The following is a 57306-nucleotide window of genomic DNA, read 5'->3' on the forward strand; positions in this document are numbered from 1 at the left end:
ATTGGGCTTGTTAGCTGCAAAGTTACGCTGCAGTAAATTGGGAGCTGTTTTACCAACAGCGCCCCTATAGGACTGATAGCGCTTAGGGCGCACGGTGGATTTAAGCCCCAGTTGCCCCATCAGCCTTTGCACTGTCTTGGGGTCAAGGTAATGCTGCTCATTGCGTAATGCCAAGTGCACCCGTCGATACCCATACCGCCCCTGATGCCGGTGGAAGATCTGATGGATCTGCGCCTTCGCCTCAAGATGGCGATCTGCTTTACTAAGGGCACTCGCCTGGTAGTAATAGACACTTCTAGGCATCCCAGCCATCGCCAAGATGGCTGGTAACCGGTATTTTTGCCTTAACCCCGTAATTACTTGGACTTGTTCTTGCTTGCCAAGTGCTTTTGCTGGGCTAAGGCTTCGAGCTTTTTTAGGTAATCGGTCTCCATCCTGCGGTACTCAAGCTCTTGCATGAGCTCATCTGGAGTCATCTGAGTAACTGGCTTATTGGTTGGGGTAAACGGTTTGAAGGGTTTGGGCATGGGTGCTCGTCCTTTGGGCTTAGCTTGCAAGGCTGCAAGACCATCTTCATTGTAGAGTTTTTGCCAAACAGCAATGGTGCTGGGAGATGGGATATTAAAGTGGGCAGCGGCCTGATTGATGGAGAACTGATGCTGATCCATGTATTGCAAGACGGAGAGCTTGAAGTCGCTGGTATAACTTGTATAGCGCTTGGTTAGGCTGCTGAGCCCGTGTATGTTAAATGCACAGACCCATTTACGGATGCTATGGTACTGAAGGTCGTAAAGCTCCGCAGTTGTTTTGTATCCATCCCCGGTGGATAGATAGTGATTAATGACATCTAGCTTGAATTCTGAAGTGTATTTGGACATGAAAACTGCACCTTATTGGGTTGGACGAGTGTCCAACTTTTCTGGTGCAGTTCATTAATAAGGGCTTTTTTGTTTTCTGCTAATTAAGCAGCCGGAAGGGCTCAGTAAAGAAGTCGGGTCAGCTCGCTTTAACAGCTTTGTCTAAACACTTTGACATCTCTTCATAGCGCTTAATGGCAATCTTGGTAGGCACTACCTCTTTTTTACGACCATCTTCATTGGCTACCATTTTGATGTAACCCATAGCGCTGAGGTTCTTGAGGCGCCCGTGGAGAGTGGCTTGCGAGCCAAGTTCAGCCATGGAAATCAAATCCCCGACCAAAATGGATTGATTTTCATGAAAACTCAAAACGATTTTGTCCAGCAAACTTTTTTCGATAGAATCCAGTCTTTTCCCGGGATTAATGCGGTCGAGAACATCCATCAAATTTAAAAAAAGGATATAGGAAGAAGATTTGATCGTAGACATTTTGTAGTGTTGTAGTTAGCAGTGGTTGGTCTAAAGGTTAACGTGATTGTAGGCCCATTAGCCTTGTTTGCAACTTGTACGCATTTTGAAAATCAACCATACTCGAAACAATGGATAAGATATTTCGTGAATGGGCAACTGGTTTTTTAATAAGCGCTTTGGCTTATGCAGCCCTGTTCTATCTGAATGCCTGGCTTACAAGCCATCTAGTTTATGGTCTAGGAGTGAGTTGGATTTACCTTCCCGCTGGTTTACGTTTATTCCTAACACTCATCTTTGGCTTATCAGGCGCCGTTGAGATTGCAATTGCTTCTTTCTTGATTTGTTATCTTGGGGATTTCCCGCCAGAGTTGATCACTTGTATTGGGGTGGGATTGATTTCTGGATTTGCACCGTATCTCGCAAGAATATTTATTTTATCCAATATCAAGATCGCATCAGATCTAAGTGATTTGAGTTTGCCAAAACTAGTAATTTGTATTTTGATTTATGCGGCTTTGAGTGCAGGTTTGCATCAGTGGTGGTTCGTGGTCCGAGGTCTTGATGAGGCCGGGAGCTTTAACCACTTCCTAGTAATGCTGATTGGCGATGTGCTCGGTACGGTGCTGCTGGTTGGTCTGATTAAATTCAGCTTAGATTTGCTTAGACCCGCTAGGCTAACTTAGCTAAATAGCTGACTTAGGGCTGCACCTGGGTCATTAGCCCGCATAAAAGCTTCACCTACTAGAAACGCGTTAATCTCATGATCACGCATAAGTTGCACATCATCACGAGTCATGATGCCCGATTCGGTAACAAGCGTTTTTCCTGGCGACACCATGGAGAGCAAAGAAAGTGTCGTTTGAAGGGTGACCTCAAACGTTTTGAGATTACGATTATTAATGCCGAGCAAGGATGTTTTTAATTCCAATGCTTGTTCTAGCTCTGGGGCATTGTGCACTTCAACCAACACATCTAAACCAAGCTCGTGCGCGCATGCTTCAAGCTCTTTCATTTGATTGAGCTCTAAGCAGGCTACTATCAGCAAAATCGCATCAGCACCAATGGCTCTTGCTTCGTAGACTTGATAAGGGTCGATCGTAAAATCTTTACGCAACACTGGAATGCCACAAGCAGCTCTTGCCGCTTGAAGATAGGCATTTGATCCCTGGAAATATTCTTTATCTGTCAAAACGGATAGGCAGGCCGCACCATTTTCTTCATAGGATTGAGCAATTTCTGCAGGCTGAAAATTTTCACGCAAGATTCCCTTGCTGGGACTGGCTTTCTTAATCTCAGTGATGACGCCAGCTTTGCCTGATGCAATCTTTCGCTCGATAGATTGAATAAAACCACGTGGCTTTAGTGGGGCATTGCGATTATTTTCTTCGGCCTGATCGCGTTGATTGCCTAGGGATATTTTTTTTGAATCTGAGGCGACCTCATTCTTCTTGGTGGCAACAATTTTTTCGAGGATATCGCTCATGAAGGTCTTAATTAATTTTTGGTTGCAGCAATAAATTGATCCAGCTTTTGGCGGGCTGCGCCAGATGCAATCGCTGCCTGTGCCATCTGAATTCCGCTAGCAATGCTTGGCGCTACATCTGCTACATACAATACTGCACCAGCATTAAGGCAAACAATATCGCTCGCTGGGCCTAGCGTTTTGTTGAGGACATCCAAAACAATGGCCTTTGATTCTTCAGCATCGGCAACCTTAAAACTATTGGTCGGCGCAGTGTTGAGGCCAAAGTCTTTTGGATGAATTTCATATTCACGTACTACGCCATCCTTGAGCTCACCCACTAAGGTCGGACCTTCAAGAGATATTTCATCTAGGCCATCGCGACCATAAACCACTAGCGCATGATCCATGCCCATTGCTTGCAATACACGTGCCTGGATGCCCACTAAGTCTGCATGGAAGACGCCCATCAGAATGCGTTTGGCATCTGCGGGGTTAGTCAGGGGGCCTAAGATATTAAAGATGGTGCGGACGCCTAAGTCTTTTCGAATGGGTACAACGTTTCTCATGGCGGGGTGATGGTTGGGGGCAAACATAAAGCCTGCGCCTACCTTAGCAATGCACTCCGCTACCTGCTCTGGAGAAAGTGATAAGTTCACACCCATGGATTCAAGGATGTCGGCGCTGCCAGATTTACTGCTAACGCTACGATTACCGTGCTTAGCAATTTTTGCACCGGCAGCAGCCGCAACAAACATGGCTGCTGTAGAAATATTAAAAGTATGCGCACCGTCGCCGCCTGTGCCCACAACATCAACTAGGTTAGCCCTATCTTGCACATGCACTGGAGTTGCAAACTCACGCATGACTTGGGCAGCCGCAGCGATTTCACCAACAGTTTCTTTTTTGGTACGCAGGGCCACTAATAGGCCGGCAACTAATGTTGGGGGCATCTCACCGCTCATGATGAGGCGCATCATCGCTGCCATCTCATCATGGAAGAGTTCGCGATGTTCAATGCAGCGTTGTAATGCTTGTTGAGGCGTAATTGGCATAGGGCTTAGCTTAATACTCTTGAGTTATTTGGCTTGTAAGAAATTCTTCAGTAGCGCATGGCCATGCTCAGAAAGAATGGATTCTGGATGAAATTGCACACCTTCAACTGCGAGCTCTTTATGACGCACGCCCATGATTTCACCATCAGATGATGTGGCAGTGACTTCAAGTACGGCCGGCAAGGAACTCTTTTCGATGGCTAGAGAGTGATAGCGCGTAACTTTAAAGGGGTTTGGCAAATCCTTGAAAACGCCAACACCAGTGTGGTGGATGTCATCCGTTTTGCCATGCATGACTTTTTGTGCGCGAATAATTTTTCCGCCAAAAGCTTCACCAATTGCTTGGTGCCCAAGGCAAACCCCTAAAATCGGGATTTGTCCAGCGTAGCGCTGAATCGTGGCAACTGAAATACCTGCTTCTGCAGGGCTACAAGGCCCAGGCGAAATGCAAATACGTGCAGGGTTGATTGTGGCAATTTCTTCCACTGAAATCTCATCATTACGAAATACCTTTACTTCTTCTCCTAGCTCTGCAAAATACTGAACGAGGTTATAGGTAAATGAATCATAGTTATCAATCATGAGGAGCATCGAGTCCTCCTTGTACTAAGTCTGCTGCCATTAACACGGCGCGTGCTTTGGCTTCGGTTTCTTTCCATTCAGCAGTAGGATCAGAATCTGCAACCACGCCAGCGCCAGCTTGAGAGTGCAATACACTGTCACGAATGACTCCGGTGCGAATCGCAATTGCTACATCCATATCGCCCGAGAAGGAGAGGTAGCCAACCGCGCCACCATAGACACCACGTTTCACAATTTCCATCTCATCAATAATTTCCATCGCCCGAATCTTTGGGGCACCAGATAAAGTGCCCGCAGGGAAGGTGGCGCGCAGAACATCCATATTGCTCATATTGTCCAGCAACTCGCCTTCAACAGAGCTCACAATGTGCTGCACATGGGAGTACTTTTCAATCGACATCGAGTCGGTGACTTTGACTGTGCCTGTTTTGGCGATTCGACCCACATCATTGCGAGCAAGGTCTATCAACATGACATGCTCTGCAATTTCTTTGGGATCAGCAAGTAATTCTGTAGCAAGGCGTTCATCTTCTTCTGGAGTCGCGCCACGTGGGCGTGTGCCGGCAAGCGGACGAATAGTGACAATTTTTTGAGCTTCACGCTGCTCTTGGCGTACCAGGATCTCTGGTGAAGATCCAACTACTTGCAAATCGCCAAAGTCATAGAAGTACATATAAGGCGAAGGATTGAGTGAGCGCAATGCTCTATAGAGCGCAAGTGGTGAATCTGTAAATGGTTTGCTGATGCGCTGACCAATCACTACCTGCATGCAGTCACCAGCCAAAATATATTCTTTGGTTTTGAGCACGGCGCTTTCAAAGTCTGCCGCTTTAAATTTTCGAATCAATTCTGTTTTGGTACTGGGCAGAGATGCCGGCATGCTGACAGGCTGACTTAAACAAGCAAGTAACTCTTTTAATCGGGCTTGGCCTTTTTCAAAGCTATCTGCAAGACTTGGGTCTGCATACACAATTAAATAAATACGACCAGCAACGTTATCGATTACCGCTAACTCTTCCGTCAACATCAATTGAATGTCTGGAACCCCTAGCTCATCTGGAAGATTGTGCTTTGCTAAACGGGATTCGATGTAACGAACAGTGTCATAACCGAAGTAACCTGCAAGACCACCGCAGAAGCGCGGCAGACCAGGCTGGACCGCCACCTTGAAGCGCTTGAAGTAAGCGTCGACAAAATCGAGTGGGTTGTCATGATTAGTCTCAATAACTTTGTCATTGAAAAGCACTTCGGTAGTTGGCACGGCTGGCGTACCGACAGTTCTTAAAACAGTTTTAGCTGGCAGACCAATAAAGGAAAAGCGACCAAAGCGTTCGCCACCCAAAACGGACTCCAGCAGATAGGTGTTTTTTTGACCAAAGGCCTGCGTCAGTTTGACGTAAAGCGAGAGAGGTGTCTCTAGGTCGGCTAAAACTTCTTTCACCAAGGGAATGCGATTAAAACCCTGTTTTGCTAGGGTTAGAAATTCTTCGTGCTGCATTACGCTTTTCCTGATGTCGCTAGTTCTGCACGCATTGCTTTAATGACATCAGCATAATTTTCTTTTCCAAAGATTGCGGAGCCAGCAACAAAAGTATCTGCGCCCGCCTTCGCAACCCCTGCAATATTGTCGACTTTAATTCCGCCGTCGACCTCTAAGCGAATATGACGACCCGTTTCTTGTTGATAACGGTCTAAGCGTGCACGCACTTGAGTAATCTTATTGAGAGTACTTGGAATAAATGACTGTCCACCAAAGCCTGGATTCACTGACATCAGTAAAACAAGGTCGAGTAATTCCAGAGTGTGGTCTAAGTGATGCAGCGGTGTCGCAGGATTGAGTACCAAGCCTGCTTGACAGCCTTGGTCCCGAATCAAGTTAATGGTGCGATCCACATGAGGACTTGCCTCTGGGTGAAAGCTAATGAGGTTTGCGCCTGCTTTTGCAAAATCAGGAATCAAGCGATCTACTGGCTCAACCATGAGATGCACATCAATCATGGCTGGTTTGCCATCTTTTGTTGCGTGAGGGCGAATCGCCTCGCAAACTAATGGGCCAATAGTCAGGTTAGGGACGTAATGGTTGTCCATCACATCAAAGTGAATCCAGTCTGCGCCTGCCAAGAGAACATCTTGAACTTCTTTGCCAAGGCAGGCAAAGTCAGCCGACAAAATGGAGGGGGCAATGACAAATGGGCTATTTGAGGGTGATTTCTGGCTATCCATCCCTAGATTCTAGCTTGCAGTTGGCTCTAGGATGGAGCAGAATTCGAGCATGAATCCTCATGAAATCAGCATTACGGTCAAAACCCAGTATTTGCCCGACCAGTCTGACCCTGATAACCGCCAATTTGCGTTTGCCTATACGGTCACCATTAGAAATACTGGAACGGCCAGTGTTCAGCTGATTGCCCGCCATTGGTTCATTACCGATGGGGATAATGATGTCCAGGAAGTCCGTGGTTTGGGCGTTGTAGGCCAACAACCTCTGCTTCGGGCGGGGGAGCAGTTTGAGTACACTAGTTGGGCAACTTTGCCGACGCCAGTAGGTACGATGCGCGGGGAGTACTTCTGCGTCACTGAAGAGGCTCAGCTTTTCCAGGCCCCGATCCCAGAATTTGCCTTAGTCATGCCCAGAACCTTGCACTAGGTGCTCGAAAAACGCTATTTTTTGCCCTTACCAGTCCAAAGGACAATAAACAGGAGGAGTGCTAAAGCCAAACCCCCTTCGACGGCAAACAAGATCATGGGGTATTCATCGAGTAAATTGGCAATCATGATTTCTATATCCAAATTAATAAGTCGCGAGAAAGTCTCACGAATTCTTGTCTGCAGTGTATTCGCTATAGCCATTACCGGCCTATTGACTGCCTGCTCAACCCCTTCTACCCGAGGGTCTGGTTACCGCTCTGGTGGCAGCGCTCCAACTTCGTATACCTCTTCAATCGCCAGCTTTCGCTCCGCAACATGGCAAGACCTGCCTGGTTGGCAGGAAGACGATTTAACGCAGGCCTGGCCAGCGTGGCTCAAGAGTTGTGATGCATTGCGTAAGCGCAATAGCGAGATTAATTGGAAGCAGGCATGTTCTCAGGCTTCTGGCATCTCAGGGCGCGATAAGGAAGCCATTCGCCAATATTTTGAAGGCAATTTTCAGGTGTACGAAGTACGCAACAGTGTTACTGGCAATGAATCTGGGCTGATCACAGGCTATTACGAGCCTGTTATGAATGGCTCGCAGACTCGTACCGCCAATTACACCGTTCCTCTGTATGGCCTACCTAATGCCTGGAAGAGCGCTAAGCCAAGCCCTGCGCCGACACGCGCGGAGTTAATGAGCTCCGGAGTTCTTCGAGGTTCCGAGCTTGCGTGGGTTCAAGACCCAGTTGCAGCTGCATTCATGCAAATTCAGGGTTCAGGAAAGATTCGTCTCGAGGATGGCCGTGTCTTGCGTTTGGGTTATGCCGGCACCAATGATCAGCCATTTAAATCTTTTGCTCAGTGGCTGTTAGACCGTAAAGAAATTACCCGCGGCGAAGCAAGTATGCAAGGCATATCAGCATGGGCCAAGCGCAATCCTAGTAAGGTTGAGGAGATGCTTAACGCCAATCCTCGCTTTGTATTCTTCAAAGAGTTGCCTGGCAATGTGAGTGCTGATCTCGGCCCCAATGGTGCTTTGGGGGTGCCGTTAACTGCGGAGCGAAGTATTGCAATTGATTTAAAAGCAATGCCTTTGGGTGCCCCAGTATTTTTGAGCACCAGCAAGCCTTTAAGTAGTCAAACCATACAAAAATTGGTGATGGCCCAGGATACGGGCAAGGCCATTGTAGGTGGCGTGCGAGCAGATTACTATTGGGGATCAGGGGATTCTGCTGGAGAGTTGGCAGGACGTATGAAGCAAGATGGCAAGATGTGGTTATTACTGCCGCGCTGAACGAATAAATTTTTGAAAGGTATTGATGACTTACAACACCATATTGACTGAGGTAGATGGCAAGGTTGCCGTAATTACTTTAAACCGCCCTCAAGTATTAAATGCCTTAAATGACGAGTTAATGGATGAATTGGGTGTGGCTTTATTGGGTTTTGATGCTGATGACAATATCGGCTGCATCATCGTTACCGGTAGCGAAAAAGCTTTTGCTGCTGGTGCCGATATCGCAACGATGGCCAAGTATGGATTCGGTGATGTTTATCGAGGCGACTTTATCTCTCGAAATTGGGAAGAGATGAAAAAAGTGCGCAAGCCCGTGATTGCTGCAGTGTCTGGTTATGCCCTTGGTGGCGGATGTGAGTTAGCCATGATGTGCGACACGATCATGGCAGCAGATAGCGCTAAGTTTGCTCAGCCAGAAGTCAAGTTGGGAATTATTCCTGGTGCAGGTGGCACGCAGCGTTTGCCACGTGCAGTCTCTAAAGCAAAGGCAATGGATTTGGCCTTGACTGGCCGCATGATGGATGCAGCGGAGGCTGAGCGCTCTGGATTAGTCTCAAGAATTTTTCCTCAAGCGGACTTAATGAAAGAAGTGAAAGCGATTGCTAAAACGATTGCTGACATGCCATTGCTTACCGCAATGATGGTGAAAGAAGCAATCAACACGGCTTATGAAACTACGCTCTCAGAAGGGATTCATTTTGAGCGCCGCTTGTTCCATGCTTGCTTTGCTACCAATGATCAAAAAGAAGGTATGGCGGCGTTCCTGGAAAAGCGCCCAGCTAAATTTACCAACTCTTAAGATGCATTAAGACTTTTCTAAGTAGCGTTGAGCTAACTTGACCCAGTAGCTCACGCCAACGGGGATCAATGAATCATTGAAGTCGTAGGATGGGTTGTGTAGATGGCATGGGCCCATGCCATGACCTACGGCGCGGTGATCACCATCGCCGTTACCCAGGAAAACATAACAACCCGGCTTCTCAAGCAACATAAACGCAAAGTCCTCAGCCCCCATCGTTGGGTCAATTGAGGTGTTGACGTTTTGAGCCCCGACTAACTCGCTCATGACCTCGCTCGCGAATTCCACTTCGCTCTCATGATTAATGAGGGGTGGATAGTTTCTATCAAAATTCACTTCTGCTTGACAGTCGAATGCGCTAGCCACGTTGTGCGAAATTTCTCGTAAGCGTTGCTCAATTAAATCTAAAACTTCAATCGTGAAGGTGCGTACTGTTCCGCCAATAAAAGCACTATCCGGAATGACGTTGCTCGTTTCCCCCGCATGAAATTGGGTCACTGATAAAACAGCTGCATCTATTGGACGTTTGTTTCGGGTGATGATGCTTTGTAGAGCTTGAACAACTTGAGTCCCGGCTAGAACGGGATCGGCGCTATTGTGCGGTAGGGCGGCATGACCACCTTTTCCTCGGATGGTGATTTCAAAAGTATTACTTGAAGCCATCATTGGGCCAGGGGTTACACCAAAGTGTCCCTCGGCGAGACCGGGCCAGTTATGCAAGCCAAAAACAGCATCACAAGGAAATTGCTTGAAGAGTCCATCGTTGATCATTTCTTGCGCGCCAGCACCACCTTCTTCAGCTGGTTGAAAAATGAAAATGACTGAACCTTTAAAGTCACGATGATTTGATAGGTATTGAGCTGCACCCAAGAGCATGGCAGTGTGGCCATCATGGCCGCAGGCATGCATCTTTCCCGGATTCTTTGAGGTGTGTTCAAAGGTATTGTGTTCTTGTAATGGCAAGGCATCCATGTCGGCACGAAGCCCTACCATCTTGCCTGCACCTAAGTCGCCATCTAGCTTACCAACAACACCGGTTTTACCCATGCCGCGATAAACCGTGATTCCCCAGCTCGAAAGCGCTTCCGCTACAAGATCGGAGGTGCGATTTTCTTCAAAGCGCAATTCGGGATGCGCATGAATGTTGCGGCGAATCTCTTGTATAGCCGATGCGGAATCTATGATTTCTGGAAGTAATCGCATAGCTTCATCTTATATGAATTTACTCAGGTAGATTTATATGCTCTGCAGCAAAACGTAAGGCCTCTATGGAGTAGGGGGCATTCTCCGGCTTCTTGAGCTGTGCCGGAAGACTGGGAATAGCCCCTAAAAATGGGGCGAATATTCGGTCTTTCAGGGTCTGAATATTTTCTTCTAGGAGAGGCATTTCATTGGAAAGCGTGTTCGCAACCCAGCCTGCAATCGTTAGTTGACGCGACTGTATTGCTTCGCAGGTAAGCAAAGCATGATTAATACAGCCCAAACGCATTCCAACCACTAGGATGACGGGTAAATCCATAGCCTGCGCCAAATCACCCAAATCTTCATCATCATTCAGGGGTACTAAGAATCCACCCGCGCCTTCAACAACAACGGCATCAAATTTTTGAGTTAACGCATGCAAGGCATCCACAATGATGGTTGCATCAAGTGGCATTTCATTGCTCTTGGCGGCAAGATGTGGTGCTACTGCCTCATCTAAAACATAAGGGCAAAGCGATTGCTCGTGTGGACTCAGTCCCGAAGCGATGCGCAATGTCTCAAGATCTTCATTTAGCCGCTGATCAATTGAGTCAAGATAGGTGCCTGCAGCGACTGGCTTAAAACCTACTGCTTTGAGGCCAGCCTCTCTCAGTTTAAGAATGAACGCACCACTCACTAAAGTTTTTCCAACTTCAGTATCCGTACCCGTTACAAAAAAGCTAGTAGCCGAGATCAAGCTCCTACCTCACTTTCTATTTTTTGCTCAATGATTTTTAATATCTTAATAAGTTCTCGCAAGTCGTCAATGCTGTGGTTGGCAGAAAAGGTGATGCGTAAGCGAGAGCTACCAACTGGCACCGTGGGTGGACGAATTGCTGGAATCCAGTAGCCCGCCTCATCTAATAGTTTGGCCGCAGCTAATGCGTTGGCATTGCTGCCGAGAATTACTGGCTGAATTGGAGTGGATGAGGAAACCTGCTCCCAATTTGAGAATGTCATTTCTTCATTCCAAATTTGAATAAGTTCATTTAGCTGCTGTCGACGACGAATACCTTCATCATTTTCTATCAGCTCAAGACTTGTCAGCAATGTGTGTGCGATTGCTGGCGGTGTTGCCGTGCTGTAAATATAGGGGCGACTTTTTTGAATCAGCCACTCGATAAAGGGGGCTGGTGCGCAAATGAAAGCACCACTAACGCCTGCTGCTTTACCCAGTGTACCGACATAAATGATTCGTTCTGAATGCACCTGTGATTGCTCAAGAATGCCATGACCTTGTTTGCCAAGCACGCCAAATCCATGGGCATCATCCACCAGCAGCAGCGCATCATACTGTTCGGCCATTTGAATCAATTTCCCTATGGGTGCGATATCGCCATCCATACTGAATACGCCATCGATCACAATTAATTTGAGTGGATGAGCATCATGTCCCAATGCCTCCTCAAGTGAGTGGAGATCTTGGTGATCAAATAGGGTTACCTTGGCCTTTGTTTGCGCACTGGCTAAACGAACGCCATCAATCAATGAGGCATGATTGAGTTTGGCTGAATAGATGCTGGCTTCACCTTGCCCCGCAAGTCTGGCTAGACCAGTAATCGCACTCATATTGGCAAGATAGCCAGTGCTAAAAAATAGCGCGCGTGCATCTGGAATATGTTTACTCTCAAAGGCGGCTAATTTTTTTTCTAGTAAGTCGTGTGCAATGCTGTGACCGCTAATGAGATGAGAGGCACCGCTCCCAACGCCATACAGATTGGCTCCTTCCGCAATCGCAGATACTAATTTTGGATGGTTTGCTAAGCCTAAGTAGTCATTGCTACAAAAGGCTTTAAGCTCGCGCTGACCAACGTTGGCCTTAATATTGCAGGGTGATTCGGTGATGCGCAGCTTACGTCTGAGCAATTGCTCATCTAAATTAGCAATCTGCTGCTCTGCCATATTGAGGGCGCTAAAATTTTTACTCATGCAAGTGCTTGATTTAAAGCGCTCTGTACGGAGGCGCCCATCTTCAGGGCTTCTTCAGGAGAAAGAATGTATGGCGGCATTACATAAATCGTATTGCCAATTGGCCTGATAAGAGCGCCTTCTTTAAGACTTGCTGAAAACATCTCTCGTGGAAAAGTATGTGGACGCATCAGCGATGAAGGTTTGACGTCAAAAGCTAAGATCATGCCTTGTTGCCGCCAATGCTCAATACGTACATCTTCTTTTGCCCAAGAAAATGCTTTTGCAAGATCCTTGCTCCGTCCAATATTATTTTCAAGAACGGATTCGGTTTCAAAAATCTCCAAACAGGCGAGGGCAGCGGCACATGCCAGCGGATTTCCAGTATAAGAATGAGAATGCAAAAATCCTTGTTGCGCTTGATCGCCATAAAATGTGCGATAAATTGTATCGGTCGTCATGGAGAGCGACAGAGGCAGGTATCCGCCACTAATGCCTTTAGACAGAGTTAAGAAGTCTGGCCAGATTCCCGCATGCTCGCACGCAAAAAATTTTCCAGAGCGACCGCAGCCTACGGCAATCTCATCTGCAATTAGATGAATATCAAAGCGATCGCAAAGTGATCGTACTAAGCGAAGATATTCTGGTGAGTACATTGCCATCTGTCCCGCACATTGCACTAGCGGCTCAACAATGATGGCGGCAATATTCTGATGCTCTGATTCCAGTAGCCTCTCTAATTTTTTGGCAGCGTGTCTAGCCACATCGTCAGCGCTTTCACCAGGCTGTGCTTTTCGTGCATCAGGTGAAGGTACGGTAAAAACATCTTGTAATAGTGAGCCATAGGCTTCGCGGAAGATCGCAACATCAGTCACAGCGAGTGCACCTAAGGTTTCACCGTGATACCCATTTTCTAGGCAAACAAATTTTTTCTTTTGTGGCCTGTGATTCAGTCGCCAAAAGTGGTGACTCATCTTCAACGCAATTTCTACAGCAGAGGCGCCGTCGGATGCGTAAAACACATGACCCAAATGCCCTTGAGTTAAGGCTGACAGTTTTTCTGAAAGTTCCACTACAGGAGGGTGGGTAAATCCAGCGAGCATGACATGCTCAATCTTTTCAAGTTGCTTGATAATCGCTTGGTTGATACGGGGGTTGGAATGTCCAAAGAGATTGGTCCACCAAGAACTGATGCAATCGAGCAGTGCAGCGCCCTTTTCGTCATAGAGCCAGGCGCCCTTACCCCTGCTAATGGCAATCAAAGGTAATGACTCGTGATGCTTCATCTGAGTGCAGGGGTGCCAAACGGCATCTAGGCTGCGATCAACTAGTGACATTTGATTTGGATCAGAAATACGCTTCATGTTTAGTATTTGACCACTAGTTTTTCCTAAATTAGGTCTGTATCTGTTATGTTTATGCCTTGAATTGATCTATTTTCTGGAATTCGACCATGCAGGCCACCCAAACTACCGACAAACCCCTCACTCAAGTCAAGTCTCAAAAGGATTTGCATAAAGAGGTTGACGCATCAGGCGCTTGGTCAGTTGCCCAGATCGAGGCGCTTTTTGCCCTTCCATTTAGCGACTTAATGTTTAAGGCGCAAGAGACGCATCGCACGAATTTCCCTGATGGAGATGTGGAGCTGGCAACCCTGTTGTCGATTAAAACTGGCGGTTGCCCTGAGGATTGCGGCTATTGCCCTCAGGCTGCCAGGTATGACACCGATGTGAAAGCCAGTAAATTAATGGATCTGGATGAGGTGCTTGAGGCAGCTAAAGCCGCCAAAGCCGCTGGATCTAACCGTTTTTGTATGGGCGCCGCTTGGCGGGAGCCCAAAGATCGAGATATTGAAAAAGTTACCGCCATGATTAAGGGCGTTAAAGCCCTGGGTCTTGAAACCTGCGCCACTCTAGGGATGCTAGAGGCCAGTCAGGCTCAGGCCCTGCAAGAGGCTGGTCTGGATTTCTATAACCACAATCTCGATACCAGCGAGGATTTCTATCGCTCCGTCATCTCCACTCGGGGCTATCAAGACCGTCTGGATACGATTTCTAATGTACGTGCCGCCGGCATGTCAGTCTGTTGTGGTGGCATTGTGGGTATGGGGGAGTCACGCGAACAACGCGCAGCATTTTTAGCTCGTTTAGCCAATTTAAGTCCTTATCCAGAATCAGTGCCAATTAATCACTTAGTGCCTGTAGCAGGAACTCCTTTGGCGGAGCAGAAGCCTTTGGATCCTTTGGAATTTGTTAGAACTATTGCGGTTGCCCGGATCACGATGCCGCGCGCACGAGTACGTCTGTCAGCCGGTCGCCAGGAGCTCGGAAGGGCGGTTCAGGCCATGTGTTTTCAGGCTGGTGCAAACTCTATTTTTTACGGTGAGCAACTGCTCACTACCGGTAATCCCGAGGCTGAGCAAGACCGGGAGCTGTTAGCTGAACTGGGACTAAAGACTAAACAGAGCTGTAAAGCTGAGGTTTTAGTCTAAGATTTTAGAAGACAAATGGCTCTGATAGACCGCTTCATTATTGAGTTTGATACGGCACTGCGCTCGGTTGTCGGGGGTGCTCATGCCCATCGACCCACTCCAGGATCAGACGCCCAGTCAACTGGTTTGTTGGATGCCAAAGAGCGAGAGCATGCTGCTGGATTGATGCGCATCAATCATGTCGGTGAGGTATGCGCACAGGCGCTATATCAATCTCAAAAATTAGTGGCTCGCAACCCAGAAATTCAGCAGATGTTGGATCACTCTGGCCGGGAGGAAATGGACCATTTGGCTTGGTGTGAAACTCGCCTTCAAGAGTTGGGTTCGCACACCAGCTATCTCAACCCCATTTGGTATGCAGGATCCTTTGCAATCGGCTTGGTAGCAGGCTTAGCTGGCGATAAGTGGAGCTTGGGATTTGTCGCTGAAACTGAGAAACAGGTGGAAAATCACCTAGAGAGTCATCTCGAAAAATTGCCCCTAGAAGATCTGCGCTCTCGTGCCATTGTTGACCAAATGCGTATCGATGAAATTGAGCATGGGCAGGCGGCAATTTCTGCTGGTGGAGCGGTTTTGCCAGAGCCGGTTAAGAAGTTAATGCAGGTAATTTCCAAAGTCATGACAACGACTGCTTACAAAATCTAGTTCTAAATTAATTTCTGGCCTATATCTATTTAGAATACTGTTCATTAATACAGTGTATTTGCTTATTATTGAGCTAAATAGCTAAGATCTGTCCTTAAGTATATTTTCCAAGCCGTTGTTTCAAGTAGCATTTTTATAACTACCATTTTCTTAACACATCACGCTAAGTGTTTGTAATTGCTAGGGAATTTCCTAAAAAATTACCCAAAAACACTTGACCCTCTTATTGCGATCCTCTAAAGTGGGAGGAAGTGTGAAAAAGTGGGGTAAATGGTGTTTCAAGGTGCGTCAGCTCTCAATTTAGATGCAAAAGGCCGCATGTCTGTGCCGGCAAAGCATCGTGACGCCTTATTAGTTCAAGGTGAGGGTCGAATTACGCTCACTAAACACCCCGATGGATGTCTACTTTTATTCCCTCGCCCTGAGTGGGAAACCTTTCGCTCTCGTGTAGCGCAATTGCCGATGGATGCCCATTGGTGGCGCCGAATTTTTCTGGGTAATGCTGCAGAGCTCGACTTAGACAGCGCTGGAAGAATTTTGGTTAGCCCTGAGCTACGTTCTGCTGCAGGAATTGAAAAAGAAGTGATGCTGCTTGGAATGGGTAGTCACTTGGAATTGTGGGACGCGGCTACTTACGCTGCAAAAGAACAGGCTGCCATTGCGCAAGGCATGCCTGAAGCCCTGAAGCAATTTAATTTTTGATGACAGGGTGCCATGAACATAACTCATCGCCCAGTGTTACTGGCCGAGGCGGTGGCGGCGCTGATCAGTGGCCCACGCATCACCTCCCCAGAAGCATCAAAGAATCTACTCTTGATCGATGGAACGTTTGGGCGCGGTGGACATACCCAAGCCTTGTTAGCGCAACTCCCTTCCAGTGCGCGAATGATTTCGTTCGACAAGGATTTGGATGCGATCGCAGTCGCGGAAAAAATCAACGATCAACGGCTACGCATCGTGCACGACAGTTTCGCGCAGATGGATCAGTATGCCGAGCAAGAATCCGTCGATGGCATTTTGTTGGATCTTGGCATCAGCTCTCCACAAGTGGACGAAGCGCATCGCGGCTTTTCATTTCGCAAAGATGGTCCGCTCGATATGCGGATGAACACGGATCACGGATTGACGGCAGCAGAATGGCTGGAACAGGCATCACAAGAGGACATCACACGCGTGATTAAGACTTATGGTGAGGAACGTTTTGCATTTCAGATCGCTAAAGCCATTGTGGCCAAGCGAGAAGAAGGTTTGTCGCCAAAAACAACTTTGCAGTTAGCCAGCTTGGTAGCAAGCGTTGTTCGTACAAGAGAAGTGGGGCAAGATCCCGCCACTAGAACTTTCCAGGCACTCCGTATTTTTATTAACCGCGAGTTAGAAGATCTTGAGTTGGGGCTAAAGGCGGCACTCAATTTACTAAAGCCAGGTGCGAGATTGGCGGTGATTAGTTTTCATTCTCTAGAAGATCGGATTGTGAAGCAGTTTTTGCAGTCACACGCCAAGGTAGTGGTGCCGCGTGGTTTACCAGTTCGCGATCGGGATTTACCGCAAAGCGCCTTAGAAATTATTGGACGCGTTAAGCCAAGTGAGCAGGAGGTTCGTGAAAACCCCCGTGCTCGGTCAGCCATCATGCGTATCGCAGAAAAACGTGCGGGAGCAGTGATTTGAATCGCGCGACTCTGACATTACTCGTTTTGCTATTAGTCTGCGCGTTATCTTTGGTAGCGGCCCAGCAACGTGCACGTAAATTATTTATTTCATTAGAGCGCGCGCAAATTGAAGAGCGCAAGCTCAATCAAGACTGGTTGCGCCTAGAGTATGAGCAGCGTAATTTGTCTAAGTCAGCGCGGATTCGCGATGTTGCTCGCAATCAGTTACACATGGTTCCGATTTCTCCAGAACGTACTTTGTACTTAAAGGAGGCTAGATGAGGACTGTAGGTTTTTCAACTACGCCAAATTTAGTATTGCGTCTGCCAATGTGGCGGTCACGCCTAATGCTGTTCATGTTGTTCTTCGTCTTTATGTTGTTGTTGATTCGCGCCTTCTGGATTCAAGGTCCAGGAAATGCATTTTATGAAGCAAAAGGTGTGCGCGGCACACAGCGCGAACTAGAGCTTCCTGCTTCACGCGGAAAAATATTGGACCGAAATGGCCAGGTAATCGCTACGAGCTTAGAAGCCAAATCAGTGATCGCTTATAACGACACCGTTCCAGATGACTTAGCCGTAGACAAGGTTCAAAAGCTAGCGAGTCTATTGCAGATTAGCGAGGCTGAATTAAGAAAAAAGTTAAAAGAAGATCGGAAGCAAATTTTCTTAAAGCGCCAAGTAGACCCAGAAGTGGCGCAGCAAATTAAGCAATTGGAAATTCCAGGAATTGGCCTCAATAACGAATACCGTCGCTTTTATCCTGAGGGTGAAGCGATGGCGCACGTCGTTGGCTTTACCAACGTTGAAGATCGCGGCCAAGAGGGCATGGAGCTCTCTAGAGAAAAAGAATTAGCCGGACATCCAGGACAGCGTCGCGTAGTGGTGGATCGGTTAGGGCGTGTGGTGGAGGATGTAGCTATTTTGCAATTACCGCAAAACGGTAAAGATTTACAGCTCTCAATTGATAGCAAGATTCAATTTCTTGCCTATAACGCCGTGAAGAATGCAGTCGAGCAACACCATGCCAGTGCTGGAGGTGCGGTGGTACTAGATACTCAAACTGGTGAAATATTAGCTCTAGCAAATTACCCAAGCTACAACCCAAATGATCGCAAGAGGTTAAATGGTGAGCAATTACGTAATCGTGTTTTGACTGACACCTTTGAGCCTGGCTCCACGTTGAAGCCGTTAACTGTTGCCATTGCTTTGGAAAAGGGCGTTATCGCACCAAATACCAATATGGTGATTGGTGCTAAATATTTAATTGGCCCAAAACCCATTACTGATACACATCCGTATAGCAACTTAACTGTTGCTCAAATTATTCAGAAATCGAGCAATATTGGTACGGCCAAGATTGCGATGAATAATCTGTCTGCTGAGGAGATGTGGAACTTCTATACCTCTGTTGGCTTGGGTCAAGCTCCAAAGATTGGATTTCCTGGTGCGGTAGCGGGAACAGTGCATCCGTATAAAAAATGGATGCCGACTGATCAGGCGCGCATCGCATTTGGCTACGGTATTTCTGCTTCACTCTTTCAGGTGGCCCGCGCCTACACCATCTTTGCGCGTGATGGTGAGTTGGTGCCGCTTACGATTGAGCGCAGCCCAGAATTTAAGCCTGGCACCCATGTCATCTCAGCAAAAACAGCTATCGAGATGCGCAGCATGATGGAATCAGTGACAGAGCCTGGTGGAACGGCAATTAAGGCTCAGGCTGAAGGTTATCGAGTTGGTGGAAAAACAGGCACTGCACATAAATTAGTGGGCAAGGGATACGGTAATAAATATCGCGCTTACTTTGCAGGGCTTGCGCCGATCAGTGCGCCACGCATTGTGGTGGCGGTGATGATCGATGAGCCCACTGGCGGCAGTCACTACGGTGGAGATGTTGCTGCGCCCGTGTTCTCTACGATTGTTAGTGAGACCTTGCGCACCTTAAATGTATTGCCGGATAGCAATGTGAAGCAAATGACATTTCAGGATAAAAATCCTGCAGAAATTCAAAGTGCTTCAGTAAAAACTCACGCAGCGGTTTTAAAAAGATGATGGCGATGGTAAATATAGAACCACATCTCTTGATTTCTCATTTACGTGATCTGACTTCTGCGGATGCAAAAGTGAGTGCCGATAGTCGTCAAATTCGAACTGGTGACATCTTCTTTGCCTATGCGGTTGGGCATGGAAACGTATTACGAGATGGTCGTGATTACATAGCTGCTGCTTTAGCGAATGGTGCTGCGGCAGTCGTATTTGATCCAGCAAATGGAGTTGCTAACGAATATTTAGATCACGCACAATGTTTTGCCATCGAGAATTTAGCCGCTTTGGCTGGGAAGCTCTGCGCAGAGTGGTATGACTACCCAAGCAAAAATTTGAATGTTATTGGCGTTACTGGAACTAATGGCAAGACTAGCATTACTCAGTGGCTCTCACAGGCCTTAGATGATGAGAGTCATCGGACGGCGGTGCTTGGTACGTTGGGCACGGGATTTCCTGGGGCGCTGGTTCAGACGGGTTACACCACGCCAGATGCACCACTTTTGCAAACCCAATTAAAAGAATTGCTTGATGCTGGCGCTCAGCAGGTGGCCGTAGAAATCTCCTCGCATGCACTGGATCAAGAGCGTATTTCTGGGCTGGATGTACACAGTGCAGTGTTTACTAATTTAACCCAAGATCATTTGGATTATCACGGCACGATGGGCGAGTACGCCGAAGCAAAAGCAAAATTGTTTCAGCAGCCCAAGCTTCAGAACGCCATCATTAATTTTGATGACGTATTTGGACGTGAGTTGGCCATGAAGCTACTTGCTACTGGCAGTCTTCAGGTGTGGGGCTATGCACTAAGTAAAGATGCTTTTGCTGGGTTTGAGAAATTCGGCGAACGTTTGAAGCGGGTTTACGCAAAAGACACTGTTCTTACACCTACTGGATATCACTCCCAATTTAGCTCAAATGAGCTTGGTTCAGGTGTTGTGGAGCTTGCAGTACTTGGTGAATTTAATTTGAGTAATTGCTTGGCGGTCTGGACTGTTTTATTGGCTCAAGGCTTTAGTCCTGAAGATGCCTCTAAGCGCATGACTAAGTTAAGTCCTGTTCCAGGTCGTATGGAGCTGATTCACCTGAGCAAAACACAAAGAACTGAAGGCCCATTAATTGTTGTTGATTATGCGCATACGCCGGATGCCCTCACTAAAGCGCTAAGCGCCCTACGCCCTATTGCAAATCAAAGGGGTGGAAAAGTGTGGTGTATTTTCGGTTGTGGTGGCGATCGAGATTTGGGTAAGCGACCTCAAATGGGGCGTGTTGCCCAAGAGTTGGCTGATCACATTGTGATTACTAGTGATAACCCAAGATCTGAAGAGCCAAACTCAATTATCGCCATGATTCAAGCTGGCATGTCAGGTGACCTAACAAATGTTCAGGCGTTACCTGATAGAGCAGCTGCCATTATGGCTGCGGTGCGTCATGCAGATATCAAGGACATTGTTTTGGTTGCCGGTAAGGGACATGAGTCTACTCAAGAAATCAATGGCAAGAAGTTTGATTTTTCTGATCAAGAGCACATTCGTTTAGCTGCGGGCGGTGGTGTATGAGTCTGCCCATGACTACCCTTGCTCAAGTGCATGCTATGTTGCCGGGAAGCGAGTTAATTCACGCTAGCAATGAGTCTGCCCAGGCAATCAATATTTCTCGTGTGGGCAGTGATAGCCGTCAAATTCAGGCTGGTGAGTTATTCGTAGCCTTGGCAGGCGAACGTTTTGATGCCCATGATTATTTGGGTGAGTTAGCCTCAGCAGGGGCCAGCGCCGCCCTAATTAGCAATCAAGAAAAATGCCCCTCGAATCTAGCGGCAGTCTGTGTAGATGACACCAAGCAAAGCTTGGGTCAATTAGCAAAAGCTTGGCGCTCACAGTTTGCTATTCCTGTGGCCTTGGTTACTGGTTCTAATGGCAAGACTACTGTAAAAGAGATGATTGCCTCAATCTTTAAGGTTGCTGCTGGCGAAGAATTCACCTTGGTTACCAAAGGTAATCTAAATAATGACATCGGTTTACCTTTAACTTTATTGCGCATGCGTTCGACTGATCGCTTGGCGGTGATTGAGTTGGGTATGAACCATCCTGGTGAAACGGCAGAGTTGGCTGCTATTGCACAAGCCAATATTGTCCTGATCAACAACGCACAGCGTGAGCATCAAGAATTTATGGCAACCATTGAAGCGGTTGCAAAAGAACATGCGACTGCTTTAAGCGCACTTCCTAAAGATGGCGTTGTAGTATTTCCAGCTGATACTGAATTTTCTGAGGTTTGGCACCAAGCTGCCGCAGGCCGCAAGGTGATTGATTTTGTTTTGTCTACTGATGCAGCATCGATCAATGCATCCGTAACTGGTAAGTTGCTCCCCAATGGAAGAGTTGAGATTACGACAGAGCTAGGTAAGATTGAGGTTCAACTCAATACCTTGGGAAATCACAACGTCCGCAATGCGCTAGCAGCGAGCGCCGTTGCTCTGGGTGCTAGATTGAGCCTTGAAAATATTAAAGCAGGCTTAGAGTCCTTTACCCCGGTAAATGGACGTATGCAAGCAAAGTCTTTAAATTCCCACCGCACCCTGATCGACGATAGCTATAACGCCAATCCAGACTCTGTGAGAGCTGCTATTGATGCGCTCAAGCAGTCTGGAAATGCCTCTTGGTTAGTCCTAGGTGACATGGGTGAAGTAGGTAATCAAGGCCCAGCATTTCATGAAGAAGTTGGTGCCTATGCTGCGGAGCAGGGTATTGCCAAGTTATTTGCTCTCGGAGAGCAATCCAGATTTGCGGTGCAAGGCTTTGATAGGTCACAGAAAAATCAATCTGCTAGTAGTGCCGCCCATTTCACAACATTGGATGAATTGCTTGAAGAGCTTAACGTGGCATTAGTGCATCAAGAATCAAACAAACAAATGCATTTAGATATTTTGGTTAAGGGATCTCGTTTTATGCGCATGGAGCGTGTGGTTCAGGCCTTATTAGAGGAGGCTAAAACATGCTCTTGATGTTGGCTCAATGGCTTCAGGATGACTTTGGATTTTTCCGAGTCTTTAACTACATCACTTTTAGAGCGGTAATGGCGACGGTGACTGCCCTCCTAATTGGATTGGCTGCAGGCCCTTGGGTTATTCGTAAATTGACTGCATTAAAGATGGGTCAAGCAGTGCGAACTGATGGCCCACAAACCCATTTAGTGAAATCTGGCACCCCTACGATGGGCGGCGTATTAATTCTTCTGGGTATTTTTATATCCTGCATGCTGTGGGCAGATCTCAGAAATCGCTTTATCTGGATTGTGATGATTGTGACTTTTGGATTTGGATTGATCGGCTGGGTTGATGATTACCGAAAAGTAGCTCGCAAAGATCCCAAAGGAATGGCCTCGAGAGAGAAATTTTTTTGGCAAACCATGATTGGTTTATTTGCAGCAATTTATTTAGCCTTCTCGGTATCTGAAGTCAACAACCTCAAGGTATTGCAGTTGTTCTTTGATTGGCTTAAGAGCGGCTTCGCTTTGGATCTACCCGCTAAGTCAAATTTGCTGATTCCATTTATGAAAGAAGTCAGTTACCCGCTGGGTGTAATGGGCTTCATCATCTTAAGTTACTTAGTCATTGTTGGTAGTAGCAATGCAGTGAATTTGACAGATGGCTTAGATGGTTTGGTGATCATGCCTGTGATTTTGGTTGGCGCAGCATTGGGCGCATTTGCTTACGTTATGGGTAACGCGATTTACGCAAAGTATTTATTGTTCCCTTATATCCCTGGCGCTGGTGAGCTCATGATTTTCTGCGGAGCCATGGGCGGCGCAGGTCTTGCATTCCTTTGGTACAACACGCATCCTGCCCAAGTGTTTATGGGTGACGTTGGTGCGCTTGCATTAGGTGGTGCACTCGGAACTATCGCAGTTATTGTCCGCCAAGAAATCGTACTTTTTGTCATGGGTGGCATTTTTGTGGCAGAAACAGTCTCAGTAATGCTACAAGTCTTCTGGTTCAAATTTACCAAGAAGCGTTTTGGTGAGGGGCGTCGTATTTTTAGAATGGCGCCACTTCACCACCATTTCGAATTAGGTGGCTGGCGTGAAACGCAAGTGGTAGTGCGTTTCTGGATCATCACCATTTTATTAGTCCTCATTGGCCTCTCCAGCCTGAAATTACGGTAAGCCAAAGAACATGCACAACCTAGACCAAGCCTTCGCTAATCCAGCACTCATTGCGAATGAGGGCTATCAAGCGCCTCATAATTTCCTGATAATGGGATTGGGGGAGTCTGGCTATGCAATGGCTAAGTGGTGTTTGCGTAACGGCGCAAAAGTAAACCTAGTTGATACACGCGATCGTGAAAATCTGAATGAACGGCAAAAAGCATGGCTGAGTGATCTGGAATTTGCCGGGCTTAAAGATATTTACTTTGGCACTCTTGATGGCATTAATTTAAAAGGTATTGATGTTATTGGAATAAGTCCTGGCTTATCACCAGTACAAGAGCCAATAGCCTCTTTCTTGGCTACGGCACAAGAGCTAAGCGTTGACATCTGGGGGGAGATGGAATTCTTCGCCAGAGGTATTGCTGCGTTAGATAGGATGGCTCAAGTAGATAGCTTGAAATACAAACCTGCAATATTGGCGATCACTGGTACTAACGGAAAAACAACAACGACTGCATTAACTGGTCAATTGTGTCAGCGTACTGGCAAGCGCGTTGCTGTTGCTGGAAACATTAGCCCTGCTGCTTTAGATAAATTCATGTCCTGCTTGGATGAGGTAGATCAAATCTCAGATATGCCCGAGATTTGGGTGCTTGAGCTCTCTAGCTTCCAATTAATCTATACAAGTACTTTTAATGCGACCGCTGCGACAGTATTAAATATTACGCAAGATCATTTGGATTGGCATGGCGATATGCAGGCCTATGTGGATGCAAAGGCAAATATCTTCAGGCAAGACACTATCTGCATCTTGAATCGAGATGATTCCTTGGTCATGGGTTTGCTCTCTGAAGAGCAAAAAGCCAATAGATCAATCATTACATTCGGTACTAGCCGTCCGGATGAGCAAGGTGCCTTTGGTATTGAACATGATTTACGTGCCGGTGGTATTGACTGGCTAGTATGGGCTGAAGTAGATGAGGATTTTGAGCCTCAACCAAAGCGCCGCCGTAAAGCCGTCGTTGTAGAAGATGAGCCATTAAGACTTAGGCGTTTGATCCCTGCTGATGCCTTGCGTATTCGTGGTCGTCACAATGCCTTGAATGCATTGGCAGCGCTCGCCCTAGCAAGATCGGCTGGCTTGCCAATGAATATGTTGCTCCATGGTTTGCGTGACTATCACGGTGAGCCTCATCGCGTTCAAAGTGTGGCGATTGTGTCGAACGTTGAATATGTAGATGACAGCAAGGGTACCAATGTAGGGGCAACAGTTGCAGCGTTGAATGGTTTGAGTGCCAATGAATCAGGCAAGCGAATCTGGTTGATTGCCGGCGGAGTAGGTAAGGGTCAGGACTTTAGTCCTTTGCGTGACCCTGTAATGCGATTTGTAAAAGGTGTCTTTTTAATTGGTCAGGATGCTCCAATCATCGCTGATGCTTTGGCGGATTCTGTTCCTTGCACTTTGAGTGAGACTATACAAAACGCAGTAGCCCAAGCTGCTAAACAAGCTCAGTCTGGCGATATTGTTTTATTGTCACCGGCCTGCGCTAGCTTTGATCAGTTTAGTGATTACGTTGCGCGTGCCGAAGCTTTTGTTGCAGAAGTTCAAGAATTAGGAATGCAGTTTGAAGGAGTCCATGCATGAATTTGAGGGAAAAACTCTTTCCTGAGAATCGTTTGGGCCTTGGCCGTTTCTGGAATTTCTCCAGAGGCGGAATAGATAACTTCCGTAGCGGCTTGAGAGATGCAGTATCTGGTGTAGAGCAGACTCGGTCACGCATGATGGATTACGACCAGTTATTAGTTTGGGCAGTGCTGTCTTTGGCGCTCATTGGTTTGGTGATGGTCTACTCTGCATCGATTACTTTGGCTGATGGTCCTAAGTATGCAAACTACAGTAGTAATTACTTTTTGATTCGTCATGTGATTTCTTTGTCGATTGCCATCGGTGTTGGCATTTGGACATTCAAGATCCCAACTAAAGTTTGGTATCGCTACTCACCAGTGATTTTTGGTTTTACGGTACTGCTATTAATTGCAGTACTCATCCCCGGTATAGGTAAGGGCGTAAATGGCGCCAAGCGTTGGATTCCATTGGGCCTCATGAATTTTCAGCCATCAGAATTAATGAAATTTGCTGCCATTATTTTTGCGGCAAGTTATACAGTGCAGCGCCAAGAATATCTTCATTCCTTTGTTAAGGGCATGTTGCCGATGGGTATTGCCGTTGCATTAGTTGGCGGCCTACTAATGGCTGAGCCCGATATGGGTGCGTTCGTAGTAGTGGCCTTAATTGCCTTTGGAATTTTGTTCTTAGGTGGCATTAACGCCAAGTTATTTGGTGGCTTGATCGTGGTTGGTCTCATGAGTGGCGCAATCATGATTGCCCTCTCACCATTCCGTCGAGGACGGATGCTGGCATTCATGGATCCATGGCAAGTAGATAACGCTGCGAACAAGGGTTATCAGTTAACCCATTCACTCATGGCATTTGGTCGTGGTGAATGGTTTGGTTTAGGTTTGGGTGGTAGTGTTGAAAAACTCCACTATCTACCAGAGGCTCATACAGACTTCATCATGGCCGTAATTGGTGAAGAGCTTGGATTTGTAGGTGTGGTGGTGATGATCTTCTTGTTCTATTGGATCGTGCGTCGCGCATTCTTAATCGGTCGCACCGCATTGCAATTAGATCGAAGCTTTGCCGGTCTTGCCGCTAAAGGTGTAGCAATTTGGATTGGCTGGCAGGCTTTTATCAACATGGGTGTGAACTTAGGCCTGCTTCCTACTAAAGGTTTAACTCTTCCATTGGTGAGTTATGGCGGATCTGGAATCTTGATGAATGCAGTCGCGGTAGCAATGCTACTGCGTATTGATTATGAAAACCGAATCTTGATGCGTGGAGGCAAGCTGTAATGAAGCCCTCCATCCTAATCATGGCTGGCGGTACTGGGGGGCATATTTTCCCTGGTCTTGCTGTTGCCGAATATTTACGCATTTGCGGCTGGAAAGTATCTTGGCTCGGCAATCAAAACGGTATGGAATATCGCTTAGTGAAAGCTTGTGATTTCCCATTTGAGGCGGTTGATTTTGGTGGTCTTCGTGGCAAAGGCATTAAAGCCAAGCTGATGCTGCCGTTTAACCTCATAAGAGCAAGTTATCAGAGCTGGAAAATCATGCGTCGCCTAAAGCCCAATGTGGTGTTGGGTATGGGCGGCTACATTACTTTCCCTGGCGGCTTGATGACTAAGCTATTGAAAAAGCCATTAGTTTTGCATGAGGCAAATTCAGTAGCGGGCAGTGCAAACCGCGCCTTAGCAAAAATTGCAATGCGTACTTTGACTGGCTTTCCAGACACGATGGCACATGCTGAGTGGGTTGGCAATCCAATTCGGGAAGAGTTTGAAGCGGTAGGTAGCACTTCTGCACGTTACGCAGAGCGCTCTGGCCCTCTATCGATTCTGGTTGTTGGTGGCAGCTTAGGTGCCGCCGCTTTAAACGAAGCTATTCCAGCAGCGCTAGCGTTAATGGATCCAGGGGCTCGTCCTCGCGTAATTCATCAGGCGGGCGATAAGCATCTGGCGGAGCTACAGAAGCGTTATGCCGAGTTGGGTGTAGAGGCTGATATTCGCCCATTTATTGATGACATGCCAACTGCCTATGCTCAAGCAGACCTGGTGATATGCCGCTCCGGCGCAATGACAGTCTCTGAGATTGCAGCATGTGGTGTTGCATCCTGTTTGATCCCATTTCCTTATGCGATTGATGATCATCAGACTGCAAATGCACGCTTTTTATCGGATGCAGATGCAGCGATTCTTTTGCCGCAACCAGATCTCAATCCGCAGGACCTAGCTTCTATGATTCAAAACTTTAGTCGCCAAGATTTGCAGGCAATGGCTGAGCGTGCACATGTTTTAGCTAGACCTCATGCAACTCAACGCGTTGCTGAAGTATGTGCAGATTGTGCGGGAGTGGGAATATGAAAAATATCGTTCAGCAGATTCATTTTATTGGTATCGGCGGCGCAGGCATGAGTGGCATTGCTGAAGTGCTCCTGAACTTGGGATACCAGGTATCTGGATCTGATTTAGCGGAAGGTGTGGCAACTAAACGTCTGAAAGAGTTGGGTGCAGTAATTCATATTGGACATGATCCAAAGAATATTGGTACCGCAGAAGCGGTAGTGATTTCTACTGCAGTTACTGGTAATAATCCGGAAGTGCTAGCTGCACGTGCAGCAAAGGTACCTGTTATTCAGCGTGCCGTCATGCTCGGCGAACTTATGCGACTAAAGCAGGGTATTGCGATTGCAGGCACTCATGGCAAAACTACCACCACTAGTTTAGTGGCTTCAGTGTTGGCTGAGGGTGGTCTAGATCCTACTTTTGTCATTGGTGGAAAATTAAATTCTGCAGGTGCTAATGCGCGCTTAGGTCAGGGTGACTTCATTGTGGTTGAGGCTGATGAGTCTGATGCTTCCTTCTTGCAGCTCTTCCCAGCTATGGAGGTGGTAACCAATATCGATGCTGATCATATGGATACCTATCAACATGATATGGCGAGACTAAAACAAGCTTTTGTGCAGTTTATTCAGCGTATGCCTTTTTATGGTGTTGCAGTTCTGTGCATCGATGACGCTAATGTGAGAGATATTATTCCGTTTGTATCGCAGCCAATATTGCGTTACGGCCTATCGGAAGATGCCGATATTCGTGCGAGCAATGTGCGTGCTGAAGGCACTCGTATGCACTTCACAGTTGATCGCAAAACAGTTCGACGTCATGGTAATGTGCCGGGTCCATTAGAGGTGCAGTTGAATTTGCCAGGACTTCATAACGTTCGCAATGCATTAGCTGCAATTGGCATTGCAACTGAATTAGGTGTTGGCGATGAGGCAATCGTGAAGGCCTTATCTGAATTTAGTGGTGTTGGTCGTCGCTTCCAGAAATATGGTGATCTTCCTTTGGCGGCAGGTGGTAGCTTTACTTTGATTGATGACTATGGGCATCACCCAGTAGAGATGGCTGCCACCTTAGCTGCCGCGCGTGGAGCCTATCCAAATCGTCGCTTGGTATTGGCATTCCAGCCCCATCGATTTACACGGACGCGCGATTGCTTTGGCGAATTTGTCCAGGTCCTTAAAAACTTTGATGCACTGGTTTTGACGGAGGTATACCCAGCTGGCGAAGCCAAGATTCCAGGTGCGGATGGCCAGAGCCTCATGAAGGCTGCTCTTGCATCCGATAAGACTTTGAAAGCTTCCTTGGATAGCGCGGCAGTAGCATTTGCGCCAACTGTAGCCGAGATGCCGGAAAAATTAAGCGCCTTATTACGTAATGGCGATGTATTGATCACGATGGGCGCTGGCTCAATTTCAGGCTTACCTCATGCATTGGCGGAGGTGAAGCATGTCTAATCAGAATGTACAAATGAGTTCTTGGGGCGAACGCGTGAAAAGCGATCTTGCCAAACTGGATGTGAAGTCTCTTGGCCGAGTAGGTGTGTTGCTGGGCGGTCTTTCTGGTGAGCGCGAGATTTCATTAATGTCTGGAACTGGAGTTTTAGAGGCATTGCTTTCTAAAGGTGTTGATGCGCATCCGTTTGATACAGGATTGCGTTGCCCAACTGAATTAGCAAAAGAAAAATTTGATCGCATCTTCATCACACTGCATGGACGTTATGGTGAGGACGGTACGATTCAAGGATTACTTGAGCTTTTAGGTTTGCCTTACACCGGCAGCGGTGTATTAGCTTCCGCTTTAGCGATCGACAAAATAGCTACTAAGCTTGTCTGGCTAAGTAGTGGTCTTTCGACTCCAGAGTTCCAGGAGTTGAAGGCTGATAGCGACTGGAATGCAGTAGTGAAGCACTTAGGTCTGCCATTGATTGTCAAGCCCGCCCATGAAGGCTCCTCCCTGGGGTTAACTAAGGTTAAATCCGTTGAAGAGTTACCTGCCGCCTTTCAGCTTGCTGCGGCGATGGATAAAAAAGTGATAGCAGAGAGTTGCATCATTGGTGATGAGCTAACTTGCCCATTAGTTGGCTATGGCAATGATGCCGAAGCATTGCCAGTGATTAAAATTATTCCCCCGCAAGCCAATTATGATTTTCACAATAAATATTTCTCCGATGAGACAAAATATTTATGCCCAACTGGCTTGGCACCCGAAGTCAATCTTGCTGTACAAGAATTAGCCTTGGCAGCGTATCGTGCGCTCGGATGTAAAACTTGGGGTCGTGCTGATGTCATGCTGGATCAAAAAACCGGCAAACCATATCTCTTGGAGATGAATACTTCCCCTGGAATGACCTCACATTCTTTAGTGCCTATGGCAGCTAAAGCAGCTGGTATTGAGTATGCAGAATTAGTGCTCTGGGTGATTAGTCAGACCCTCAATAGCAAAGGGCCCCTGTAATCATGAGCCGGATAAGTTCCTTCCTTGGTGGATTTGGCGAAGTATTTGCTTCGCTTGCATCTCCACTTTGGAATTATCCAGAGCGGATGCAGAAGTTGAGTCGTTTCTTGATGCGCTGCTTTGTGCTCATGGTTTGTGTTGGCATCTTAATTTGGCTAAGTCAGCGCCCAGTATTTGCTTTGCGCCAAGTGATGATTGAGCCGGTCGTTGGGCAAACATTGAAGCATATTAATAAGCCTGTGGTGAAGCAGCAGGTATTAGAAACAGTTCAAGGAAACTTTTTCAGCGTGAAGCTGGAAGACGTTAAACGTGGATTTGAGTCCATGCCTTGGGTGCGTCATGCGAACGTTCGTAGAGTTTGGCCTAACGGATTAATTGTGAGTATTGAAGAGCAAAAGCCCTTTGGCACTTGGGGTGGGGTTGATAGCCATACCCTCATGAATACTCATGGTGAACTATTTGCAGGCCGTGTTTCTGATGTGGGTGACGGAATTCAGTTGATTGATTTTCATGGGCCAGAAGATGCTAGCAAGGAAGTCATGCGCTTGTATGAAAAAGCGAATGCTTGGTTTAAGCCTTGGGATGCTGAGGTGAAGAATTTGACCCTGTCTGAGCGTTATGCCTGGCACGTCAAGCTCTCGAATGGCATGAAGGTTGAATTTGGCAGGGATGAAGAGAATTCAGACAAGACCTTAACTGAAGATCGTGTAGCGCGCCTCTTTAAGTATTGGCCTCAGGTTCAAGAGAAATGGGCTAATCGCGTAGATGCAATTGATCTTCGCTATGCAAATGGTTTTGCAGTGCATCTTGCTTCGGCAGGTTTGAAAAAGAATGAAGTGGATGGCAAAAAAAGTGAGCAGAAGCAATGAGGAATGAGAATGAGTAAAGATAACCGCGATTTATTGGTCGGATTAGATATTGGAACCTCTAAGGTGGTTGCTTTGGTTGCCGAATTGGCACCTGACGGTCAATTTAATGTTGTTGGTGTTGGACAAACTGCATCTAAGGGGTTGAAGAAGGGCGTTGTTGTCAACATTGAGGCAACGGTTCAATCTATCCAGAAGGCGCTTGAAGAAGCAGAGGTCATGGCCGATCGCCAGATCGTTCAGGTATTTACGGGTATTGCTGGAAATCACATCGTGAGTTTTAACTCTAGCGGTATGGTGGCAATTCGCGATAAAGAAGTGAGCGCGGGGGATGTCGAGCGCGTCTTAGAAACTGCCAAGGCAATTAACATTCCAACGGATCAGCAAATTCTGCATATTCTCGTTCAAGAATTCATTATTGATGGACAGGAAGATGTACGAGAGCCAATTGGTATGAGTGGCTTGCGACTTGAGGTGAAAGTGCATATCGTCACTGGTGCGGTAAGCGCCGCACAAAATATTGTGAAGTGTGTGCGCCGTTGTGGACTCGAAGTCAATGATCTCATTTTGCAACCGCTGGCATCTAGCTTGGCTGTATTAACTGATGACGAAAAAGAGTTGGGAGTAGTTTTAGTTGACATTGGCGGTGGCACAACAGATATCGCAATTTATTGCCAAGGATCCATTCGTCATACAGCGGTGATTCCGATTGCCGGCGATCAAATTACCAATGACATTGCAATGGCATTGCGTACCCCAACGATTGATGCGGAAGATCTCAAGATTCAATACGGTATCGCTCGCCAGGATATGGCAGATCCCGCCACCATGATTGATGTACCAGGTGTTGGTGATCGCGAACCGCGGCCAATGTCTAAGCAAGCCTTAGCTGCGGTGATCGAGCCACGGGTTGAAGAGTTATTCACTTTGGTACGAGGTGTAGTACGTGATTCTGGTTACGAAGATATGGTGTCTTCAGGGATCGTGCTGACCGGTGGAACCGCTTTAATGCCTGGAATGGTTGAGCTTGCTGAGCAGGTGTTCTTGCGTCCAGCGCGTATTGGCACCCCTGAATATCGCGGGCACTTACATGAAGTTTTACGTAGCCCACGATTTGCTACCAGTATCGGTTTATTAATGGAAGGTCAGGCGCAGTTGTTGCGTGGCCGTCGAGTATCTCAATCAGGCGCACTACAAAGTGTTATCTCGCGCATGAAGGAATGGTTCGCAGGAAATTTTTAAGTTTTTTTCGTCGTCGTCAATGTAGTACGTTTATTACCTAGGAGGGTATATGGAATTTGAAATGTTAGATCAAGAAACAGCTGGCAAAACCATCATTAAAGTGGTTGGAGTTGGCGGTGCAGGTGGTAATGCAGTTCAACACATGATTCGTCGTGGAGTTAACGGCGTAGAGTTTATTTGCATGAACACCGATGCTGGCGCTTTACAGCGTTCTGAGGCATCTGTGAATTTGCAACTAGGCTCTAGCGGACTTGGTGCTGGCGCAAAACCTGAAATCGGTGCAGCTTCTGCCGAAGAAGCGCGTGCTCGTATTGCAGATACATTGCAAGGTGCACACATGGTGTTTATCACTGCTGGTATGGGTGGTGGCACGGGTACTGGTGCTGCACCAATCGTAGCCCAAGTTGCTAAAGAAATGGGTATTTTGACTGTGGGCGTGATTAGTAAGCCATTTGACTTTGAGGGTGTAAAACGTCTCAAGGTTGCAGAAAACGGCGCCGCTGAACTCGAGTCCTACGTTGACTCATTGATCGTAGTGCTCAATGAAAAGCTCTTTGAAGTCATGGGTGAGGATGCTGAGTTTGATAAAGCCTTTGCTTGCGCCGATGATGTTTTGCATAACGCTGTTTCAGGTATTGCAGAAATTATTAACGTACAAGGTTTGATCAACGTCGACTTTGAGGACGTGAAGACTGTAATGGGTGAGCAAGGCAAAGCGATGATGGGAACGGCAACAGTTTCCGGCATGGATCGTGCGCGCTTAGCTGCTGAAGCCGCAGTTGCATCACCATTGCTCGAAGGTGTTGATCTGTCCGGTGCACGTGGCGTATTGGTAAACATCACTGCTAGTCGTTCATTGAAATTGTCTGAGACTCGTGAGGTCATGGCTGCAATTCGTGGCTATGCTGCTGATGACGCTACCGTAATTTTCGGTACTGTCTATGACGAGACTTTGGGCGATGCATTGCGCGTTACTGTTGTAGCAACTGGATTAAATAATCCACAAGCACGCCAAAGTCATCAGCCAGAAGTCGTCTGGAGACAAGCTACTGGTACGCATGACGCAATGCCAACAATGGCTGACTTAAACAGTTTTGCTCCTGCTAGCGCATCTGCAGCAATGAGCAAGGTAGGTTTAGATTCAGCTTTGAGTACGAGCGCTGGCTTGTCAATGATGGGTGCAGGTAGCGCGCCTTCAATGGCTGCCAAACCAGCAACTAGTGGTGTTGATTACAGTCAATATGATTTGCCACGCGTATTTCGTAGTTCGCGCGAAGCTACACCAGCCCCTACGTTAGGTGCTGATAGCTCACCGCAGGCTAAATCCATGTTGGATAAAGGGGCTGATTATTACGAGATTCCAGCCTTTTTACGCAAGCAAGCAGACTAAACCACTGCTCAATACAATAGGTAGTTGCAAAATGCCAGCGCGGCGCCCCTCCGGACGACGAATCCCGCGCTAGCGTTGGCATACTTATGACAACTATTTATTAATTGGAGATCTTATGATTGCAGTCGGACAAAAATTACCAAACGCCACTCTCTATGAGTTTTTAGATGAGGCGACTGAAGGCTGCACCATTGGACCTAATGCTTTTGAAGTTGAAAAGCTTGCTGCTGGTAAAAAAGTAGTGATCTTTGCGCTGCCAGGTGCATTTACGCCAACCTGCTCTGCAAAGCATGTCCCAAGTTATGTTGAGCACTTTGATGCTATTAAAGCAAAAGGTGTTGACGAGATTTGGTGTATTTCAGTCAACGACCCATTTGTTATGGGCGCCTGGGGACGCGATCAAAAAGTAGGAAACAAGATTCGCATGCTGGGTGATGGCAGTGCCGAATTTACTAAGAAACTGGGCTTGGAATTAGATTTGACTGCTCGTGGTTTTGGTGTTCGTTCAGACCGTTATGCCATGATCGTTGAAGATGGCGTTGTAAAAACCTTAGATCGTGAAGCTCCTGGCAAGTTTGAAGTAAGCGATGCTGCTTCAGTATTGAAGAAGCTTTAAAAAATTATTCCTGAATTTAGATGAGACCATGATGAAGCAACGCACAATCGCCACACCGATTAAAACCGTGGGGATTGGCTTGCACTCTGGGCGCAAGGTGACCTTATCAATCAAGCCTGCGCCAGTAAATTCAGGAATCTTATTTGTACGTGTAGATACGCCGGAGCAATCCGTTGTTCCGGCTACCGCATTGGCTGTATGCGACACCCGTCTTGCCTCGGTAATTCAAAAAGACGGTGTACGCATTTCCACTGTGGAGCATTTGCTCTCCGCTTGTGCGGGTTTAGGACTTGATAACTTATTAATTGAGTTAGACGGCGAAGAAGTGCCCATCATGGATGGTAGTGCCGCCTCATTTTTATTCCTCATGGAATCTGCCGGCATTGCTGAGCAAGACGCAGCGCGACAATTTTTGGTGATTAAAAAGCCGATTGAAGTGCGAGAGGGTGACAAGCTTGCGAGATTAGAACCATTCTTTGGTTATAAGTTGGATTTCACAATCGACTTTAAGCATCCGGCAGTAGATAAGACAGGGCAGCGTTTTGTAGTGGACTTTGCTGAGCATGCTTATCGTAGTGAAATTGGTCGTGCACGCACCTTTGGCTTTGCGCACGAGGTTGAGGCATTGCGAGAGATGGGTTTAGCGCGCGGCGGAAGCTTGGATAACGCGATTGTGCTTGATGAGCACCGTATCTTGAATAACGAGGAACTGCGTTATGAGGATGAGTTTGTTCGCCACAAGATTTTGGATGCGATTGGGGATCTCTATTTAGTGGGACATCCCATTGTTGGGTCATATGTCGCTGAAAAATCAGGTCATGCCCTCAATAACGCCCTTTTGCGCAAGCTCCTAGATGATCCTAGCTCTTACGAGATTAGTAGTTTTCCAGAAAATAAGGCTCCTGCGGCCTATTCCAAAGAGAGTCAACCCCTCTTTTTCTAAAACCCTCTTCTGAGGATTTAATAATCTTTATTTGGGTTTGCTTTGAAGAAGGCGCTCAACTGCCTTGCGTAAGTCAGAATCCGGGGCTAATTTTTCAACCAAAGACTCCCAAGAGGCTCTCGCTACCGCATTAAATCCTTTTGGTTTCGCCGTTTCTTGATGCCTCTCTCTAGGTTTAATTTCCCAAGTAGGTGGTGCAGGCTTGAGGCGTACTTTAATAGCCGTACAAACGACTCCTTTTTTAGCTAACTCATTGATTAGACTTGGTAAAACTTGTTGAAGGCGGGTAGCAATGCTCGCGCCACTGACCAATAAAAAGAGCTCATTTTGGCCTCCGGAACGCCATCCAGCCTCAATTTTTGAGGCCAGGTTATCCAAATCAAGTTCAAACAGGGCTGCTTTCAGAGCAATTCTGAGTTTGGCAAGATCTTCTGTTTTTGCCAAAATTCCCCCAAGTCCCTCAGAACCCCGTAGGTAGTCCAGCAACTCATGGGCAGCTTGCGTACGATTGGGTTTAGGGGCAAAGTTCATATAAAAAAGGGCGCGGGTGATAAACTCAAGGTCTTAATTTACTTCAATATCCCATGGTAATCGGTCTTCTTAAAACCCTGGTCGGCAGTCGTAACGACCGCCTCTTAAAACAGTATCGCAAAGTAGTTGCCAAAGTTAGCGCTTTCGAGTCTAGCCTGCAAGCTTTGGATGATGCAGCACTGCAAGCAAAAACTGCTGAGTTCAAGTCGCGTTTGGCTGCAGGTGAGGCATTGGACGATCTAGCGCCGGAAGCTTTTGCAGTGGTTCGTGAAGCCAGCTCACGCGTTATGAAGATGCGCCATTTTGATGCGCAGATGATGGGTGGTCTTGCATTGCATCAAGGCAAGATTGCTGAAATGGGCACTGGTGAAGGTAAAACTTTAACCGCAACACTTCCCGTATATTTAAATGCATTAATCGGTAAGGGCGTTCATGTCATTACGGTAAATGATTATTTGGCGCAACGTGACGCTGAGTGGATGGCTACTCTTTATAACTTCTTGGGTATGAAGGTTGGCGTGAATCTATCGCAAATGGATCACACAACCAAGCAAGAAGCATATGCCGCTGATATCACCTACGGAACCAATAATGAATTTGGTTTTGATTATCTGCGCGACAACATGGTTCAAGATTTGGGTCAACGCGTACAACGTGGCCTAGCTTATGCGATTGTGGATGAGGTGGATTCCATCTTGATCGATGAGGCGCGTACACCACTAATCATTTCTGGTCAGGCTGAAGATCACACTGATTTATATATCAAGATCAATGCATTGCCGGCTTACTTAGAGCGTCAGATCGGCGAAGAAAAATCCGATGGTACTGGTGTTGAAAAGCCGGGCGATTACTGGGTTGATGAAAAATCCCAGCAGGTATATCTAACTGAGCGCGGGCACGATAAAGCTGAGACAGTTTTGGTCGAGCTTGGCGCCTTAAATGATGGTGATTCCTTATATTCTCCGCAAAATATTACCTTGATGCACCATGTATATGCCGCCCTACGTGCACATACTCTATATAAACGTGATCAACAATACGTAGTGCAAAACAATGAGGTCATCATTGTTGATGAGTTCACGGGACGTTTAATGCAGGGGCGTCGTTGGTCAGATGGCTTGCATCAAGCTGTTGAGGCTAAAGAAGGCGTGCAGATTCAGAATGAAAATCAGACGCTAGCAACGATTACCTTCCAAAATTACTTCCGTATGTACGGCAAGCTGGCTGGTATGACTGGTACTGCTGATACTGAAGCCTATGAGTTCAAGGAAATTTATAACCTTGAGACTGTAGTCATTCCGCCAAATCGCATTAGCCAAAGAAAAGATCGTCAAGATCAGATCTACAAGACTTCGCGCGAGCGTTACGACGCAGTCATCAAAGATATCGAAGATTGCTATCAGCGCGGTCAGCCGGTGCTAGTTGGAACAACCTCCATTGAAAACTCAGAGTTGATCGCTGGTTTGCTTGATAAGCGCGAGTTACCGCATCAAGTCTTGAATGCAAAACAACATGCCCGCGAAGCTGAGATCATTGCTCAAGCTGGTAGACCGAAGATGATCACCATTGCTACCAATATGGCTGGTCGTGGAACAGATATCGTATTGGGTGGCAACGTTGCCAAACAATCTTCCTTGATTGAGGCGGATGCAGAGCTTTTAGATGCAGATAAGTCTAGCAAGATTAAAACCTTGCAAGATGAGTGGCAAAGTCTGCACGATCAAGTATTGACTGCTGGCGGATTACATATTATTGGTACAGAGCGTCACGAAAGTCGTCGTATTGACAATCAATTGCGTGGTCGCGCAGGCCGTCAGGGCGACCCTGGCTCTTCCCGTTTTTATCTTTCCCTGGATGATTCTCTGTTGCGTATTTTTGCTGGAGATCGTTTGCGTGCAGTCATGGATCGCCTCAAAATGCCAGATGGAGAACCTATCGAAGCTGGTATGGTGACTCGTTCCATTGAGTCTGCACAGCGCAAGGTTGAAGGTCGAAACTTTGATATTCGTAAGCAGTTATTGGAGTATGACGACGTTGCCAATGACCAGCGTAAAGAAACCTACCGCTTAAGAAATGAAGTTCTAGAAAGTGCTGATGTTGGTGAGTTAATTGCCAATTTACGTGAAGATGTCTTGCGTACTATTTGTGCGTTGTATGTTCCTCGTGAGTCGATGGAAGAGCAATGGGACCTAGTAGGACTTGAGAATGTATTGGCTAACGACTGGGGCTTAACTATCGACCTGAAAAATTGGGTTGAAAGTGCCGCATCCATGGATGATGAGCAGATTGTTGAGCGCGTATTAGAGACTGCAAATGAGGCTTATGATGCAAAAGTCGAGCTCTCAGGTCGCACCTCTTTTGCTGGATTTGAGCGCTCTGTTTTACTTTACAGCCTAGACACCCATTGGCGCGAACATTTGGCAGCTTTGGATCATTTGCGTCAAGGAATCCATTTGCGTGGCTATGCCCAAAAAGATCCAAAACAAGAATATCGTCGCGAAGCATTTGAGTTGTATGGCGAGCTGCTGAATGTCATTAAGAATGATGTTGTTAAAAGCATCATGACAGTGCAGATTCGTAGTGCAAGCGAGCTGGATGAAGCCTCCGAGTCGATCAATGAAGATTTGGCTAAGCTCGCTGACGTGCAGTATCAGCATGCAGACCCGGAGCTTGAAGTAGCTGGCTCAACAGGTGATCGTGGTGCAGCAATTGAAATTGCTCCTGCCCCGATGCGCGCCGGACCAAAGGTCGGTCGTAATGATCCTTGTACGTGCGGCAGTGGCAAGAAATATAAGAACTGCTGTGGGGCCTTGGCGTAATTAAGGCTGTGACTTCAAATGGCGGTACAAAGTATTTCTACTAATTCGCAATAGCTTGGCTGCAAGACTGATATTCCCATTGGTCTTCTCCAATGTTTTCTGAATTGCCATTCTTGAAAGTTGCTTGAGAGCTCCGGTTTCAATCAAATCCTCTGCTAGATTTTTGGATAAATCCTTGCCGTTGGGCTCTTGATACTCATGAGAGTGGCCATCATACGACTGACTCAAATTTGTTTTGAAGAATAAAGATTTTGAGCAGCGTGTTCTTATTGCATGAATCTTGCCACCATCTTTTTTCGCGCAATCAAATAGTTGGCCTAATGAGATATCTAGGATTTGCTGAATCTTGACTACCCCAATATCAAGAGCATTCATTTCTAATAGGGATAACGCAACTCTATCAACCCCTAAAACGGTGCCACTTTCATCAACCCCAATCATTCCCTCACCTATGGACCCCAAGCCTTCTGGACTATTGTGAATCCTGAGGACTAAGGCGTATTGAAATTCATTGGCAGAAAATAATTGTTTTTCTAGGGAGTGAACAGTTGCCTTAACTAGGCCAAGGGTATGGGGATGGTGCGTGCTTTTATCCGTCGAGATATTTAGTACGCCGCTAATTTTTCCATCTGGTTCAAAGATGGGGGCTGCAGTACAACTCAAAAAGCCATTGTTTTCTAAAAAGTGCTCTGATCCATTTACCGAGACTGCTACTCTATCTACCAAGGCTGTACCGATTGCATTAGTGCCTCGATGCTTTTCAAGCCAAGATGCGCCTGTTTTTAGCAGTACTCGATCAGCTTTAGAAATAAATTCTGCATCTCCAACGGAATGCACAATCACTCCCTGGTGATCTGAAAGTATGATTACGCCACCGCTACCAGACATCAGGCCATGTAAATAGTGCATTGTTGGTTTGGCTAGAGCAATTAAATCGCGTCGCTGTTCAATGCGAGTTTGCAATACTTGCCCACTTAAAATGTTGTCAGGCAATTGTTTTTGATATGCATCCAAACCAGATTGCAGACATCTTTGCCAAGAGCGATATACCGTCAATCCTAATTGGGCCTCAAGAGCATTTTCAGGCAGGTCTCCGTGAAGAAGCCAGCTTCTTCTGATATCACGGAGATTGGAAACTTTCATCTTGTGCCTACAAAAAGTTAGAGAACCACTATATAAACAAATTTATTTTATTGAATGAGGCAATACCCTTAATCATGGTGTTGAAACTCGAGGGTGTTACATAAATGAACACTTACCTGTTTTATTTCTCAGGAATTACCCTCGCTTTCAGCTCTTTTAAGGATATTTAAAAAATGCTGCACTGCATTTGATTGAATAAGTTTTCAGCTTGCGACACAGTATCTCTAAGGCCATTTTTGAAAGAAAGAAATGGCATTTCTTAAGCACCTTAATAGGAGAAGATTTTGATCTACGCAGCCCCCGGCGCTCAAGGCGCAAAAATTCAATACAAAGCTCGATACGATAATTTCATTGGCGGCAAGTGGGTGGCGCCAGTGAAAGGTCAGTACTTTGATGTGATTACCCCAATTAGCGGCAAGGTCTACACACAGGCGGCTCGTTCTAGTGCGGAAGATATCGAATTGGCTTTAGATGCAGCACACAAGGCTGCTGATGCATGGGGAAAAACATCCCCAACTGATCGCGCAAATGTTCTATTGAAGATTGCGGATTGTATTGAGGCTAACTTGGAGCTACTTGCTTATGCTGAAACGGTGGATAACGGCAAAGCGATTCGTGAAACCTTAAATGCGGATATCCCATTAACCGTTGACCACTTTAGATATTTCGCTGGTTGTGTGCGTGCGCAGGAAGGTGCTTTGTCGCAAATCGACGAAACCTCTGTTGCGTATCACTTCCAAGAGCCTTTAGGCGTGGTTGGCCAGATCATTCCATGGAATTTTCCAATCTTGATGGCAGCTTGGAAGTTAGCTCCTGCCATAGGTGCTGGTAACTGCGTAGTGTTAAAGCCAGCAGAATCCACTCCTGTTTCTATCTTGGTTTTGGCCGAGTTGATTGCAGATATCTTGCCTCCTGGCGTGCTGAATATTGTGAATGGCTATGGCCGTGAAGCGGGTATGCCTCTTGCAACTAGTAAGCGGATTGCAAAGATTGCCTTTACAGGCTCTACTTCTACCGGCCGAGTCATTGCTCAAGCTGCGGCAAATAATCTGATACCTGCTACTCTGGAATTGGGCGGCAAGTCACCGAATATTTTCTTTGCAGACGTTATGGATAAAGATGACGGATTTTTAGATAAGGCGATTGAAGGGTTGGTGTTATTTGCCTTCAATCAGGGTGAGGTATGTACTTGCCCATCTAGGGCTTTGATTCAAGAGAGTATTTATGACAAGTTTATGGAGAAGGTGCTTAAGCGAGTAGCTGCAATTAAGCATGTAAATCCACTAGACACGGATAGCATGATGGGCGCACAAGCCTCCAAAGAACAATTGACCAAGATTCTTTCTTACTTGGATTTGGGTAAGCAAGAGGGCGCGGAAGTATTGATAGGAGGTTCACAAGCTCATTTAGATGGTGATCTTTCAGGCGGCTACTATGTACAGCCAACTCTATTCAAAGGCCACAATAAGATGAGAATTTTCCAAGAGGAAATCTTTGGACCAGTCTTGGCAGTGACCACCTTTAAGGATGAAGCAGAGGCATTAGAAATTGCCAATGACACACTCTATGGTTTGGGGGCTGGGGTCTGGGCGCGCAATGGAAATGTTGCTTATCGTATGGGTCGTGCTATTAAGGCTGGTCGCGTATGGACCAATTGCTACCATGCTTATCCAGCCCATGCAGCCTTCGGTGGATACAAAGAATCAGGCATCGGTAGGGAAACTCATAAAGTCATGCTGGATCACTATCAACAAACTAAGAATCTATTAGTCAGTTACAGTGAATCCAAATTGGGCTTCTTCTAACTGGAGAAGTTCGTATTTTCATCAAAGGGCGGAGCAATCCGCCCTTTTGTGTAATTTAGTCTCCCGAGGAAAATGGCGATGGTAGAGCGTGTAATTGCTACAGATGAGGCACTCGCACTAATTAGGCAGCTGCAAGCCGAGCATGGTCAGATCATGTTTCATCAGTCTGGTGGGTGTTGTGACAACAGCGCTGCAAATTGCTATCTACCAACAGACTTAACCATTGGACCTTACGATATTCAGTTGGGTGAAGTGGGGGGTGTGCCATTCTATATAGGTAAGCTCCAGTATGAATACTGGAAACACACCCAATTGATTTTGGATGTGATTGAAGGGCAAGGAGGAACTTTTTCCCTTGAAGGCTCGACAGGAAAAGCATTTCATACCCGCTCACGCCTCTTTACCGATGAAGAGTGGGCTTCGATAGAGGCTCAGGTGCTCTCTGATTTAGCTTAGGTTTAGTCTGGAAAGGCCATCTCGGTAGGGCTTTAGGCTTCCGAGTTATTCCTAAAGGTCTCCTCTACAATCGTCAGACTATGACAGTTAACCTACCCCTCCCAAAAAAAGACCAATTGAAGCCAGTTAAAGGTTTTCAGATGGGTATCGCAGAAGCCGGTATTAAGAAGGTAAATCGCAAAGATCTCCTGGTGATGACTTTAGTCCCCGGCTCCCAGGTTGCAGGTGTATTTACCTTAAATCGTTTCTGTGCTGCACCGGTTCAGGTCTGCCGAGAGCATCTAGCTCAGGATGGCGCTAAAGGTGAGATTCGTGCCTTAGTAGTGAATACCGGAAATGCTAATGCGGGGACTGGTGAGCAGGGTATGAAAGACGCCTTGGCAACTTGCGCTGCGCTAGCAAAAGAATTGAAATTGAACCCTGAGCAAATCCTGCCTTTTTCTACAGGCGTAATTTTGGAGCCGCTGCCGATAACTAAGCTCATTGGCGCCTTACCTCAGGCAGTTTCTAATTTGGGTGAAGATCATTGGTTTGACGCCGCAGAGGCGATCATGACAACCGATACGCAACCTAAAGCTACATCTGTCACAGTACAGACGCCTGCAGGCGTAGTCACCATCACTGGTATCTGTAAGGGCGCTGGGATGATTCATCCGAATATGGCGACCATGCTGGGCTTTATTGCAACGGATGCTGGTTTTGTACCAGGTCTGTTAGCTTCCTTGACTCGTGAGATTGCTGATCTTTCATTTAATGCCATTACGATTGATGGTGATACTTCAACCAATGATTCTTTCATCATTATGGCAACCAGCCAATCGTCGGTAAAGATTGAATCTGCTGATGATCCTAGTTATGGCCCAGTGCGGGTGGCCTTAATCGACCTTGCTCGCAAGCTAGCTCAAATGATCGTGAGGGATGGTGAAGGTGCGACTAAATTTATTACGATTGATGTGCAGGGCGGCAAGATGGAAGAAGAGTGCCGATTAGTGGCTGAAGCAGTAGCTCACTCCCCCCTGGTGAAAACCGCCTTCTTTGCTAGTGATCCTAATTTAGGTCGCATCCTGGCGGCTATTGGATATGCCGGCATTACCGATCTTGATGTTGGCAAAGTACAAATGTGGCTTGGGGATGTATGGGTTGCTAAGAATGGTGGTCGCAATCCCGACTATCAAGAGGCTGATGGCCAAAGGGTTATGCAGGCAGAAGAAATTACCGTCAAGATTGATTTGGGTCGCGGATCGGCACAACAGACCATGTGGACGTGTGACTTATCGCATGAATACGTTTCCATTAACGCTGATTACCGCTCATAGGAAATTGTGAAATGAATGAAAAACTAGAGCAACTCTTAAATCACCTTGAAACATTTTTACCAAAACAGTTAACTGAAGAGCAATGGAAGTCTTCAACTGCTTTTAGATGGCGTCGTCGCGACAGCATCTTTGGCAGTATTGGATTTCTGCAGCCAGTCAAGCATGTGTCAGACATTAGCTTTGACGACCTGAAAAATATTGATCGTCAACGCGATGCTATTCGTGACAATACAAAAAACTTTATTCAGAAGAAGCCGGCTAATAATATTTTGCTAACGGGTGCGCGAGGCACAGGAAAGTCCTCTCTGATTAAGGCAAGCCTGCATGAGTTTGCCTCCCAAGGCCTACGCTTAGTCGAAGTTGAAAAAGAACATTTAGCTGATTTGGCCGACATTACTGATCTACTGGGTGATCGGCCAGAGCGCTTCATTATTTTTTGTGATGATCTTTCATTCGAAGATGGTGAGTCTGGCTATAAGGCGATGAAGTCAGCATTGGATGGCTCGGTATCTGCCCAAGTCGATAATATTTTGATTTACGCAACCTCAAACCGTCGCCACCTCTTGCCTGAGCATATGAAGGATAACCTGAGCTATTCTCATAGCGATGATGGCGAGATACATCCAGGCGAAGTGGTGGAAGAAAAGATTTCTCTATCAGAGCGCTTTGGGTTATGGCTTTCTTTCTACCCGCCAAAACAAGATGAGTATCTTGAAATCGTTGCTCATTGGTTACGCCATTTTGGCTTAAGTAATGCACAAATAGAAAGTGCACGAGCTGAGGCATTGGTCTGGGCATTAGAGCGCGGCTCACGCTCTGGGCGTGTGGCTTGGCAGTTCGCTAAGCATTGGGCTGGCTCACATAGTGCTTAAGCAGTGCATCTTTAATGAATGAATCCAATCGCCCCATAACGGAAGTTGCCGCTGGAATCTTGCTGGACGCCGAAGGGCGCTATCTTTTAGGTCAGCGTCCAGAAGGCAAGCCTTATGCTGGCTACTGGGAAGTTCCGGGCGGCAAAATTGAAAGTGGCGAATCCGTATTTGCAGCACTTAAACGCGAGTTACGGGAAGAGTTGGGGATTGATATTGAGTCTAGCGAAGAGCTAGTTGTTTTAGAGCACGACTATCCCCATGCTTATGTTCGCTTACATGTCAGCATCATCCGAAAATGGAGTGGTGTACCTGAAGGATGCGAGGGGCAGTTACTGTCTTGGCAAATACTTGGAGATGCAATTCCAACGGTTGAACCTTTATTGCCAGCGGCATGGCCAATGCTGGAAAAACTCAGACTACTAAAGGTTTAGAGCTGGCAGAGGGTGAGTCTAAATGGCGCATCCTCATTGAGGATCTGAGGTTTTTTATCACGATCCGCCTTCAGAAAACGAATGGATAGTAGATATTTGTTAGCGCTGATCTCAGAGAAGAGAGAGTCATCTTCTACAGCAATGCGCATTAATTGATAAACTTTACCGGATGGCGCTTGTTGATAAGCGCCTTGATGCGCAACAACATCTTTTGCTTCGCCAGATTGACGTAATAAGCGTAAGAAAATTTGACAAGCCTCATGCCACGGCAATAGTGGCGCCACGTATTTTTCTAGTAATTCTCTGCGCTGAGTCGAGGGGGTATTTTTCCAGGCATGGTAGCTCGGTAAATCGATTGGGCTTGTCCCACCAGGAATATTTAATCGAGTACGAATAGCATTAAGCCATTCACTTTCACTAATGATGGCATTCGGCTTTCCCATAGACTGATTAATATTGAGGGCGGCTTTATCAATTTCAGCTAGCGTTTGTGTGAGCGCCTCTTGATCCACTTTTTGAGAGGACCTCAAGCCATTCAAAGTGTATTTTTGACGCTCGAATTCTTTGAGTAGCAAAGACTTAATGTCGCCTCGAGAACCAATATCACCTAAATCGAACAACATGGTAATCGCATTGTGGTGTAGCTCAGGGTCGTCGGAACGAAGGAAGTGATTGAAGCGGGCGAACAAATACTCCAGCCGAAGCATGCTTCGGACTAATTCGTTGAAGGGGTATTCGTAGACAATCACAAGCCTATATTCTATGACGAACTCAGAGGCTCTTCCTAAATTCTGAGTATTTTTTGGTGCAGAATTAAAACCTCTGGTTTGAGTTCATCCAGGCTACCCTGATTTTGAATCACCGCATTAGCGGCGGCCAGGCGAGTATCTCGGCTGGTTTGCGCTTTAAGGATATTTTCCACCTCTGAGCGGGTCATATTGTTGCGGTGCATCACTCTTTCTATTTGGGTTTCTTCTGGGCAATCCACCACCACAAGGTAGTCAATAAGTTTTGTCCATGACCCCGATTCAATTAAAAGAGGAACAACAAAAACAAGGTAAGGCACCCCCAACTTCACGAGCTCAAAAGCCTTTTTAGCAGTTTCTTGTCGAATCAAAGGGTGGGTAATTTGCTCTAGGATTTGCCTGGCCTGGGGATCTTCAAAGACTAAAGTGCGCATTTTCGGGCGGTTTAGGGCGCCTTGAGCATTAATAAATTCAGCCCCAAATGCCTTGGTAATCAATGGAATGGCCTTACCACCAGGAGCAGTAATTTGATGAGAGATCAGATCCGTATCGATAATCCCAGCCCCGAGCGCTCCCAGCAAGTCGCTGATTGCGGTCTTTCCAGACCCAATGCCACCGGTTAAGCCAATTAAGGGGATTACCCCTTTCAAAGCTTTTAGATCAGCCTGGGCAGAATCAAGGTTGGAATGAGTTGAGGCCATAACAACTCAATGATGCCAGCAATAGCTAAAAAGGGGCCAAAAGGAAAGGCTTGATGGATTTGGTGACGATTCCATTTGAGCCAAGCGAAGCCACCAAGAAGTCCTGTAATAGAGGCTATCAGGAGCAAGCTCGGGAGGGCTCCCCAGCCAAGGCAAGCACCCAAGGCTGCCAAGAGCTTTGCATCTCCCATACCAATTCCGTTGCGGTGCTTGAGTAGGCGATAGCCAGCATTTAATGTCCAGAGTGATCCGTACCCCAAGGTCGCCCCGATGATTGCGGAAGACGGCGATGTAAGGCGGAGCTCAGAGGCCCAGTTAAAAATAATGCCTAAGATAATTAGGGGAAATGTGATCGCATTGGGTAGGCGAAATGTGCGCCAATCTATATAGGCCAAGTACAGCAAAGCCAGTATCAATATGGATTTAATTATCCAGATGCTTATCTTGGGGTCCACTAAACGATTTGTTCTATATTGAAGATGGGTAGATATAGGATTATGACTAAGTTGCCAATGATCGCCCCCACTAAAAGAATGCGTGCGGGCCCCAGGCTTTGGCTTAAGGTATTGAGTTGATTACTCAGTTGTGAACCTAAGGGGGTGGCACGCTTATTTAACGTCTCGGCTAATCCGCCACTTTCAGCACCGATATGCAGTAGCTCGTTCAATCTTGATTCGGTTGGGTAATGGGTCGGTATAGTTTGACGGTTTTGACACCATGCTCATCAAACTGAACGATTTCCATGACTACGCCAGCAATCCGAATACTTACATCGTAATCAGGGATAGCTTCTAGTTTTTCCAAGATAAGACCATTTAGGGTGCGCGGCCCATCTAGCGGGAGATCTAGTTTAAGGAGGCGATTTAAGTCTCGCAATGAAGCAGTTCCACTAGCTAGATAAGTCCCGTCTGCTAGCCAGCGGGGATCATTAGAGAGATTAGAGAATGAGGTTGTGAATTCACCGATCAATTCTTCGACAATATCTTCAAAAGTCACTAGACCAAGCACTTCACCATATTCATTGACCACTAGACTTAAGCGCTGTTGGTTATCTTGAAAAAATTGCATCTGTTGCAGAACAGGTGTTCCGCTTGGAATAAAGTAGGGTTCATTCAGCAGAGATCGAAAGTCTTTATGGTGTAGTTCTTCATTGCCCAGCAATGAGAGTACTTTTTTTACAGAAAGTATTCCAATAATGCGCTCAGAGTCACCATCGCAGACTGGTAATTTATTGTGATAGCAAGTTTCAAGTTGTTGCACAACCTCATCAATCGGCCTAGAGATATCGAGTACTTCAATCTTTGAGCGAGGTGTCATCACATCATCCACCAAGATATTTTCCAGGTTAAATAGATTCAGCAAAATGTTGCGATGGTGGGTCGAGACAAAGCGATTGGATTCAAGAACCAAGCTGCGCAACTCTTCTTTGCTCATCACTCTATTTTCAGTAGAGGTCTGCAACCCAGAAACTCTCATTAATCCAGACACAAAGTTGTTGATAAACCAAAGTAGGGGCTTTAGTACGAAGGTGAGGGGGAGAATGATCCAGCCAACATTACTAGCAATTTTTTCTGGAAAGGCTGCTCCAATGACTTTCGGTGTGATCTCACTAAAAATAATGATCAGTAAGGCAACTACTAGGGTGGCAATCGATAGCACCAAGCCGCTATCTCCAAAAATATGGAGCGCAATGCCAGTGACCAAAATTGGCAGGATGGTATTGATGAGGTTGTTTGAAATAAGCAGCACTGATAACAGTGAATCAATGCGCTTCAATAGTCTTTCGGCAAGGGCGGCTCCAGCATTTCCACCATTAGCCATCGCGCGTAAGCGATGACGATTGGAAGACAGCATGCTGGTTTCGGCCATTGAAAAAAAGCCGGATAGTGCGAGTAAAAATAGGACTAGTGCGACTTGCCCAATAAAGGGCCAATCATCAAAAAAAGTGTCCATTAGTTATGCCTACGAAGAATAAGGAGCAACCAATATAGCAAAGTGCGATTTCACTAGCTATAGGTGTATTGGAAATGGGCATGAATGCATTCTTCAATATATGTCAGAATCTTTTGCATGACCACCCTTAAATCTACCGAATATTGCGTGATAAAAGCCCCTTTTGGCTACTTAGGCTTGCAAACGGAGTTGGTGGACGGGAGTTTGATGATCTCAAAAATTGATTATTTGCCCCTAAATACCGCATTGAGCCCGCCGAGCAATCATCTGGCTAAGGCATTTTTAAAGCAGTGTGATCAATATTTTAAAAATGCCTCTTTTGCTTTTGATCTGCCACTCAAGCCTGCTGGCACAACTCATCAGCAAAAAGTTTGGAGTGCCGCTCAAGCTATTGAGTTGGGCAAGACCAGTACTTATGGTGAGATCGCAAAAATGATTCAGAGTGGACCTCGTGCTGTTGGGACTGCCTGTGGCGCCAATCCATATCCTTTGGTTACTCCATGCCACAGGGTGGTTTCTGCGCAGGGTCTTGGGGGTTTTATGAGGGAAGATAGCCCTGGTTTTTATCGCCAGGTCAAACTTTGGCTTTTAAAACACGAGGGCGCGCTCTAACGACTTGCTGTTGTGAGTTTTCTCAAGCGACCAGAGGCGGTATAAAAAAATGATTTCATAAGAAAGTCATTGCTAGCAGCTAGTTTGGTAAAGCCATAGAAAATCCAGACCGTATTTCTAGATAGCTTCATCTTTGCTTTGTTGCTAAATTCTTGATTGGCAGCAATTTTTTCTAGCGTCATTACTGCAAGGCCAAACGCTAAGAGACAGAAACGCCGCATACCAATTTCATTTTTTGGAATTAGAAGAATATAACTAAGAGAGCCCTGTAGTTTTTCATAGGCAATCTTGAGAAGCTCGGCTTGACTCATCTGCGCAGGGCTCCAGGAAACTCCACGTGCGTAGTCTTCCGGTGAGTCTTTCAGGATGTTGGTCATTTGTAAGGCTTGGCCAAATTCAATGGCCAACTTCTCATGGCCGCCGATGTGTTCTGCAAATTCAGGGGAGTAGTAGCCAAAGATCGTGGTGAGAAGCTCCCCAACTACTCCTGCTACAACATAGCAATACTCTTCAAATTCAGCGAGGTCTTTAAGGCCCTCTTGCGTTTGTCGATTGTGAAAATGTGACATGCCCTTAGACATGATCGAAACACAGCGACTAATAGCCGCCCGATCTCTACTGGGAAAAGTATGAAGAATTCGAAGAACAGTTGGCGTGTGAGCAATTAAATCGAGCTCATCAATATTAGAGTGGCCCCGCAAAGCATTTAGGCAGGGCGTCACGAATGATGCTGCGGGAATAGCGCCAAGAACCACATCTAAAAATAGCTTAGATAAATCTTGTTTCTCTATTGGACTAAGTGCAGCAGCATCCTCGATTGTGTCGGCGATGCGACATAGTAAGTAGGTATTGCCAACTACTATTTCAATAGGAGGGGGAAGCAGGGGAATAGTGAGCGCAAAAGTGCGCGAGACAGAACCCAAAATCGCCTTTTGATAGGCTAAATCGGTACTTGGGTTCTCTATGCTCGAATTCACCTATGAATTATGTCAGACAGACTCACCTAAATTTGGCCCTATTGGTTAAATGACATAAGTAACAAGGCCATATAATTTGTGCAAATTCCTAAAGGAGAAATTGGGCGATGCTGATTTGGTTTGTCATCATCTATTGGGTGGTATCTGTAGGTATTGGCCTTTGGGCCGCGCTACGGGTTAAAAACACGGCCGACTTCGCTGCGGCTGGTCATAGCCTCCCCTTGCCTATTGTTACCGCTACCGTATTTGCTACCTGGTTTGGCTCCGAAACGGTGTTGGGTATTCCAGCCATCTTCTTAAAAGAAGGGCTTGGCGGAATTGTTTCTGACCCTTTTGGTTCTTCAATGTGCCTGATTTTGGTTGGACTCTTTTTTGCTCGTCATTTGTACAACCGTCGCATGCTCACTATTGGTGATTTTTTTAGAGAAAAATATGGCCGTACAGTAGAGGTCTTGGTAACGCTTTGTATTGTGGTTTCTTATTTGGGCTGGGTTGCAGCGCAGATTAAAGCCTTGGGATTAGTCTTTAATGTAGTTTCTGAGGGGGGAATTTCTCAAACTGGGGGTATGTTGATTGGCGCAGGAAGTGTATTGATCTACACCCTCTTCGGCGGCATGTGGTCAGTGGCGATTACTGACTTCATTCAGATGATCATCATTGTGGTGGGAATGCTCTACATCGGCGGTGAGATGGCAGTTCAAACTGGGGGCATTGGTGTGGTACTCGAGCATGCGGCCGCTGCTGGACAGTTTTCCAACTTCTGGCCAGATATGAATCTTGCCTCCATCTTGGGCTTTGTGGCTGCCTTATGCACCATGATGTTGGGTTCGATTCCTCAGCAAGACGTCTTTCAACGCATTACTTCATCTAAGAACGTCAATATTGCAGTGCAGGCAGCCCTATTGGGTGGTGTGCTGTATTTCATCTTTGCTTTTGTCCCACTTTATTTGGCTTACTCTGCCACCATCATTAATCCGGATCTGGTGAAGCAATACCTAGATACTGATCCGCAAATGATTTTGCCTAAGCTGATCTTGAATCACGCGCCACTGATTGCGCAGGTAATGTTTTTTGGCGCCTTACTGTCGGCCATTAAGAGTTGTGCCAGCGCCACCTTGTTGGCACCGTCAGTGACGTTTGCTGAAAATATTGTGAGAGGTTTTTTCAAGCACCTATCTGATCAAGACTTATTGAAAGTGATGCGGATTACTGTTTTGTGTTTTGCGGTGATAGTCACATTCTTTGCGATCAACTCCCATTTATCAATTTTTAAGATGGTTGAGAGTGCCTACAAGATCACCTTAGTGGCGGCTTTTGTGCCACTCGCGTTTGGGATTTATTGGTCAAAAGCCAATTCCCTCGGAGGTTTGTTGGCAGTTTTAGGCGGCCTCTCCGTCTGGATTGGTTGCGAAACATTGGCGCCCAATGCCACTCTTCCCCCTCAATTGGCTGGTCTTTTGGCCAGCATCGTAGGCATGCTTTTGGGTGGATTGGTGCCTAGGGCCCAATTACGTGCGAATTGATCGCTGATTAGTCTAAAAATTAGTCAACAATATTTTGTTGCACTGCAAAATATTCTCCTCTAATATGACGCTAATTCAAAATTTTTTATCTTTATGGAGTTCTTATGAAAATCTGTGTAATCGGTGGAGGGGGCGCTATTGGCGGTTACCTTGCTGTCATGTTGGCACGCGCTGGCAATGATGTAACAGTCGTTGCCCGTGGTGCTACTTTGGCTGCGATTAAAGAACGTGGGCTGGCATTAATCATGAATGATCAGCCTGAGCCTTTAGTGGCGGAAGTAAAGGCGGTTGAGAAAATTACGGATGCTGAAACTCCAGATGTGGTCATGCTGGCGGTGAAAGCGCATCAGGTTGAGCCCATCATTCATGATCTTGCCTCCATCATGGGCCCAGACACGATTTTGATTCCAATGCAAAACGGCATTCCTTGGTGGTACTTCCAGAAGTTGGGTGGCGACTATCAAGATCACTCGGTTGAGACGGTGGATGCTGGCGGCGTTGCCAAGAAGACAATCAACCCAAATAATATTATTGGTTGCGTAGTGTATCCAGCCACCTTTACTCAAGCCCCGGGTGTGATTCGTCACGTTGAAGGCAATCGTTTCCCATTGGGTGAGCTCGATGGCCAGTCAACAGAGCGCGTTCAAAAGATGTCAGAGATGATGGCTGCAGCTGGATTTAAATCTCCAGTCTTGAGCGATATCCGCTCTGAAATTTGGTTGAAGTTGTGGGGCAATATGACCTTCAATCCAATCAGCTCCCTAACCCACGGTACTTTGGAGGGCATTTGCCAATACCCACTGACCAAAGAGTTGGCTCGCAATATGATGGCCGAAGCGCAAACTATCGCCGAGAAGCTAGGCGTCACTTTCCGTGTGGATATTGAACGTCGTATTGCTGGCGCTGAAAAAGTCGGCAAGCACAAGACATCCATGCTGCAAGACTTAGAAGCGGGTCGTAGCCTGGAGATTGATGCGTTGTTGGGCTCTGTAATTGAGCTGGGCAAGATTACTGAAACACCAACGCCTTGCCTCAACACAGTTTTCGCATTAACAAAGTATCTAGATGAAAATGTTCAGGCTTCCAAAGGCAGCCTGGCATTGCCATCTGTTTCGGGTTACTAAAAGAAGTTTAGAGAAGTTTTGGAATTGAATATCTAAAACACTGATGTATTAAAAATCCCTCACCACTGAGCATGGTGAGGGATTTTTTTATTAGAGATTTAGTTTTAGATTGGTGGTCATATTGGTTTATTCAAAATGATTGTCTAAACGCCCAACGCCATCAATGATGATGCTGACATTGCTACCTGGTTTCATAGAGCCAACACCAACAGAAGTTCCGCAGGCGATGATGTCACCAGCTTGTAATGGGATATCTTGAGAAATTAAGCTAACCAATTTTGCTGGCGGGAAAATCATATCCGCGATTGGGTAGTTCTGACGCTCTTGATCATTCAAGATTGTTTTGATAGTGAGTGTGCTCGGATCAACATCTGTAGTGATGTAGGGGCCAAAGACGCCAAAGGTATTAAAGCTCTTAGAGCGCGTCCATTGGGCATAGCCTGGATCTCGATTTAAAATCTCAATAGCGGTCACATCGTTAATGCAGGTGTAACCAAAAATCGCACTAGCTGCTTGTGCCTCATCCACTTCATGGCAATCCTTGCCAATCACAATGCCAAGCTCACCCTCATAGACTACTTTTCCCGAGTATGACTTTGGGGTGCGAATGACTTGATTTGCGGCTAAGAAAGAATTATTTCCCTTGAGGAAGTACAAAGGCTCAGCCGGCACTGCATGCTCAAGCTTGGTGACGAGTGCATGAAAGTTGTCTACCATGGCAACCATCTTTGACGGTGTGCATGGGATATCAATGGTGACATCGGACAGTTTTACTGTTTCGCCGGTGGCTTGGGGGTTGTTAAATAAGTCACCTGTATACACAGCGATCTGATCGCCCTGCACCTGCCCCAAACCTAGTTTGCCTTGATGTTGGAATCTGAGCCACTGAGCCATAATGAATTCTCCTGATATTTAATAAACAACATCTTACAGGGATGTATTTATGACCAAGAATTCTGAATTGATATTTGCACCTGAATTGGATCAGCCAGTTCGGTATATCGAACGTACCCGAAATTACTACCTCGGTTTGGGATATCAAACGCCCTATGTCTGGGCACACTACAGTGATGTTCCCTTTACCCCACTGAGCAAAGCGCTCAATCAAGCTGTTTTGGCGTTAGTGACCACTGCAGTTCCTTTTGATGCGAGTAAGGGGCCACAGGGTCCTAGGGCGCCATACAATGCGGCCGCGAAGTTTTACGAGCCATACAGTCAATCAATTGATGAAGAGTTGGATTTACGTATTGCACATGTGGGTATTGATCGACGCAATGCCAATATGGAAGATTCAAATTGTTGGTTTCCGCTCAATGCGGCGAAGCGGGCGGCAGAGTCTGGGCGCATTCAATCCTTGTCGAAACATGTTTACGGTCTGCCTACTAACCGGAGTCAGCGCCACACTTTAGAAATAGATGCGCCGTTGATCTTAAGTAAGATGCGCTTAGATAAAGTGGATGTTGCTGTGTTGATTCCGAATTGCCCCATTTGCCACCAAAGCCAAAGCCTCTTAGCGGGTTATCTGGAGGAGGCTGGGATTCCCACTGTCATCATGGGGGCGGCAAAAGATATTGTGGAGTACTGTGGGGTGCCACGTTTTTTGTTTAGCGATCTTCCATTGGGGAACGCGGCGGCTTTACCTGACCATCCTCAATCACAAGATGCAAACTTTGAATTGGCTCTGCGTCTACTGGAGGGCGCTCCAGGTCCAAGAACAACCATGCAGTCGCCTTTAGTCTGGTCGCTTGATCCTTCTTGGAAATTGGATTACTCCAATCTGGACCGACTTTCCCCTGAGGAAATTTTGCATTTGCGTGAAGAGGCAGAAAAAGCGCGCATTACCGCACGCGATATGAGGGTAAAAAGTGTTGGTGCTTAAGTTTGCCTAGATAGCGAGTACTCGCACAAGGCATGCAATGCTGCTGTTGCTTCATTCTGCGGGAAGTCTTTAAGGCACTCCAGCGCAAGATCTACCTCTCTTTTTGCTGCAGCTTGGGTGTAATCCAAAGCGCCTGAGTTTTGAACTGCACTGAGAATCTGTGCAAAGACATCCTCTGGCAAATCTTGATTTTGTTCGATAGCCGCTCGGACTAACAAGCGCTCTTCAGCGCTACCATTCTCAAGAAGGTAAATCAGTGGGAGCGTAGGCTTGCCCTCCCTTAAGTCATCGCCAGCATTTTTCCCCATTTGGGATGCATCGGCGATGTAATCCAAAAGGTCATCCATTAATTGAAAGGCAGTTCCAACATGACGACCAAAAGCAGCAGATTGCTCTCGTTGCTTGCTATCAGCGCCTGCCAGAATGGCTCCAAGCTCAGTCGAGGCCTCAAATAGCTTGGCAGTTTTATAGCGAATCACCCGCAGATAACTCTCTTCATCTACTTCTGGGTCATTCATATTGAGAAGTTGTAAGACTTCCCCCTCGGCAATCGTATTCGTTGCATCAGAGAGAATTTCCATGATTCGCAGGTCATTTGGCCCAATCATCATCTGAAAGGCTCTGGAGTACAGAAAGTCACCCACCAAAACGCTTGCAGCATTGCCAAAAGCGGCATTTGCAGTTTCTCGACCTCTTCTGAGGGTAGATTCGTCGACAACATCATCATGCAGAAGGGTAGCTGTATGGATAAATTCCACTACGGCAGCTAGTTCTAGGGCATGGGGAGTTTCTTTGCCATTCGCTAAAGCTTTGCAGGCAAGTAGTAAAAGGGCTGGCCGCACCCGTTTTCCACCTGCCTGAATGATGTAAGTGGAGATTTGGTCGATTAAGGCGACTTTGGAGGCTAGTCGAAGGCGGATAACCTCGTCTAAGGCCTTGAAATCTATAGAAATTGGGGCCAAAATTTGGCTTAATTCATTGGTTTTGACACTGGTCGACATGCAATATATAATAATGGGCTTAGCTCATCCAGGGTGGATTAGCTTAAACGTAGAATTAATTTGAGGTTTCACACCATGTACGCGGTCATAAAAACCGGTGGCAAACAGTATAAAGTTGCTGCAGGCGAAAAATTGAAAATAGAACAGATACCAGCGGAAATCGGCAGCGAAATCACTCTTGACCAAGTCCTCGCCGTAGGCGAAGGCGCTTCACTCAAATTGGGTGATCCATTGGTTAATGGTGCAGCTGTGATGGCCACTGTCGTCTCCCAAGGACGTCACGATAAAGTGACAATCTTTAAGATGCGCCGTCGCAAGCATTATCAAAAGCACCAAGGCCATCGTCAGAATTACACAGAAATTCTGATTAACACGATTAAAGCCTAATTTAGGCTAACGGCTAAATAGCAGGAGAAATATATGGCACAGAAAAAAGGCGGCGGCTCGACACGAAATGGCCGCGACTCAGAATCGAAACGCTTAGGCGTTAAGGTATTTGGCGGCGAGCAGATCAACGCTGGCAGCATCATCATTCGTCAACGTGGCACACGTGTTCATCCGGGTGTAAACGTTGGTATTGGTAAAGATCACACTTTGTTCGCCTTGATTGACGGACAAGTGGAATTTGGCGTTAAGGGTGCTTTGAAGAAGGCCCAGGTTTCAGTTCTCCCGCGTTCATAAGACGCCTGACTGAGACACGTTTGATTCAGATTTATTCCGAATTTAACTCTTAGGAACAGGCCTCGCAGTAGCGAGGCCTTTTTTATTCATGAAATTTATAGACGAAGCTCGTATTGAAGTAATTGCTGGCCAAGGTGGCGCTGGGAGTGCATCCATGCGCCGCGAAAAGTTTATCGAATTCGGTGGTCCCGATGGTGGCGACGGTGGCAAAGGCGGAAGCGTTTGGGCTACAGCGGATCGCAACATCAACACGCTGATCGACTATCGCTATGCTAAAACGCACACTGCAAAAAACGGTGAGCCAGGTCGTGGCGCCGATTGCTATGGTCGCGCAGGTGACGACATTGAATTACGTATGCCAGTTGGCACCATTATTTCTGACTACGAAACGGGTGAGCCGATTGCTGACTTAGCTACTCATGGCGAGCGTCTTTGCTTGGCACAGGGTGGTGTTGGTGGCTGGGGAAATATTCACTTTAAGAGTAGTACAAACCGCGCTCCACGCCAGAAAACCAATGGAAAAGATGGCGAACGTCGTAAGCTTAAGCTTGAATTAAAAGTATTAGCTGACGTTGGTTTGTTGGGCATGCCGAATGCTGGAAAATCAACCTTGATTACCGCTGTTTCGAACGCACGTCCAAAGATTGCTGATTATCCATTTACAACTCTCCACCCGAATTTAGGTGTGGTGCGCGTAGGTGCTGAGCGTAGCTTTGTGATTGCGGATATTCCAGGCTTGATTGAAGGTGCCGCAGAAGGTGCTGGTCTGGGCCATCGCTTCTTAAGACATTTGCAGCGCACTGGCGTACTTCTACATTTGGTGGATATCGCGCCATTTGATGAGAACGTTGATCCAGTAGCCGATGCTGTAGCTATCGTGAATGAATTACGCAAGTATGATGAAGCTCTCGTCGAAAAGCCGCGCTGGTTAGTGTTGAATAAAGTCGACATGATCCCTGAAGAAGATCGCAAGAAAGTAGTTTCGGACTTCATCAAGCGCTTTAAGTGGAAAGGTCCTGTATTTGAGATCTCCGCCTTAACAGGTTTAGGTTGCGATAAGCTTTGTTACTCTTTGCAGGACTACTTGGATTCTGTTCGCAAAGATCGTGATGATGCGGATGAGCGTGCAGCTGATCCTCGCTATCAAGCTCAAGTTCCACCAGAAGATACAGCCCCAGATTAAATAATCGTCATTTGAATACGCATTTGATATGAATACTCAGAAAACAAAACGTATTGTTGTCAAAGTAGGCTCCAGCTTAGTCACAAATAATGGCGAAGGTTTGGATCATGCTGCTATTGCGAAGTGGGCAGAACAAATGGCTGCCTTATTAAGTGCTGGCCATGAGGTTTTAATGGTGAGCTCTGGTGCGATTGCCGAAGGAATGCAGCGTCTTGGATGGACGAAGCGCCCACAAGATATTCACCAACTTCAAGCGGCAGCTGCAGTGGGCCAGATGGGCTTAGTACAAGTGTACGAAAGTTGTTTTGCGCGTTTTAATTTGCGCAGCGCTCAGGTTTTGTTGACCAATGCAGACTTGGCACATGCGGAGCGCAATGCGAATGCCAAGGCAACTTTAGATACGCTGTTGAAGCTTGGCGTTGTTCCAATCATTAATGAAAACGATACCGTAGTTACCGATGAAATTAAATTTGGGGACAACGATAGTTTGGCTGCCCTAGTAACTAATTTAATTCATGCCGATTTATTGGTGATCTTGACTGACCAAGGTGGTTTATTTACAGCTGATCCACGTCAAGATACTTCAGCTACTTTATTAAGTGACGCTATTGCTGGTGACCCTGCGCTAGAAAAAATGGCAGGCGGAGCTGCAAGTGAACTCAGTAAGGGTGGAATGCTCACCAAGGTATTGGCGGCAAAGATTGCTGCTCAAACGGGTGCTTCCACCGTGATTGCCTCAGGACACGAGCCTAATGTGCTGACTCGCTTAATAAGCGGCGAAAAAATTGGCACATGCTTG

At 46.6% G+C, this 57306-nt stretch carries 56 protein-coding genes and 2 pseudogenes (1 of these 58 only partly in view); 37 read left to right on the forward strand and 21 right to left on the reverse strand.

The features are described 5' to 3' along the window. Positions 1 to 878, reverse strand: a pseudogene (locus tag CBI30_RS11315) (IS3 family transposase); the annotation flags it as partial. A 118-nt stretch (positions 879 to 996) separates the two neighbouring features. After that, a complete protein-coding gene (locus tag CBI30_RS08140; RefSeq protein WP_088527810.1) occupies positions 997 to 1347 on the reverse strand; it encodes a hypothetical protein in 351 nt (116 codons plus the stop codon). Between the two features lie 110 nt (positions 1348 to 1457). Here CBI30_RS08140 and CBI30_RS08145 point away from each other — a divergent pair, with 110 nt between their 5' ends. Continuing rightward, positions 1458 to 2012, forward strand: a complete 555-nt coding sequence (locus CBI30_RS08145; RefSeq protein WP_088527811.1) for a hypothetical protein — start codon at positions 1458 to 1460, stop codon at positions 2010 to 2012. Here the strand turns inward: CBI30_RS08145 and trpC are convergent. The 5 genes from trpC to rpe are packed head-to-tail and all read right to left on the reverse strand — an operon-like array spanning position 2009 to position 6651. After that, a complete protein-coding gene (gene trpC / locus CBI30_RS08150) occupies positions 2009 to 2812 on the reverse strand; it encodes an indole-3-glycerol phosphate synthase TrpC (RefSeq protein WP_088527812.1) in 804 nt (267 codons plus the stop codon). The two genes, CBI30_RS08145 and trpC, sit on opposite strands and share 4 nt — an antisense overlap. 11 nt (positions 2813 to 2823) lie before the next feature. Beyond that, on the reverse strand, positions 2824 to 3846 hold the full coding sequence (gene trpD, locus CBI30_RS08155) for an anthranilate phosphoribosyltransferase (RefSeq protein WP_088527813.1): 1023 nt from the start codon (positions 3844 to 3846) through the stop codon (positions 2824 to 2826). A 24-nt stretch (positions 3847 to 3870) separates the two neighbouring features. Next, positions 3871 to 4437 (reverse strand): aminodeoxychorismate/anthranilate synthase component II, encoded by a 567-nt coding sequence (locus tag CBI30_RS08160; RefSeq protein ID WP_088527814.1) that lies wholly within the window; start codon positions 4435 to 4437, stop codon positions 3871 to 3873. Then, positions 4421 to 5926, reverse strand: a complete 1506-nt coding sequence (trpE, locus tag CBI30_RS08165) for an anthranilate synthase component I (protein ID WP_088527815.1) — start codon at positions 5924 to 5926, stop codon at positions 4421 to 4423. Before trpE ends, CBI30_RS08160 begins: the two co-directional genes overlap by 17 nt. After that, positions 5926 to 6651, reverse strand: coding sequence for a ribulose-phosphate 3-epimerase (gene rpe, locus CBI30_RS08170; protein WP_088527816.1), 726 nt, complete (start codon positions 6649 to 6651; stop codon positions 5926 to 5928). The genes trpE and rpe overlap by 1 nt, the downstream gene beginning before the upstream one ends. Positions 6652 to 6700: 49 nt before the next feature. On the opposite strand from rpe, the gene apaG reads away from it, so the two are divergent. From apaG to CBI30_RS08185, 3 genes are all read left to right on the forward strand, one after another. Then, positions 6701 to 7075 (forward strand): Co2+/Mg2+ efflux protein ApaG, encoded by a 375-nt coding sequence (gene apaG, locus CBI30_RS08175; RefSeq protein ID WP_088527817.1) that lies wholly within the window; start codon positions 6701 to 6703, stop codon positions 7073 to 7075. A gap of 126 nt (positions 7076 to 7201) precedes the next feature. Next, positions 7202 to 8356, forward strand: coding sequence for a murein transglycosylase A (mltA, locus tag CBI30_RS08180; RefSeq protein WP_088527818.1), 1155 nt, complete (start codon positions 7202 to 7204; stop codon positions 8354 to 8356). Between the two features lie 25 nt (positions 8357 to 8381). After that, entirely contained in the window at positions 8382 to 9158 is a 777-nt protein-coding gene (locus tag CBI30_RS08185) for an enoyl-CoA hydratase (protein WP_088527819.1), read from the forward strand. Positions 9159 to 9164: 6 nt separating this feature from the next. Here CBI30_RS08185 and CBI30_RS08190 read toward each other — a convergent pair whose 3' ends face one another. Genes CBI30_RS08190 through bioA form a run of 4 tightly spaced genes read right to left on the reverse strand, consistent with a single transcriptional unit; the run spans position 9165 to position 13672 of the window. After that, positions 9165 to 10361 carry a M20 aminoacylase family protein gene (locus CBI30_RS08190; protein ID WP_088527820.1) on the reverse strand — a complete coding sequence of 399 codons (1197 nt, stop codon included), beginning with the start codon at positions 10359 to 10361 and terminating at the stop codon, positions 9165 to 9167. 19 nt (positions 10362 to 10380) lie between these two features. Further along, the gene (gene bioD / locus CBI30_RS08195) at positions 10381 to 11097 is read right to left on the reverse strand and encodes a dethiobiotin synthase (protein ID WP_088527821.1); all 717 of its coding nucleotides are present in this window, start codon (positions 11095 to 11097) and stop codon (positions 10381 to 10383) included. Further along, on the reverse strand, positions 11094 to 12329 hold the full coding sequence (locus CBI30_RS08200) for an aminotransferase class I/II-fold pyridoxal phosphate-dependent enzyme (RefSeq protein ID WP_088527822.1): 1236 nt from the start codon (positions 12327 to 12329) through the stop codon (positions 11094 to 11096). The genes bioD and CBI30_RS08200 overlap by 4 nt, the downstream gene beginning before the upstream one ends. Further along, on the reverse strand, positions 12326 to 13672 hold the full coding sequence (gene bioA / locus CBI30_RS08205; RefSeq protein WP_088527823.1) for an adenosylmethionine--8-amino-7-oxononanoate transaminase: 1347 nt from the start codon (positions 13670 to 13672) through the stop codon (positions 12326 to 12328). Before bioA ends, CBI30_RS08200 begins: the two co-directional genes overlap by 4 nt. 89 nt (positions 13673 to 13761) lie before the next feature. On the opposite strand from bioA, the gene bioB reads away from it, so the two are divergent. The 19 genes from bioB to lpxC all read left to right on the forward strand — a co-directional run bounded on the left by bioB (position 13762) and on the right by lpxC (position 34754). Then, positions 13762 to 14799 (forward strand): biotin synthase BioB, encoded by a 1038-nt coding sequence (bioB, locus tag CBI30_RS08210; RefSeq protein ID WP_088527824.1) that lies wholly within the window; start codon positions 13762 to 13764, stop codon positions 14797 to 14799. Positions 14800 to 14814: 15 nt separating this feature from the next. Further along, entirely contained in the window at positions 14815 to 15444 is a 630-nt protein-coding gene (gene coq7 / locus CBI30_RS08215; RefSeq protein ID WP_088527825.1) for a 2-polyprenyl-3-methyl-6-methoxy-1,4-benzoquinone monooxygenase, read from the forward strand. A 273-nt stretch (positions 15445 to 15717) separates the two neighbouring features. Next, the gene (gene mraZ / locus CBI30_RS08220; protein WP_088527868.1) at positions 15718 to 16146 is read left to right on the forward strand and encodes a division/cell wall cluster transcriptional repressor MraZ; all 429 of its coding nucleotides are present in this window, start codon (positions 15718 to 15720) and stop codon (positions 16144 to 16146) included. 12 nt (positions 16147 to 16158) lie between these two features. Continuing rightward, positions 16159 to 17109, forward strand: a complete 951-nt coding sequence (gene rsmH, locus CBI30_RS08225) for a 16S rRNA (cytosine(1402)-N(4))-methyltransferase RsmH (protein ID WP_088527826.1) — start codon at positions 16159 to 16161, stop codon at positions 17107 to 17109. Further along, entirely contained in the window at positions 17106 to 17372 is a 267-nt protein-coding gene (ftsL, locus tag CBI30_RS08230) for a cell division protein FtsL (RefSeq protein ID WP_088527827.1), read from the forward strand. The genes rsmH and ftsL overlap by 4 nt, the downstream gene beginning before the upstream one ends. Continuing rightward, complete coding sequence (locus tag CBI30_RS08235; protein ID WP_240553545.1) at positions 17369 to 19141, forward strand: peptidoglycan D,D-transpeptidase FtsI family protein; 1773 nt, start codon at positions 17369 to 17371, stop codon at positions 19139 to 19141. Before ftsL ends, CBI30_RS08235 begins: the two co-directional genes overlap by 4 nt. 5 nt (positions 19142 to 19146) lie before the next feature. After that, positions 19147 to 20691: a UDP-N-acetylmuramoyl-L-alanyl-D-glutamate--2,6-diaminopimelate ligase gene (locus tag CBI30_RS08240; protein WP_088527869.1), complete on the forward strand. Its 1545-nt coding sequence runs from the start codon at positions 19147 to 19149 to the stop codon at positions 20689 to 20691. A 2-nt stretch (positions 20692 to 20693) separates the two neighbouring features. Next, positions 20694 to 22136 carry a UDP-N-acetylmuramoyl-tripeptide--D-alanyl-D-alanine ligase gene (locus CBI30_RS08245; protein WP_169711267.1) on the forward strand — a complete coding sequence of 481 codons (1443 nt, stop codon included), beginning with the start codon at positions 20694 to 20696 and terminating at the stop codon, positions 22134 to 22136. Further along, a complete protein-coding gene (gene mraY, locus CBI30_RS08250; protein ID WP_088527829.1) occupies positions 22127 to 23296 on the forward strand; it encodes a phospho-N-acetylmuramoyl-pentapeptide-transferase in 1170 nt (389 codons plus the stop codon). The genes CBI30_RS08245 and mraY overlap by 10 nt, the downstream gene beginning before the upstream one ends. A gap of 10 nt (positions 23297 to 23306) precedes the next feature. Beyond that, positions 23307 to 24926: a UDP-N-acetylmuramoyl-L-alanine--D-glutamate ligase gene (gene murD, locus CBI30_RS08255; RefSeq protein ID WP_088527830.1), complete on the forward strand. Its 1620-nt coding sequence runs from the start codon at positions 23307 to 23309 to the stop codon at positions 24924 to 24926. Next, positions 24923 to 26194: a putative lipid II flippase FtsW gene (gene ftsW, locus CBI30_RS08260; protein ID WP_088527831.1), complete on the forward strand. Its 1272-nt coding sequence runs from the start codon at positions 24923 to 24925 to the stop codon at positions 26192 to 26194. The genes murD and ftsW overlap by 4 nt, the downstream gene beginning before the upstream one ends. Next, positions 26194 to 27264, forward strand: coding sequence for an undecaprenyldiphospho-muramoylpentapeptide beta-N-acetylglucosaminyltransferase (murG, locus tag CBI30_RS08265; RefSeq protein ID WP_169711266.1), 1071 nt, complete (start codon positions 26194 to 26196; stop codon positions 27262 to 27264). The genes ftsW and murG overlap by 1 nt, the downstream gene beginning before the upstream one ends. Then, the gene (murC, locus tag CBI30_RS08270) at positions 27261 to 28697 is read left to right on the forward strand and encodes a UDP-N-acetylmuramate--L-alanine ligase (protein ID WP_088527832.1); all 1437 of its coding nucleotides are present in this window, start codon (positions 27261 to 27263) and stop codon (positions 28695 to 28697) included. The genes murG and murC overlap by 4 nt, the downstream gene beginning before the upstream one ends. A 13-nt stretch (positions 28698 to 28710) precedes the next feature. Beyond that, a complete protein-coding gene (locus CBI30_RS08275; protein ID WP_088527871.1) occupies positions 28711 to 29697 on the forward strand; it encodes a D-alanine--D-alanine ligase in 987 nt (328 codons plus the stop codon). Positions 29698 to 29699: 2 nt separating this feature from the next. Next, entirely contained in the window at positions 29700 to 30566 is an 867-nt protein-coding gene (locus CBI30_RS08280) for a cell division protein FtsQ/DivIB (RefSeq protein ID WP_088527833.1), read from the forward strand. A 9-nt stretch (positions 30567 to 30575) separates the two neighbouring features. Continuing rightward, on the forward strand, positions 30576 to 31805 hold the full coding sequence (gene ftsA / locus CBI30_RS08285) for a cell division protein FtsA (protein ID WP_088527834.1): 1230 nt from the start codon (positions 30576 to 30578) through the stop codon (positions 31803 to 31805). 49 nt (positions 31806 to 31854) lie between these two features. Next, complete coding sequence (gene ftsZ, locus CBI30_RS08290; RefSeq protein ID WP_088527835.1) at positions 31855 to 33195, forward strand: cell division protein FtsZ; 1341 nt, start codon at positions 31855 to 31857, stop codon at positions 33193 to 33195. Positions 33196 to 33310: 115 nt separating this feature from the next. After that, positions 33311 to 33811: a peroxiredoxin gene (locus CBI30_RS08295; protein ID WP_088527836.1), complete on the forward strand. Its 501-nt coding sequence runs from the start codon at positions 33311 to 33313 to the stop codon at positions 33809 to 33811. A 28-nt stretch (positions 33812 to 33839) separates the two neighbouring features. Beyond that, positions 33840 to 34754, forward strand: a complete 915-nt coding sequence (gene lpxC / locus CBI30_RS08300) for a UDP-3-O-acyl-N-acetylglucosamine deacetylase (protein WP_088527837.1) — start codon at positions 33840 to 33842, stop codon at positions 34752 to 34754. Between the two features lie 27 nt (positions 34755 to 34781). Here lpxC and CBI30_RS08305 read toward each other — a convergent pair whose 3' ends face one another. After that, complete coding sequence (locus CBI30_RS08305; RefSeq protein ID WP_088527838.1) at positions 34782 to 35285, reverse strand: hypothetical protein; 504 nt, start codon at positions 35283 to 35285, stop codon at positions 34782 to 34784. Between the two features lie 53 nt (positions 35286 to 35338). On the opposite strand from CBI30_RS08305, the gene secA reads away from it, so the two are divergent. After that, positions 35339 to 38104, forward strand: coding sequence for a preprotein translocase subunit SecA (gene secA, locus CBI30_RS08310; protein WP_088527839.1), 2766 nt, complete (start codon positions 35339 to 35341; stop codon positions 38102 to 38104). On the opposite strand, the gene CBI30_RS08315 is transcribed toward secA, so the two are convergent. Further along, the gene (locus CBI30_RS08315; RefSeq protein WP_088527840.1) at positions 38105 to 39247 is read right to left on the reverse strand and encodes a sigma-54-dependent Fis family transcriptional regulator; all 1143 of its coding nucleotides are present in this window, start codon (positions 39245 to 39247) and stop codon (positions 38105 to 38107) included. A 284-nt stretch (positions 39248 to 39531) separates the two neighbouring features. Between CBI30_RS08315 and exaC the strand changes: the two genes are divergently transcribed. The 5 genes from exaC (at position 39532) to CBI30_RS08340 (ending at position 44127) form a co-directional block, all read left to right on the forward strand. After that, a complete protein-coding gene (gene exaC / locus CBI30_RS08320) occupies positions 39532 to 41052 on the forward strand; it encodes an acetaldehyde dehydrogenase ExaC (protein ID WP_088527841.1) in 1521 nt (506 codons plus the stop codon). Between the two features lie 78 nt (positions 41053 to 41130). After that, entirely contained in the window at positions 41131 to 41508 is a 378-nt protein-coding gene (locus tag CBI30_RS08325) for a DUF779 domain-containing protein (protein ID WP_088527842.1), read from the forward strand. Positions 41509 to 41588: 80 nt separating this feature from the next. Further along, positions 41589 to 42824, forward strand: coding sequence for a bifunctional glutamate N-acetyltransferase/amino-acid acetyltransferase ArgJ (gene argJ, locus CBI30_RS08330; RefSeq protein WP_088527843.1), 1236 nt, complete (start codon positions 41589 to 41591; stop codon positions 42822 to 42824). 11 nt (positions 42825 to 42835) lie between these two features. Continuing rightward, complete coding sequence (locus CBI30_RS08335) at positions 42836 to 43696, forward strand: ATP-binding protein (RefSeq protein ID WP_088527844.1); 861 nt, start codon at positions 42836 to 42838, stop codon at positions 43694 to 43696. A 14-nt stretch (positions 43697 to 43710) separates the two neighbouring features. Continuing rightward, complete coding sequence (locus tag CBI30_RS08340) at positions 43711 to 44127, forward strand: NUDIX domain-containing protein (RefSeq protein ID WP_088527845.1); 417 nt, start codon at positions 43711 to 43713, stop codon at positions 44125 to 44127. On the opposite strand, the gene zapD is transcribed toward CBI30_RS08340, so the two are convergent. The 5 genes from zapD to CBI30_RS08365 are packed head-to-tail and all read right to left on the reverse strand — an operon-like array spanning position 44124 to position 47527. Continuing rightward, positions 44124 to 44876: a cell division protein ZapD gene (zapD, locus tag CBI30_RS08345; protein WP_088527846.1), complete on the reverse strand. Its 753-nt coding sequence runs from the start codon at positions 44874 to 44876 to the stop codon at positions 44124 to 44126. The genes CBI30_RS08340 and zapD overlap by 4 nt on opposite strands. Positions 44877 to 44911: 35 nt before the next feature. Next, positions 44912 to 45574, reverse strand: coding sequence for a dephospho-CoA kinase (coaE, locus tag CBI30_RS08350; RefSeq protein ID WP_088527847.1), 663 nt, complete (start codon positions 45572 to 45574; stop codon positions 44912 to 44914). Further along, positions 45529 to 46029: a prepilin peptidase gene (locus CBI30_RS08355; RefSeq protein ID WP_088527848.1), complete on the reverse strand. Its 501-nt coding sequence runs from the start codon at positions 46027 to 46029 to the stop codon at positions 45529 to 45531. The genes coaE and CBI30_RS08355 overlap by 46 nt, the downstream gene beginning before the upstream one ends. Then, positions 46029 to 46241 (reverse strand): type II secretion system F family protein, encoded by a 213-nt coding sequence (locus CBI30_RS08360; RefSeq protein WP_240553547.1) that lies wholly within the window; start codon positions 46239 to 46241, stop codon positions 46029 to 46031. Before CBI30_RS08360 ends, CBI30_RS08355 begins: the two co-directional genes overlap by 1 nt. Then, positions 46238 to 47527: an HlyC/CorC family transporter gene (locus tag CBI30_RS08365; protein WP_088527849.1), complete on the reverse strand. Its 1290-nt coding sequence runs from the start codon at positions 47525 to 47527 to the stop codon at positions 46238 to 46240. The genes CBI30_RS08360 and CBI30_RS08365 overlap by 4 nt, the downstream gene beginning before the upstream one ends. Before the next feature lie 117 nt (positions 47528 to 47644). On the opposite strand from CBI30_RS08365, the gene CBI30_RS08370 reads away from it, so the two are divergent. Next, positions 47645 to 48139, forward strand: coding sequence for a methylated-DNA--[protein]-cysteine S-methyltransferase (locus CBI30_RS08370; RefSeq protein ID WP_088527850.1), 495 nt, complete (start codon positions 47645 to 47647; stop codon positions 48137 to 48139). Here CBI30_RS08370 and CBI30_RS08375 read toward each other — a convergent pair. After that, on the reverse strand, positions 48136 to 49116 hold the full coding sequence (locus CBI30_RS08375; RefSeq protein WP_088527851.1) for a squalene/phytoene synthase family protein: 981 nt from the start codon (positions 49114 to 49116) through the stop codon (positions 48136 to 48138). The genes CBI30_RS08370 and CBI30_RS08375 overlap by 4 nt on opposite strands. A 107-nt stretch (positions 49117 to 49223) precedes the next feature. On the opposite strand from CBI30_RS08375, the gene CBI30_RS08380 reads away from it, so the two are divergent. Continuing rightward, positions 49224 to 50639: a high affinity choline transporter 1 gene (locus CBI30_RS08380; protein ID WP_088527852.1), complete on the forward strand. Its 1416-nt coding sequence runs from the start codon at positions 49224 to 49226 to the stop codon at positions 50637 to 50639. Positions 50640 to 50743: 104 nt separating this feature from the next. Further along, positions 50744 to 51763 carry a 2-dehydropantoate 2-reductase gene (locus CBI30_RS08385; protein ID WP_088527853.1) on the forward strand — a complete coding sequence of 340 codons (1020 nt, stop codon included), beginning with the start codon at positions 50744 to 50746 and terminating at the stop codon, positions 51761 to 51763. A 126-nt stretch (positions 51764 to 51889) separates the two neighbouring features. On the opposite strand, the gene CBI30_RS08390 is transcribed toward CBI30_RS08385, so the two are convergent. Beyond that, positions 51890 to 52657 (reverse strand): fumarylacetoacetate hydrolase family protein, encoded by a 768-nt coding sequence (locus CBI30_RS08390; RefSeq protein WP_088527854.1) that lies wholly within the window; start codon positions 52655 to 52657, stop codon positions 51890 to 51892. Between the two features lie 49 nt (positions 52658 to 52706). Here CBI30_RS08390 and CBI30_RS08395 point away from each other — a divergent pair, with 49 nt between their 5' ends. Next, complete coding sequence (locus tag CBI30_RS08395; RefSeq protein WP_088527855.1) at positions 52707 to 53642, forward strand: glycine/sarcosine/betaine reductase selenoprotein B family protein; 936 nt, start codon at positions 52707 to 52709, stop codon at positions 53640 to 53642. On the opposite strand, the gene CBI30_RS08400 is transcribed toward CBI30_RS08395, so the two are convergent. After that, positions 53639 to 54643 (reverse strand): polyprenyl synthetase family protein, encoded by a 1005-nt coding sequence (locus CBI30_RS08400; protein WP_088527856.1) that lies wholly within the window; start codon positions 54641 to 54643, stop codon positions 53639 to 53641. The two genes, CBI30_RS08395 and CBI30_RS08400, sit on opposite strands and share 4 nt — an antisense overlap. A gap of 75 nt (positions 54644 to 54718) precedes the next feature. Here CBI30_RS08400 and rplU point away from each other — a divergent pair, with 75 nt between their 5' ends. The 4 genes and pseudogenes from rplU to proB form a co-directional block, all read left to right on the forward strand. Further along, on the forward strand, positions 54719 to 55030 hold the full coding sequence (gene rplU / locus CBI30_RS08405; RefSeq protein ID WP_041484800.1) for a 50S ribosomal protein L21: 312 nt from the start codon (positions 54719 to 54721) through the stop codon (positions 55028 to 55030). Positions 55031 to 55063: 33 nt separating this feature from the next. Then, complete coding sequence (gene rpmA / locus CBI30_RS08410; protein ID WP_088527857.1) at positions 55064 to 55324, forward strand: 50S ribosomal protein L27; 261 nt, start codon at positions 55064 to 55066, stop codon at positions 55322 to 55324. 88 nt (positions 55325 to 55412) lie between these two features. After that, positions 55413 to 56507, forward strand: a complete 1095-nt coding sequence (obgE, locus tag CBI30_RS08415; RefSeq protein WP_088527858.1) for an Obg family GTPase CgtA — start codon at positions 55413 to 55415, stop codon at positions 56505 to 56507. A gap of 28 nt (positions 56508 to 56535) precedes the next feature. Continuing rightward, positions 56536 to 57306, forward strand: a pseudogene (gene proB / locus CBI30_RS08420) (glutamate 5-kinase); its annotated part runs 6 nt beyond the window's last position; the annotation flags it as partial.

Source organism: Polynucleobacter aenigmaticus (assembly GCF_002206635.1).
Classification (GTDB): domain Bacteria; phylum Pseudomonadota; class Gammaproteobacteria; order Burkholderiales; family Burkholderiaceae; genus Polynucleobacter; species Polynucleobacter aenigmaticus.

Bases quoted from the DNA above. Each gene is read 5' to 3' on its own strand.
- CBI30_RS08140 (WP_088527810.1), bottom strand. From the start codon at position 1,347: ATGTCTACGATCAAATCTTCTTCCTATATCCTTTTTTTAAATTTGATG.
- CBI30_RS08145 (WP_088527811.1), top strand. From the start codon at position 1,458: ATGGATAAGATATTTCGTGAATGGGCAACTGGTTTTTTAATAAGCGCT.
- trpC (WP_088527812.1), bottom strand. From the start codon at position 2,812: ATGAGCGATATCCTCGAAAAAATTGTTGCCACCAAGAAGAATGAGGTC.
- trpD (WP_088527813.1), bottom strand. From the start codon at position 3,846: ATGCCAATTACGCCTCAACAAGCATTACAACGCTGCATTGAACATCGC.
- CBI30_RS08160 (WP_088527814.1), bottom strand. From the start codon at position 4,437: ATGCTCCTCATGATTGATAACTATGATTCATTTACCTATAACCTCGTT.
- trpE (WP_088527815.1), bottom strand. From the start codon at position 5,926: ATGCAGCACGAAGAATTTCTAACCCTAGCAAAACAGGGTTTTAATCGC.
- rpe (WP_088527816.1), bottom strand. From the start codon at position 6,651: ATGGATAGCCAGAAATCACCCTCAAATAGCCCATTTGTCATTGCCCCC.
- apaG (WP_088527817.1), top strand. From the start codon at position 6,701: ATGAATCCTCATGAAATCAGCATTACGGTCAAAACCCAGTATTTGCCC.
- mltA (WP_088527818.1), top strand. From the start codon at position 7,202: ATGATTTCTATATCCAAATTAATAAGTCGCGAGAAAGTCTCACGAATT.
- CBI30_RS08185 (WP_088527819.1), top strand. From the start codon at position 8,382: ATGACTTACAACACCATATTGACTGAGGTAGATGGCAAGGTTGCCGTA.
- CBI30_RS08190 (WP_088527820.1), bottom strand. From the start codon at position 10,361: ATGCGATTACTTCCAGAAATCATAGATTCCGCATCGGCTATACAAGAG.
- CBI30_RS08200 (WP_088527822.1), bottom strand. From the start codon at position 12,329: ATGAGTAAAAATTTTAGCGCCCTCAATATGGCAGAGCAGCAGATTGCT.
- bioA (WP_088527823.1), bottom strand. From the start codon at position 13,672: ATGAAGCGTATTTCTGATCCAAATCAAATGTCACTAGTTGATCGCAGC.
- bioB (WP_088527824.1), top strand. From the start codon at position 13,762: ATGCAGGCCACCCAAACTACCGACAAACCCCTCACTCAAGTCAAGTCT.
- coq7 (WP_088527825.1), top strand. From the start codon at position 14,815: ATGGCTCTGATAGACCGCTTCATTATTGAGTTTGATACGGCACTGCGC.
- rsmH (WP_088527826.1), top strand. From the start codon at position 16,159: ATGAACATAACTCATCGCCCAGTGTTACTGGCCGAGGCGGTGGCGGCG.
- CBI30_RS08235 (WP_240553545.1), top strand. From the start codon at position 17,369: ATGAGGACTGTAGGTTTTTCAACTACGCCAAATTTAGTATTGCGTCTG.
- CBI30_RS08240 (WP_088527869.1), top strand. From the start codon at position 19,147: ATGGTAAATATAGAACCACATCTCTTGATTTCTCATTTACGTGATCTG.
- mraY (WP_088527829.1), top strand. From the start codon at position 22,127: ATGCTCTTGATGTTGGCTCAATGGCTTCAGGATGACTTTGGATTTTTC.
- murD (WP_088527830.1), top strand. From the start codon at position 23,307: ATGCACAACCTAGACCAAGCCTTCGCTAATCCAGCACTCATTGCGAAT.
- ftsW (WP_088527831.1), top strand. From the start codon at position 24,923: ATGAATTTGAGGGAAAAACTCTTTCCTGAGAATCGTTTGGGCCTTGGC.
- murG (WP_169711266.1), top strand. From the start codon at position 26,194: ATGAAGCCCTCCATCCTAATCATGGCTGGCGGTACTGGGGGGCATATT.
- murC (WP_088527832.1), top strand. From the start codon at position 27,261: ATGAAAAATATCGTTCAGCAGATTCATTTTATTGGTATCGGCGGCGCA.
- CBI30_RS08275 (WP_088527871.1), top strand. From the start codon at position 28,711: ATGAGTTCTTGGGGCGAACGCGTGAAAAGCGATCTTGCCAAACTGGAT.
- CBI30_RS08280 (WP_088527833.1), top strand. From the start codon at position 29,700: ATGAGCCGGATAAGTTCCTTCCTTGGTGGATTTGGCGAAGTATTTGCT.
- ftsA (WP_088527834.1), top strand. From the start codon at position 30,576: ATGAGTAAAGATAACCGCGATTTATTGGTCGGATTAGATATTGGAACC.
- ftsZ (WP_088527835.1), top strand. From the start codon at position 31,855: ATGGAATTTGAAATGTTAGATCAAGAAACAGCTGGCAAAACCATCATT.
- CBI30_RS08295 (WP_088527836.1), top strand. From the start codon at position 33,311: ATGATTGCAGTCGGACAAAAATTACCAAACGCCACTCTCTATGAGTTT.
- lpxC (WP_088527837.1), top strand. From the start codon at position 33,840: ATGATGAAGCAACGCACAATCGCCACACCGATTAAAACCGTGGGGATT.
- CBI30_RS08305 (WP_088527838.1), bottom strand. From the start codon at position 35,285: ATGAACTTTGCCCCTAAACCCAATCGTACGCAAGCTGCCCATGAGTTG.
- secA (WP_088527839.1), top strand. From the start codon at position 35,339: ATGGTAATCGGTCTTCTTAAAACCCTGGTCGGCAGTCGTAACGACCGC.
- CBI30_RS08315 (WP_088527840.1), bottom strand. From the start codon at position 39,247: ATGAAAGTTTCCAATCTCCGTGATATCAGAAGAAGCTGGCTTCTTCAC.
- CBI30_RS08325 (WP_088527842.1), top strand. From the start codon at position 41,131: ATGGTAGAGCGTGTAATTGCTACAGATGAGGCACTCGCACTAATTAGG.
- argJ (WP_088527843.1), top strand. From the start codon at position 41,589: ATGACAGTTAACCTACCCCTCCCAAAAAAAGACCAATTGAAGCCAGTT.
- CBI30_RS08335 (WP_088527844.1), top strand. From the start codon at position 42,836: ATGAATGAAAAACTAGAGCAACTCTTAAATCACCTTGAAACATTTTTA.
- CBI30_RS08340 (WP_088527845.1), top strand. From the start codon at position 43,711: ATGAATGAATCCAATCGCCCCATAACGGAAGTTGCCGCTGGAATCTTG.
- coaE (WP_088527847.1), bottom strand. From the start codon at position 45,574: ATGGCCTCAACTCATTCCAACCTTGATTCTGCCCAGGCTGATCTAAAA.
- CBI30_RS08365 (WP_088527849.1), bottom strand. From the start codon at position 47,527: ATGGACACTTTTTTTGATGATTGGCCCTTTATTGGGCAAGTCGCACTA.
- CBI30_RS08370 (WP_088527850.1), top strand. From the start codon at position 47,645: ATGACCACCCTTAAATCTACCGAATATTGCGTGATAAAAGCCCCTTTT.
- CBI30_RS08380 (WP_088527852.1), top strand. From the start codon at position 49,224: ATGCTGATTTGGTTTGTCATCATCTATTGGGTGGTATCTGTAGGTATT.
- CBI30_RS08385 (WP_088527853.1), top strand. From the start codon at position 50,744: ATGAAAATCTGTGTAATCGGTGGAGGGGGCGCTATTGGCGGTTACCTT.
- CBI30_RS08390 (WP_088527854.1), bottom strand. From the start codon at position 52,657: ATGGCTCAGTGGCTCAGATTCCAACATCAAGGCAAACTAGGTTTGGGG.
- CBI30_RS08395 (WP_088527855.1), top strand. From the start codon at position 52,707: ATGACCAAGAATTCTGAATTGATATTTGCACCTGAATTGGATCAGCCA.
- CBI30_RS08400 (WP_088527856.1), bottom strand. From the start codon at position 54,643: ATGTCGACCAGTGTCAAAACCAATGAATTAAGCCAAATTTTGGCCCCA.
- rplU (WP_041484800.1), top strand. From the start codon at position 54,719: ATGTACGCGGTCATAAAAACCGGTGGCAAACAGTATAAAGTTGCTGCA.
- rpmA (WP_088527857.1), top strand. From the start codon at position 55,064: ATGGCACAGAAAAAAGGCGGCGGCTCGACACGAAATGGCCGCGACTCA.
- obgE (WP_088527858.1), top strand. From the start codon at position 55,413: ATGAAATTTATAGACGAAGCTCGTATTGAAGTAATTGCTGGCCAAGGT.